Origin of the sequence: Tritonibacter multivorans (genome assembly GCF_001458415.1) — a bacterium.
Lineage (GTDB): Bacteria > Pseudomonadota > Alphaproteobacteria > Rhodobacterales > Rhodobacteraceae > Epibacterium > Epibacterium multivorans.
Genome location: NZ_CYSD01000039.1, coordinates 1 through 57,671 on the forward strand (window position 1 = coordinate 1; position 57,671 = coordinate 57,671).

Genomic DNA, 57,671 nt, shown 5'->3' on the forward strand with positions numbered 1-57,671 from the left:
GGCGTAAGCTGATGGCTGAACTGCCGGGTATTTTGAATTGGGCTGTAAAGGGTTGCATGGAGTGGCAGAAGCAGGGCTTGAACCCACCCAAGATCGTACTGGACCAAGTCGCGGCCTATAAGACCAGCATGGACAGCGTGAGCCAGTTCGTTGATCAGGAATGCGAGATCGACACGGACGCTAAGTTCGGGGCCTCCAAGCTGTACGAGGAGTACCGTGGCTGGTGCCAGGCCATGGGTAACAAGCCGCAGTCGACGACTTCCTTCAAACGGTCGTTGGAGAAGTTGCCTGGCGTCTACCAGAACCGGGCCTCTAGCGGGATGCAATGGCACGGCATCCGGCCCGCCTTGGGCTGAAGATGTAGGCAGTGCAGGCAGTGTAGCCGAAATCCTAAAGTCTCTCTGGGTTTTGCTCTGGGGGACTTTTTCGGCAGGTCTACACTGCCTACACCCTCTACACTTTCTCTCATCACGAGAAGAGTGTATCCCACTCCCTCGCTGAAGTGCGGTCGCATAGCCAAGCCGGAAAACGCTGGCATCAACCGATCTCCACGCGGGTCATGACACGTGCATGCGACTGCGACCCACTGACTCTCCGGCAGTCGTCAACGCCGCACGCAGCGAGACCAAGCACCCGAGGTCACCAGCCAACACAGAGCTGAGCTATGTTGACGAGTTGAAAACCCCAATCTCGGGGCGGGGCCATATACGGTATCCCTAGGGGGTGGGGTGGCACCTGCCCCGGGGGATCGCCAATCTCCGTGATCGACGCGGCAAGCCGTTACGCCCGGGCCGTTGTACATACCGTTGTACAATCTGCGCCTGTTGACCGCGACAGCACAGGGCTGCTAGGCCTTGTTTTGCTGATGCAAGCTGCTGAGACGGTGCCTGCAACGGGAATGCAACCAAATCGCAGCCCCGATCAAACACGTCCTCAAACCGTGTGGGGGCACCATATTATCGTCCGAATATGCTACGATACGTCTCTTAATATCCTTATTTCTATTGAGAATTTCGGATGTGGTGTCCGAAGTTGTCCGACGGCATCCTGCTGAATATCCGCCCGATCGGGGTAGGGCTCGGGCTGCGGGCAAGGTCGTTGTAATGAGGTGCCCTCGGATTGCTGTTCTAAGCGATGCCAAAGTCCGTGCATTGAAACCGAAGGACAGACCCTACCAACAAACCGCGAGACATATCCTGCGTAAGCAGAGCTCACGCACATGCGCTATATCCCGAAGCGATTCAGTGCCTGAGCCCAAAGTGCGACGTGCCGTTCCGGACTTTTCGTGGATTCTTCAGGATGCGTGATGTGGTGTGCGGGGCTGGTGGGATTGGGCTGGATGCACCTGTGGTTAGGCGCTGGAAGCTGTTTTCGCCAATCTGTCCAGTTCAGACTGATAACTTCGCAACTCTTCGAGCAGGCCTTCGCCAGGGGCGCCTTTTGCTTTGATCTGTGCATTGAGACCATCAAGAACCGGCTGCGCTTTTTCAACAAGGGTTTCGCCTTGCTCTGTACATCGAACCAGCTTGACTTTGGAGTTGTCGGGGTTTCGCGATCGCTTGATGTGCCCGGCTTTCTCGAGCCGCGCGAGGCCGTTGCTGACATGGGGTTTCTGGAGCCCGCATTCATCGCAGATGTCCTGAGCACGGCAAGATTGCAGCCCAACCACAGCCCGCAAGATGCGCCAGTCCTGCCAATTCAACCCGGTTTGATCGTATACGATCTGGGAATAGAGCAGCATCAGCTTGTGAGAAAGGGAGTGAATGGCGGCAATCAAACCTTCGCCGGCCATTGGTTCTTGAATGTCATCCTGGGTCGCCATTCCCGACAATCTCTCCATGATTTACATATGTAATTGACAATTATGCTGCCGAATTGCAAGCCTGTTGGGCAAGACAAAAGTGCGAACAGCACGAAAACGCAAGGGAGGAGCGCATGCGTAGCATGTTGAAAGCGGCTTTGGCCGCGACAATGGTCATTGCGGCACCGGTGGTGGCGCAGGCTGAATCGGTTATTCGTGTCACATTGCAATTGCCAGAAACCCATTCGCTCGGGCAAAACTGGAACGCATTCAAGGACATCGTTGAAGCCAAATCAGGTGGCGCGTTGACAGTTCAGCTGTTTCCATCGGCGCAGCTTTTCAAGGACAAAGAGGTGCCAAGTGCCGTGGGATCTGGCGCGGTCGAGGCGGGTTCGGCGTTTCTTGGGCGTTTCACGGGCGCGGTTCCGGCCGTTGACGTGGTGAATCTGCCGTTCTTTTTCCGTGACGAAGCCCATTTGCGCGCCGCGGTGGCAACCGGATCCCCGATGCGCAACATTTTGGATGCTGCCGTGCTCAAGGAAACAGGGGCTAAAGTCCTGTGGTGGCAAGCCTTTGGCCGCAATGTTTACCTGTCCAATGGTACAGCGATCCGCACCCCGGCGGACCTGAACAATCAAAAAGTGCGGACCTATGGCAAGGTTCTTGGCTGGACGGTTGAGGCGCTTGGTGGCGCACCGACCCTGATGTCCGGTTCCAAACAGTTTCTTGCCTATCAGCAGGGCGCTGTGGATGTGGGCATGACGGGGGCCTCTGCCGTGAAATCCCGCAAGCTGCATGAAGTCATGGATCATATGACCCTGTCTTATGACAGCGCCATCGAATTCGTGGCCGTCATGAACAACGACTTCTTCGAGGGGCTTTCGCCTGAAAATCAGCAGATCGTGCTGGAGGCCGCCGCTGAAGTTGAACAGCAACTGCGCGACGCGATCTATGCGGAAGAAGACGCCATCATTGAAGAGATGCGCAGTACAATGACAGTTGTTGAATTGACCGAAGCAGAGCGTCAGCAGTGGGTTGATGCAACCGCCAGCGTCTCGCAGCGGTTCGTCGATGATGCAGGCGACACAGCCGCGCAAGTGGTTTCTGCCGTCTCTGGCATGTGACCCTTTCAAATCATCTATTGGCAACCGGGGTGTGAAAGCCCGGTTGCTTCTTTCTCTTAGGATACGTCTCTCTCATGCAAGCGCTGACCAATCTGGTTGACGGTCTCTCTGAATTCTTTGGCATCCTCGCGGGTTGGATGTTCTTTGCCGTCGGCATCTTCGTGGCTTACGAGGTTTTTATGCGCTATGCGCTCACCAGTCCGACGGTTTGGGTCGACGAGATCGCACGGATCTTTCAGGTCTGGGGCACCTTCGCCGCAACCGCCTATGTGCTGAAGCACCGCCAGCACATCATCATTGATCTGACCTTTCGCGATGTGCATTCGCTGCAACGTCGGATTGTCGAAACATTTTCCCTGCTGGTGATCGCCGTCTTTGGCTGTGTAGCTGCAAAATATGGCTGGGACATCTGGCTGAAGTCGACGCTCGCCGGACATACAACGGACAGCTATCTTGCTGTGCCCAAGACCTTTACCCAGTCGGCGATCTGGGTCGGGTTTGGTCTGCTGGCCCTGCAGGCTTTTGTCGAAATCTACAAGGTGTGGACGGGGCAGGCAAACCTGCAACGCTCTGAACTGGGGAGCCACTAATTCATGGAATCCATTCTGATTATCGGTGCGCTGCTCGGCCTGTTGCTGCTGCGCGTGCCCGTTGCCTTTGCAATGGGGGCTTTGGGTGTGGTGCTGCTGTGGCTCAAGGGGTTTCCCCTGATTGCGGTGCCGCAGCGTCTGTTTGGGACGATGGACAGCTTTGAGCTGCTGGCTGTGCCCTTGTTCCTGTTGATGTCCAACGTCCTGCTGAAAGGCGGCGTGGGGCGGGACCTTTTTGCAAGTGTTCAGGCCTGGGTGGGCCATTGGCCGGGGGGCTTGGGCGTTGCGACGATCAAAAGCTGCACGCTGTTTTCCGCGATCTCAGGATCCTCCGTGGCCACGGCTGCCACCATCGGAACGGTAGCCATCCCCGAGATGGAAAAACGCGGTTACGACCGCCCGTTCATTATGGGGCAACTCGCCGCCGGGGGGACGCTTGGCATCCTGATCCCGCCGTCCATTCCGCTGATCATCTATGGCGTGATAACCGAGACCTCGATCCCAACCCTGTTCCTGGCCGGGATCGGTCCGGGGCTGTTCCTGGCCACGCTCTTTATCATCTATGCGATGTATTATTCGCGTGGGAAGGACAGCCTGAAGGTCGAACGCCTGCCGATGAACCAACGTCTGCTGGTGACGCTTTATGCCCTTCCGACCGTTGTTCTGGCGATCGCAATCATTGGGTCAATCTACGCGGGCATCGCGACGCCATCGGAAAGCGCAGGCGTCGGGTTTGTCATTGCGATGATCATGACCTTTGCCATGGGGCGGATGAATTTCACCAAGCTGCGCGATGCGGTGCATGACTCCCTTAAGACCACCGCGATGATTTTCATCATCGTTGCCGGGGCCAAGGTCTTTTCCTATGCCATCACCCTGTATTTGATCCCGCAGTCTATCAGCAGCTTCCTGACGGAGAATATCTCTGACCCGACCCTGTTCATTTTTGCCGTAGGGCTTGTGCTGCTGATCATCGGCTTCTTCCTCGAAGCGCTTTCGATGATGCTGATCATGGTCCCCGTGCTGTTCCCGGCATTGCAGGTGATGGGGATTGATCCGATCTGGTTTGGGATTTTCTTTGTGGTGCTGATCGAAACGGCGCTTATCACGCCGCCGGTGGGGTTGAACCTGTTTGTGATCCAAGCGGTTGGCAAGGCGCGTTTGGAAGAGGTGATTAAAGGTGCGATCCCCTTCGCGCTTATTATGCTGTCGACGGCGGTTCTGCTGTGGTTCTGGCAGGATCTCGCGCTGTACATTCCCTACAAGCTGTTCTGAGATCAACAAATGGGAGGGGTATCCAGTGTCTTTGGCGCCTGGGCCCCTCCCATTTTCTTTTTGCGCGACCACGACCCGGCCCTGTGACTGGTGAAGGCTAATCCCGCTTGTCCCGGCGCAGACTGGCGGGGGCGCTTGTTTCTGAAAGCCACTGGCCTTGAGCCCAATGCCCCGGCTGTTCCATTGCAGGCGCAAGCGGTGCGTCGCGTGATTTGTGCGTTGAGGTTCTGGCCGAGTCACCCTTTTGGGGGATTTGCTAGGCGTTGTTGCGCCATTGGAATTTGTGGCCTTTGCAAGCTGTGATTGTCGCATTTCCAAGGAAGGTCTCGCCTTTAGATTACCAAAAGTGACCAAATTCCCTGAGCTTTCACCCTTTTGTGCGCCCAGCTTCGTGCGTAATTTGCGAACACTTTGTTAAGTTAGGTTAAAATGTTTCGGATCTGGGGAGTGTGGGAATGTCGACTGTAAACGGCACCGGTGGCGATGATGTATTTGCCGGAACCAATGATCCAGATACGCTGAACGGTCTGGGCGGAAATGACAGAATATCCGGTGAGGGTGGCAACGACTCCGTTACAGGTGGCAGCGGCAATGACACCCTGTTCGGCGATGCCGGTGACGGAACCGCGCTGGGGGTAGATGCGTCGCCGCTGACGCTGGATATCGACAATCTGGTTTCAGACAGCTCTAGCGGCAACAACAACGCCCAGGTCGGTGACATTGCTGTCTATTCCAATGTGGCAACGCTGGAGGATGGCACGCCGATTTCCGCGCGCCTTGTGCTGACCGATGTGTCCGACAATGACCTGACGGTGGATCTGTCTGGCGGGGCAGGGTTTGAAATCCTGCTCAATGGGGATTTCGACAGCAACGATGTGGGCGCAACGGCGAGCTTCCGGCTCGAGTTTTTTGACCCGGTCACGGGAGAAAACATTGCGCTCAATTCCACCGCAACCTGGAACGATCTGGATCGCAACCGCCCGGGCGATCAGGAGTCTGTCACCATTGACTCCGGCAGCTTCAACTCTTTTGCCACCGCAGCGGATACGTCCCTGAGTGTCAGCACCTCTGGCGGGCAGGTTACCGCAGCCGGGACCGAAGCCAACAACCCCAGCGATCAGGATGCCTGGTTCTCTGCTGATTTTGAGAACCGTGAGTTTATTGAATTCACGCTGGAGACTCGCAGTACCCAGTCTGGCTTTTCGCTGTCGGGCGATCTGATTGATGACCCCGATGTGACGCCCTTTGTCGAAGGCAATGATACGATTGACGGTGGCTCGGGCAATGATGAGATCTTTGGTCAGGGGGGTAATGACAGTCTGTTGGGCCAGTCCGGGGATGACACCCTTGAAGGCGGCGCGGGCAATGACACGCTGAAGGGTGGCGCGGATGATGATGTGCTGGATGCCGGCGATGGCACCGATAACCTGCGGGGTGGCAGCGGCAATGACACGCTTTTTGGCGGCGGCGACAACGACAATTTGATCGGGGGTGACGATCAGGATGTTATCATTATCAACCAGCTCGGCTCCAGCGGGGTGAATAACACCACAGTTGATGGCAGCGCGGGCGGGATCGATTTCGACACGCTGGATATTACGCCGCTACTGGACGAAGGCTGGTCCGTAACCAACGTCGTGAAGAACCCGGAGAACAACGGAGAACCCGGCTTCAATGGTCAGATCCAGCTCCAGTGGGGCAGCGAGAACGCCAATATCAACTTCTCGGATATTGAAAAGCTGATCCTCTGCTTTACGCCCGGAACGCGTATCGCGACCCCTTTTGGCGCGCGTCTGGTGGAGCACCTGCGCCCCGGTGACAAGGTGCAGACCCGCGACAATGGCATTCAGGAAATCCGCTGGGCGGGGCGGCGGGATCTTGATGTGGTGGATCTGACCAAGACGCCAAACTTTCAGCCGGTGCTGATCCGTCAGGGGGCGCTTGGCGATGGGATGCCCGATCGCGACGTGCTGGTCAGCCCGAACCACCGGATGCTGATCGCCAATGATCTGGCCGAGGTCCTGTTCGGAGAGCCCGAGGTTCTGGTGGCGGCGAAATTCCTCACCGGTCTTTCCGGGGTTTCGCAAATCCGCGCCAATGCGGTGAGCTATATTCACCTGATGTTTGATCGCCATGAGGTGCTCTGGGCGGATGCGGTCTGGTCTGAAAGCTTCCAGCCGGGGGATTATTCCCTGCGCGGCGTTGGCGACAGCAGCCGAGAAGAGATCTTTGGGCTCTTTCCCGAGCTTGCCACTCCAAAGGGGCTGGCGGATTACCAATCGGCCCGACTTTCGTTGAAAGCGCATGAGGCACGGCTGCTGCTCGCTGAAGGTTTCAATTAACCGGCGACAGCTCAGTCCGCACCCTGCGTGCCAAATGCCCCAGATCAGAGTGCCGGTGATTTTGCTTTTTTGTTGCCGAGTGCCGGGTCATGCCGGACCAAGGTCCATGCCTGCGTTATTCAAACAGGGCCGCGCTGAGTTTTTCGGCTGCGGAGAGCAAAATGTCTTTACGCTCTATCGCTTCGGTCAGGGACACGCGCTGGGATGGGCCGTGGTAGGCGAGGCTGGCGATGTAGCGGCCGTGGGGGTCCAGAACGGGCACCGCAATTGCCACCATGCCTTCCAGGAATTCTTCCCGGTCCACGGAATAGCCCTGCTTGCGGATCTTGGTCAACTCCGCCAGCAGATCCTCCGGGGTCACGATGGTGAAAGGGGTTTTCCTGTCCAAAGTGAGCGAGGCAACAAGGGTGTCGCGTTTCTTGGGGGCAAGGCTGGCGAGAAAGGTTTTGCCGCTTGCGGTGCAGTGAAACGGCACGCTTGTCCCAATCGGCAGCTGGATGCGAAACGGCCAGTCGGTTTCGACCCGGTCGAGGTAATGCATCCCAGCGTTGCCGGGGGCGGCGTAGTTCACGGTTTCGCCAACCCGGTCTGACACTTGCCGCAGAATTTGGTGGCGCGCCACGTGATCGCGGGAGTTGTACAGCAGGCCAGACCCCAGTTCCCGCAGGCGCCGGGCGACCTGGTATTTCTTGGCATTGCCGGGACGGGTCAGAAAGCCGCTTTCTTCAAGGGTCACGCACAGTCTGTGGACCGTCTGCTTTGGGAGACCAAGCTGTTCATTGATCTGGGTCGCCGTCATCGGCTGCTCACTTCTGCCCAGAATTTCCAGGATCAGAAGCGTGCGCAGATTGGTCGGAATGCGTTCAGAATCCTGCAAAGACGCCTCTTCGAAAAAAAATGGTGCATTTTCAGGGAATCAATGTACCCTCTATTTTCAATAAAAACGAGACCAAAAGTCTCATTTTTTGATATTTAGGGGAGCCATGGAGTTCGACTTCATCGTAGTAGGAGCTGGATCTGCTGGATGTGCGTTGGCAAATCGCATTAGCGCAGACGCGCGCTATACGGTTGCCTTGGTCGAAGCGGGGCCTGCAGACCGCAACCCCTGGATCCATGTGCCCATTGGCTATTTCCGCACGATGGGGAACCCGAAAACCGACTGGCAATACCGAACCGAGCAGGATGCGGGCATCGCGGGGCGGGCCATCGCCTGGCCCCGCGGGCGGGTCTTGGGCGGCTCCAGTTCGATCAACGGTCTTTTGTATGTGCGTGGGCAGCCGCAGGATTATGATCACTGGGCGCAGCTTGGGTGCACGGGCTGGGGCTGGGACAGCGTGCTGCCGCTGTTTAAACGCTCCGAGACGTGGCACGGGGCGCATGACGGCGACCTGCGTGGGACGGATGGGCCGTTGTCGGTGCAGGACAGTCGCCTGACCCGCGAGATCGTGGACACCTGGATCGACGCGGCCGAGGCGGCGGGGTACAAGCGGACCCCGGACTACAATGGCGAGGATCAGGAAGGGGTCGGATATTTCCAGCTGACCATGAAGAAAGGGCGCCGGTGTTCGTCCGCCGTCGCTTATCTTAATCCGATCAAACACCGCCAGAACCTGACCATCATCACCAATGCCCAAACCGAAAAGGTTCTGATCGAAGAGGGCTGCGCGACGGGCATTCGGGTCAACCGTGGTGGCACAATGGAGACGCTTCATGCGCGCAGGGAAGTGATCCTGAGTGCGGGCGCCATCGGGTCGCCGCAGATCCTAATGCTGTCCGGGATCGGCGACCTGGACGCGCTGAAACCGCATGGGATTGAGGTGCTGTCAGCCGTGCCGGGTGTCGGGAAAAACCTGCAAGACCACCTGCAGGCGCGCCCCGTGTACAAAACGAACCTCAGCACCATCAATACAGAGGCCAACAACATCTTCAAAAAGGGTGTTATGGCGCTGCAATACGCCCTGACACAGCGGGGGCCGATGACGATGGCCGCCAGTCTGGGCACCGGTTTTCTGAAAACCGAACCGCATCTGGAGACACCTGACATCCAGTTCCACATTCAGCCGTGGAGCGCGGATAAACCTGCGGATGGGCCGCATAGGTTTTCGGCCTTTACCGCCTCTGTGCTGCAGCTGCGCCCCGAAAGCGCGGGGCATATTTCGCTGAACTCTGCCAATATGAACGACCATCCGGCCATACATCCGAATTATCTGGCCACGGATCTGGATTGCCGTACTCTTGTCAAAGGCATCCAGATCGCGCGCAGAATTGCGCAGACGGATCCTTTGAGATCGCATGTCACGGAAGAACATGCGCCGGGTTCAGAGATTGCCTTTGATGATGAGCAGGGCACGTTGGACTGGGCGCGCCGGACCGCGGTGACGATCTATCACCCCACCGGAACCTGCAAGATGGGGATCGATGCGATGGCGGTGGTGGACCCGCAGCTGCGGGTCAGAGGCGTCGACAGGCTGCGCGTGGCCGATGCATCGATCATGCCGCAAATCGTCAGCGGCAATACAAATGCACCCTGCATTATGATCGGGGAAAAAGCCGCCGATCTTGTGTTGGAGGACGCAAGATCATGACAGGCGGATCGGGTTTCAGTCGCGGCGACGCGTCGGAGAACCGATCCCAACACATTCGGGGAGATGCCTTCGGCCTCGTGAAAAACAAAAAGGGAATATGGAAGGCGCGATCTCTAGGGAGGAGAAACAATGTCTAAACTGAAACACATAGCGGTTGGCGCCGCGGCTGTGGCCTTTATGGCGACCTCCGCAATGGCGGAAAAAGTGCTGCGGATTCAGTCGGTGTTGCCCAACACCGCTGACGAAGTTCACATGTTGAACGAATTCGGCAAGGATGTGGCCGCGCTGACCGGCGGATCGTTGACCATCGAAGTGCTGCCCGCAGGGGCGGTTGTTGGTCCGCGCGACATTATGGACGCGGTTGATGCGGGCCTTGTGGAAGGCGGCTTTGCCTGGACGCACTACTGGGGCGGCAAACATGTTGCGGCCAACCTGTTTGGCGCGCCGGTGGCGGGGGCTGGCGTGGGCCTCGACAATATCGCGTTCCTCAGCTGGTTCCAGTATGGCGGCGGCAAGGAGCTCTATGACCGCCTGTGGGAGGAGATGGGCGTCAACGTCAAAGGTTTCATGCTGCAACCCGTAGGCCCCGAGGCGCTGGGCTGGTTCCCAAAACCGATCGAGTCCATGGATGACTTCCGTCAGATGCGGTTCCGTGCACCGCCGGGCATGGTGGGGGCTGCCTATGCAGATATCGGCGTGCCTGCGGTCGCCATGGGCGGCGGTGACATCCTGCCTGCGCTCGAAAAAGGCACGATTGATGCCGCCGAATGGTGCTGCCCCAAGCCGGATTCGGTCTTTGGGTTCCAGAAGGTGCTGAAGCACTACTATCTGCAGGGTCTGCATCAGGTCACCGTGAACGCGGACATGTATGTGAACCGCGATTTCTATGACAGCCTGAACGAACAGGAACAAATGGCGCTGGAAGTTGCGGCAAACGCATCTCTTAGCAAATCCCTGTCCTATCGTATCTACGAGAATGGCAAGGCGCTGAAGGATCTGACCGAAAACCACGGTGTGATCCTTGAGGATACCCCGCAGGATTACTTTACCGAGTATATGGCCGCGGCCAAAAATGCGCTGCAGGCTGCTGCGGATGAAAACGCGTTCTTTGCCGAAGTCTGGCAGTCCCAGAAAGACTTTGCCGATATTGCGGTGCCCTTCTGGGCCGGGGCGCAGACCTCGAATGCGGGTCTTGGCCGCGCGCATGCAGCAACCCTGAAATAACGCGACACCAGTGCGGGGCCCGTTCGGGCGCCGCACGTCCTTTTCGAGAATTGGGAGCAGGGTCTTGCCCTGACACTCCTACGGGAAAGTGCACCCTCAAACGGGCACGCAGGCGACAAGGGAGACAGGGGTATGGCCGCAGATGAGGTGAACCCAGACGATCTGGAGATTGCCGACGAGCTGATCGCGGAACGGCGCAGCGAAGCGCCGGGAGAGACACCCGAGGACATGACCAGCTGGCAGCGCCCGATCACGGCTGTCATTGATACGGTCAACTATCGCGCGGGCCAGATCATCGCCCTGATGATGGTGCCGTTGATTGCGGTGGTCGTCTACGAAGTCTTTATGCGCAACTCTTTTGCGATCCTGCAGGACGCAGGGTTCGAGGATTTTGCCCGCGCGCTGGGCCTTGGGCCGACGCTGTGGGTCTATGACACCAGCCGCATGATCGCGGGCATGCTGTTTATGGCGGCGGCGGGTTATGGGTTGATGCGCGGCGTGCATATCCGGGCGGATTTTCTGTATCGCAACTGGACGGAAAAGACCCAAGCGACGGTGGATGCCACGCTGTATCTTCTGTTCTTTATGCCCTCAATGGCGCTGTTTACGGTGGTTGCCTCGCAATTCTGGTGGCTGGCGTTCACGACCGGGGAAACCATGGCGCTGGACAGTGCCTGGCAGCCGATCCTGTGGCCTGCGCGGATTGCCATGCCGATCGGCGGCTTCCTGTTGTTTCTGCAGGGTATTCCTGAAACCTTCCGTGCTTTTCACAAGATGGGCAATGCGCGCGAGCGGGTCTTTCTGCGGCTGTTGCCGATCTATGTTGTCGTCTTCGTTTGGCTGATGTTGGCCATCTTTGTCCCTGATGTGGTGCCGGGGGGCGAATGGTTTACCGAAGTGATGAAGGCCCGTCCGGGCCTGTCCAAACCCACCATCGGTCTGATCATGCTGGCCACGATGTTGTTTGTGATCTTCATCGGCTTCCCGATCTCGTTCACGCTGATCTTCCTTGGGTTTGTCTTTGGCATCTGGGGGGCGAATTTCAAACTGACCACGCTGCTGATGACGCTCAACACCAATTCGACCATGTTGAACGATCAGCTGATGGCGGTGCCGCTGTTCGTGTTGATGGGGATCGTGATGGAAGCGGCGGGGCTGATGGAGCGTCTGTTTGCCTCGATCCAGATGATCATGGCCCGCGTGCGCGGGGCGCTGTTTATTGCGGTGCTGATCGTCTCGACCATCTTTGCCGCCGCAACCGGCATTGTGGGCGCGTCCGTGACTCTGCTGGGCATTATGGCGGGCGCCACCATGAGCCGCTCTGGCTATAACGTGCAATTGGCCGCGGGCACGATCACCGCTGGGGGGACGCTGGGCATTCTGATCCCACCGTCGATCATGCTGATCGTGATGGGGCCTGTGCTTGAAGTCTCTACTCTGGATCTGTTTCGCGGCGCGTTTATTCCCGGCGCGCTCTTGGCGTCGCTTTACCTGCTTTACACATTGGGGCGGTGCTGGCTGAACCCAGCGCTTGGGCCGGTTCTGGCAGAGGAAGACCAGCCTGTCACATCGCGTTTCTATGGCGCAGAAGTGGCGCTGATCTGTCTGGGCATTTTGACACTCTGCCGTGTGTTTGGCCTCAGCCTTGGGGGCAGCCTGAGCGGTTTTGTGCCCTTTGGCGGGTTGCTCCTGCTGGTGGCGACCCTGCTGGTGGCGCATCGCGCTTACCGCAGCCTGACGGTGCTGCGGATTGTTCTGCCAATTGCGGTTTTGTTCCATATTGCGATGGTTTTCGCCCATATTGGCGCGGAGGGCAGCCTGCCGATCGGGTCGATCATCTTTGCCGGTTTCATTGTGCTTCTGGCTGTTTTGGCCCGCCCGATCTACGGACGGGACGCGCAGGAGGGGTTCTATTTCTCGCAGCTGTGGGACGAGTTTTTCGCCGGTTTGATGCCGCCCACGATCCTGATTTCCTTTGCGCTCGGCTCCATCCTGCTGGGGCTGGCCACACCGGCTGAGGCAGCGGCGATGGGGGCGTTTGGCGCGATCCTTCTGTCCCTCGCCTACCGCAAGTTCACCGTGCCAAGTTTCTTTGACAGCCTTGTCAAAGCCTTGGAGATCACTGTTCTGATCATGTTCCTTGTTGCGGCCTCCAACTTTTTCGGCGCGCAGTTCTCATCACTTGGCACGCCCAAGATGATGACAGAGATCCTGCTTGGCCTCGATCTGTCGCCCTATCTGGTGCTGCTGTTGGTGATGGCGCTGATCTTCCTGCTGGGCTGGCCCTTGGAATGGGTGCCGATTGTGCTGATCGTGGTGCCGATCCTGCTGCCCACGGTCGAGCAGCTCGATATCTACGGGTTGGAGCGTTACGACCTGATGGTGTGGTTCGGCATCTTGGTTGCGGTGAACCTTCAGACCGCCTGGCTGTCGCCGCCGGTCGCGCTCTCTGCATATTTCCTGAAAGGCGTGGTGCCCAACTGGGACCTCAAGGACATTTACCTCGGGATGATGCAGTTCATGTTGGTGCAGCTGTTTGGCCTTGTGCTGCTGTTCCTTTTTCCACGGCTCGTGCTTTGGCTGCCGGCCGTTATGTCAGGAAACTAAGCGATGACAACACAACGCAAAACACTCTCCTATCTGAAATGGCCTTTGTTGGTCACAGTCATTGGCCTGGGCTTGTCGGGCTGGCTGGGCTGGGCGACCACAGGCACCACGTCCGGTGTCCTGTCTTTCTTGATTGTCGGCACGGTGCTGGCCGCGCTTGAGATCGCGCTGTCCTTTGACAATGCCATCGTCAATGCCAACAAACTGGAAGAGATGACCCCGGTCTGGCAGCGCCGGTTTCTGACCTGGGGGATCCTGATCGCGGTCTTCGGCATGCGGATCGTCTTTCCGCTTGCTATTGTTGCGGTTTTTGCCTGGATTAACCCCTTTGCGGCGATGCATCTGGCGCTGTCGAACCCGGAACAATATTCGGAAATCATCGGCCATGCTCATGGTCCTATCTCGGCTTTTGGGGGCACCTTCCTGATGATGGTGGCGCTGAAGTTCTTTATTGACGAGGACAAATCGATCCACTGGATCGAGACGCTGGAGAAACGCCTGCGGGTCTTTGGATCTATCCGCGGGCTTGAGATTGCCTTTGTGCTGATGATCGTCCTGCTGATCTGCCAATCTGTCCCGCATCAGGAACAGGGGGTGTTTCTGGCCTCTGCCATCATGGGGTTGCTGGTCTTTGTGCTGGTGGATGGTTTGGGCACCTATCTGGACAATATTGCCGGAAAGACGGCTGAAATCGGGGCCAAAGGCGGTTTGGGCGCGTTTCTCTACCTCGAGGTTCTGGACGCCAGTTTTTCCTTTGATGGGGTGATCGGGGCCTTTGCGCTGACGACCAATATCCTGCTCATTGCCATCGGGTTGGGCATTGGGGCGATGTATGTGCGGTCGATGACGATCATGCTGGTCGAACGTGGCACGCTGGCCGAATTCCGCTACCTTGAACATGGGGCGTTCTATTCGATCTTTGCGCTGTCGGTGATCCTGTTCCTGCAATCGCTGACGCATGTGCACGAGCTGATCACCGGGGGCATCGGCATGGCGCTGATCGGTTTGGCTTTCTACTCCTCAATCCGGCACAACAAACGCGAAGCCTAGCTTTGCGCGCATAGAAAGGTTTTTTGATGAAACGAACCTATTTGAAGAAAGCGTCGCGCACCTCGCAGTCGGATGCGGGCGAGACCTCCAAAACGGTTGCCGCCATCCTTGCGGATATCGAAACCCGCGGCGAGGCGGCAGCGCTGGAATATGCTGCCAAGTTCGACAAATACACTGGCAATGTGGAGCTGACCCAAGCCGAGATCGACGCGGCCTGTGCGCGCGTACCGCAGAAGCTGAAGGAGGATATCCTGTTTGCCCACGACAATGTGCGCCGCTTTGCCGAAGTGCAGAAAGGCACCGTTGCCGATGTCGAATACGAGATCAATCCGGGCCTGATCGTGGGGCAAAAGGCAATCCCGGTGTCGGCGGCGGGCTGTTATGTGCCGGCCGGGCGCTACCGGCATATTGCCAGCGCGGTGATGACGGTGACCACGGCCAAGGTGGCGGGCTGCGAACATATCACGGTCTCCTCCGCGCCGCAGCCAGGCGAGGGGCTGAACCCCGCGATCGTGTTTGCCGCCCATGCCTGCGGCGCGGACAAGATCATGGCGCTGGGGGGGGTACAGGGGGTTGCCTCTATGGCGTTTGGCCTGTTTGGCCAGCCCAAAGCCAATATCATTGTCGGCCCCGGCAACCAGTTTGTCGCCGAAGCCAAGCGCAGCCTGTATGGCCGGGTGGGTATCGACATGATTGCGGGGCCGACAGACAGTCTGATCCTCGCCGACAAAGGGGCGGATGCCCATATTGTGGCGACCGATTTGGTCTCGCAGGCAGAGCACGGCTATAACTCGCCCGTGTGGCTGGTGACCGACCATGAACCGCTGGCGCGCGATGTTCTGTCACGTGTGCCCGATCTGATCGCGGATCTGCCCGCCCTGAACCGCGAAAACGCCGAAGCGGCGTGGAACGATTACGCCGAGGTCATTGTCTGTGCCAACCGCGAGGACATGGCCGCCACATCGGATGAATACGCCCCCGAACATCTGACCGTTCAGGCAGAGGATCTGGACTGGTGGCTGAACCGCTTGAAATGTTACGGCTCGCTGTTTCTGGGCGAAGAAACCACGGTGTCCTATGGCGACAAGGCGGCGGGGACCAACCACGTTCTGCCCACGTCGGGCGCGGCCAGCTATACCGGCGGGCTGAGCGTGCATAAATACATGAAGATTGTCACCTGGCAGCGCGCCAGCCGTGAAGGGTCCAAACAGGTGGCCGAAGCCACTGCGCGGATCTCGCGGCTGGAAGGCATGGAGGCCCATGCCCGCGCCGCCGATGTGCGTTTGGCCAAATATTTCCCGGATGAAGACTTTGACCTCACAGCCAATGGATGATCCGCGCAGCCTGTTTGGCCTTGCCGGAAGGGTGGCGGTTGTCACCGGGGCCAGTTCTGGTCTGGGACGCCGCGCGGTCGAGGTTCTGCATGCGGCAGGCGCACAGGTGATTGCGGTGGCCCGGCGGGAAGGGGATTTACAAAGCCTCGTGTCGCAGGTGGGGCAGGGGGCGGCCTATGTCGCGGCGGATGTCACAAACAGGGCGGGCCTGCCCGATCTGGTGGCGCAGATCAGTGCTCCCTTTGGTGCGCCCGATATTGTTGTCCATGCCGCTGGTGTGAACACACGCGAGCCCGCCGATGAGGTGAGCCTTGAGAGGTGGGACCAGACGCTGGAGTTGAACCTGACGGTGCCGTTTTTCCTGTCGCAGGCCCTTGTGCCCGCGATGAAACAGAAAGGCTGGGGGCGGATCGTCACTTTTGCCTCGCTGCAGACCACGCGCGCCTTTCCCGGTGGCATCGCCTATGGCGCCAGCAAAGCGGGTGTGGGGCAAATGACCCGCGCCATGGCCGAAGCCTGGTCAGGGGATGGCATTACCGCAAATGCACTTGGCCCCGGCTTCTTCCCGACCGAGCTGACGCAGGCGGTGTTCGACGACCCGAACCGCGCCGCGCGCAATGCCGCGCAGACCTGTGTCGGGCGCAATGGGCGGCTCGAGGATATCGATGGACCGCTTCTGTTTTTGTGTTCCAATGCCTCGGCCTTTGTGACCGGGCAAGTGCTGATGGTCGATGGAGGGTTCACCGCAAAATGAAAGCCCTGGTCTATGACACTGTGGAAACGCTGACCCTGCGGGATGTTCCCATGCCCAGCGTGCAGACGGGCGAACATCTGGTGCGGATCCACGCGGTTGGGATCTGTGGGTCGGACATGCATGCCTATCTGGGCCATGATGAGCGACGCCCAGCCCCGCTGATCCTGGGTCACGAGGCTGCGGGCGTGGTGGCGGAAGGGCCCTTGGCTGGGCGGCGGGTGACGATCAACCCGCTGGTGACCTGCGGCAGCTGTTCCTATTGCAGGGCGGGGCGCGAAAACCTCTGCCCGGAGCGGCAGATCATATCGATGCCGCCCCGTGAGGGGGCGTTTGCGCAATTTGTGGCGATCCCCGAAGCAAATCTTGTGACTGTGCCGGACGCGTTCCCATTGGAAAAAGCCGCCTTGGCGGAACCGATCGCAGTAGGCTGGCATGCGGCGCGGCTGGCGCTTGAGGCCTTGCATCCGGCCATGACCAAACGTGCGCTGATCCTTGGCGGCGGTGCGATCGGGCTGGCGACCGCACTTTCGCTGCGGACCATGGGGATTGAGGACATCGAGATCTGCGAACCCAATGCCGGGCGGCTTCAGTATCTGACCTCTCATTGCGGGCTTCACGCGCGCCCATCGCCTGCGCAAACCGCGCCGATCGTGATTGACGCCGTCGGCTTTGCCAGCACCCGCGCATCCGCCTCGGCGCTGGCGGAGCCCGGTGGGGTGATTGTCCATGTCGGCCTTGGCGACAATGAGGGCGGGTTGGATATCCGCAGGCTGACGCTGCAGGAAATCGGCTTCATCGGCACCTATACCTATACCGCGCAGGATTTTCGCGATGCGGCGCAGGCGATGTTCGCGGGCCGCTTGGGCAGCCTTGACTGGTTTGAAACCCGGCCACTGGAAGACGGCGCCGCTGCGTTTCGCGACATCCGTGCGGGCAATGTGGCAACGCCAAAGATCATCCTGACCCCACCGGAGCCCGCCACCCCCCAGATCTGAAAGGAAAGGCCCATGTACAAAAAGGTTCTTGTGCCCATGGCATTGGATCACGGCATCTCACCGCAGACACTGGCCATTGCAAAGGCGATTTGCAGCGATGGCGGCGCGATCACAGCCCTGCATGTCTTTGAGGTCCCAAAAGGGTCGGTCAGTGCCTACATCGGCGAAGACACGGTAGAGCGCGGCTTTCGCGCGGCCCGCGCGCTTTTGCAGGACAAAGTGGCGGGGATGGCGGGCGTTACCCCTGACATCACCCGCGGGCAGGCCCACCGCGCCATCACCCGCTATGCGGTGGAGCACGGGTTCGACTGCATTGTGATCGGATCGCATAAGCCGGGGTTTGCGGACTACCTTATTGGATCAACAGCGGCCCGCGTGGTGCGTCATGCGCCCTGTTCCGTGCATGTCCATCGCGACGCTTAAACAGGGGGAGCCACAATGAATATCGACAAACGCATAGCGGATGATCTGGCGGCAAATGACATATCTTTCGTCACCACCGTGCCCTGCAAACAACTGGCCGGGGTGATCGAAGAAATTGATCATCGCACGGATATTTTCCACATCCCCAGCAATAAGGAAGACGAGGGCATGGGCCTGTGTGCGGGGGCATGGATGGGGGGCAAACGCCCGGCCATTATCATGCAGAACACCGCCATCGGGGTCACCATCAACACGCTGGCGACGCTGATCCAATATTACCGCATGCCGCTGCCGATGATCATCTCTTACAGGGGCGAACTGCGGGAACCCGTTGCCTGTCAGGTGGAAATGGCGGTTCATACCAAGGCGTTGTTGGCACAGTTGAACATCCCGACCTACCACTTCCACTGGCAGAAGGATGTCGAGGAATTCGATAATATCCTGAAATACACCTTCATGTGCAACAAACCCGTTGCGATCCTGACCGACGCCAACTTCTGGGGAGGCTATGGCGACCAATGATCCGTTCCGAAATCCTGCAAGACATTGCCCCGATCCTGCGCGACCATCTGGTTGTGTGCAATATTGGCATTCCGTCTCAGGAATTACATGCCATCGACGATCAACCGACGAATTTCTACATGCTGGGTACGATGGGGCTGGCGTCCTCGATCGGGCTGGGCCTTGCCTTGGCGCAGCCCAAGCCGGTGATAGTTATTGATGGGGATGGGTCGATCCTGACCAATCTTGGCACGCTGCCCACCATCGGCAACAACTGCCCCGACAACTATGTGCTGATGATCATCGACAATGGATCTTACGGGTCCACTGGCGACCAGCCCACCTATACCAGCATGAAAACAGATCTGGCCGCCATGGCGCGGGCGGCGGGGTGCGAAACTGTGGTGGAGGTGCAGGATGTCGACACCGGCCCAGCCCTGCAAGCGGCGTTGGGCAGCGGCAAAGGCACCGTCATGATCGTGAAATGCGACAGCGGCAATGCCAAGATGCCGGTCATCACCATGGATCCTGTGGTGATCCGGGACCGCTTTATGAAGGCCGTCGCTGGCTGATGTTTTCGCGCCGCATCCACACGGCAGAGGACGCCCGGCGGCTGGCCAAAAAGCGCCTGCCTTGGATGGTGTTTGACTACATTGATGGGGCGGCCGGGGACGAAGGAGGGGCACGGCGCAATCGCGCGGCCTTGAACGGGATCACGCTGACCCCTCGGATTTTGAAAGACGTCAGCGCGCGGACTTTGGCGACGACGGTGCTGGGGGCACAGGCCCACGTGCCCTTTGGGATCGCGCCCATGGGGATGTGCAACCTCTCTGCGCCTGGGGCTGATTTGATGCTGGCGCGCCTTGCCGCCCGCCACAGAGTGCCACTGGGGGTGTCAACTGTGGCCTCTACCCCGATGGAGCGGATGATCGAGGTGGCCGAGGGCAACGCCTGGTTCCAGCTCTATTTCAGCGGTGATGGCGAAGGCACTTTCAAACTGGTCGACCGGGCCCGCGCAGCCGGCTACCGGACCCTGATCCTGACCGTGGATGTGCCAGAGGTGGCGCGCCGTCCACGGGAATTGCGCCATGGCTTTCAGATGCCCTTCCGCATGGGGCCGCGTCAGATCTTTGATTTCGCGATGCACCCGCGTTGGTCCTTGGCGACGCTGCTGGCGGGACGGCCAGAAATGGCCAATTTCACCATGCCCGGCTTTGACTTTGACCGTACCGAGAGTCGGGCCAAAGCCAATTGGGACACATTGAAGGATCTGCGCGCGCGCTGGCCCGGACAGCTGGTTGTGAAGGGGGTCCTTGATCCCCAAGACGCCAAACGGCTGCAAGAACAGGGCGTTGATGCCATTCAGCTGTCGAACCATGGGGCCCGTCAGCTCAGCAGTGCGCCGTCCCCGATCGACGTGCTGCCTGCCATGCGCGACACATTGGGGGGCTCCTATCCCCTGTTTCTGGACAGCGGCATCCGGTCTGGCGAAGACATTCTGAGGGCGCTTCTGACCGGCGCTGACTTTGTGTTTCTGGGTCGGATTTTGCAATTCGCCATCGCCGCAGGGGGCGAAGCGGGGCTGCAACAACTCTGGCATGGTCTTGAAGCAGAACTGAGGGGCGCAATGGCCATGCTGGGCCTCACACACCTCTAAAGCGCAATCCGAAAAGTGGGAGCCGGTTTTCGGATCAAATTGCGCGACAAAATAAAGGCATAGAGCATCGTCCTTGATGCAGATTATCTGGACGATGCTCTAGGGCTATATGTCGCAACATTTGCCGGGTTGCGATCTGAGCCTTCGTCTTTCGCAAGTCCGGAAGATGCCCGGCACGTCTGTTTCCTGTTGTTTTCCTGTCGTTGCCTGCCAAAACGACGCAGGCCGTGGCAGGCCTCGTTCGGTGATTTGGCGGGACGGGGCGGGGGCCACAAGCGCCGCGCGATGCTTGACAAAACAAAGCACGCTCTCTTAAGGCTGGATCATTCTGGTCCGGCTGGCGTGTGCCACCCGGTTAAAAGGGAACACGGTGCGGCGTAGCCAAAAGGCACCAAATCCGTGACTGCCCCCGCAACTGTGAGCGGAGAGCGAAGCTGCAAGATACCACTGCCTTTCAGGGCGGGAAGGTGCAGCAGAGCCACGACCCGCGAGTCAGGAGACCTGCCAGGATGATCACCCTGTTCGGGCGCGGGGCGCGCCAGGAACAACGGATCTCCGTAGTGGTGACGGCTCTTCACCGTCTGCGGGGGACCTTCTCCCTCCAAAGGCTAAAATTTTATTCAACCGCCCGAAATCCGGGTGGTTTCTGCCCGTCCGCCATTTGGCGGCTGGGCCAATAGGAATGGAATTATGCGTAAAGCTACGCTTCCCGTTGTTGCCGCACTTACTGCCGCACCCGTCATCGCCAACGCACAAGACACCGGCATTTCCGATCTTGGTGAAATCATTGTTTCTGGCGGCTTCACCCCAATTGAAGCCGAGAAATTCGGCCGCGCGGTCTCGGTCCTGACCAGCGAAGAGATCGAAACGCGAGGCCTCAAGACCGTTCAGGACGCCCTGCGCGCCGTGCCCGGCGTGTCGGTCAACGGATCCGGCAGCAGCTTCACACAGGTGCGCATTCGCGGTGGCGAAGCCAATCATACGCTCATTCTGATTGATGGCATTGATGCGGCAGGGGGGCAGGGTGAATACATCCTCACAGGTCTGGACACCGCCAATATCGAACGGATCGAAGTCCTGCGTGGCCCCCAGTCTGTGTTCTACGGCTCCAATGCCTCGGCCGGTGTGATTAACATCGTGACCAAGAAAGGCAGCATTGGCACCGAATATGGTGGCAGTGTTGAAATCGGCAGCGACGGCCAGCGGGCCTCTGCGCGTGTGTCGCACCGCAGCGAACGCGGCGGCTTGGCGCTGAGCGTGTCGCATGACCAAGACGACGGGTTCGACACCTCTGGTGACGGCGGTGAAGAGGATGCGATCCGCCGCAATACTGTTCAGCTGAGCGGCGATTATGCCCTTACCCCGGCGCTGACGCTTGGGTTCAATCTGCGCCGTTCGGACGAACGCTACGACTACGACAGCAACTCCTACACGGCGACCACCGCTGAGGAATATGTCGTGGATGATCCCAGCCCCTATTCCAAAAGAGACGAGCAGTTGGCGCAGGTCTATGCGGAGTATGAGATGTTTGATGCACGCATCAGGCACCGCTTGTCCTACGAACACACAGACTACGACCAGGCGCGCAACGGCGGGTCGGCCACGGAAACTGAGACCAAAGCCGCCAAATACCTGTTGAGCCTGGGCCTGAATGGGCAGCCTGTTGAAACTGCGGATCGCCTGCTGAATGTGATGCTGGAATGGGAAGAAGACAGCAGCACCGCAAACGCGGCTTACAATCGCGAAACCACATCGGTTGCGGTGGAATTCCGTGGCAGTTTTGCCAATGGTTTGGACCTGCAGCTGGGCGCGCGGCGCGACTTCAATACTGCCTTTGAAGACGCCACAACGTGGAACGCCAGCGGGTCTTACAATTTCGCGAATGGGGTGCGACTGCACGCCTCGGCGGGCCGTGGCATTGTTGACCCCTCGTATTTCGAGCTGTTTGCAGATGCAGATTATGGCACCAGCATTTACCGCGGCAACACGGGCCTGACCCCCGAAAAGAACCGCAGCTTTGACATTGGTGTTGAGATTCCGGTTCTGTCTGGGCGCGGCACCGTGGATGTGACCTATTTTGATGAAACCCTGCAGGGCGAAATCAACCGCTACATTGTATCCACCGATGCGGGCGTGAGCACCTGGAGCTACCGCAACGAAAACGGCGACAGCACCCGCAGTGGTGTAGAGCTGATGGCGGACCTTTCCGTGACAGATCGCCTCGATGTGAATCTGTCCTACACCTACCTCGATGCCAAAAACGCGGATGGTTCGGTCGAAGTGCGTCGTCCGCGTCACGAGTTGCTGCTGAGTGCCACGCAGCAGACCTTTGGGGGCCGTGGCAGCGTCACCGCAGATCTGCGCTATGTGGCCTCGAATTACGACAACCAGTATTTCGGCAGCTACACCGTGGAAAAACTCCCCAACTACGCAACAGTCGGTCTGTCGGCGCAATACGAGCTGACGGATAATGTGACCTTGACCGGTCGTGTGACCAACCTGTTTGACAAGGACTATTCCGATGTCTGGGGCTACGCGAGCCGGGGTCGCGCGGCCTTTGTTGGCCTGAACGCGTCGTTCTAAGCCATGCGGGTCTGGCGCTGTATCCTTTTCGCGGCCCTGTTGGGCGCAACCTCGGGGCAAGCCGGGCCAACACGCGTGGTCTCGATGAACCTCTGCACCGACCAGCTGGCGATGATGCTGGCTGCGCCGGGGCAGTTGGCATCGGTGTCCTATATTGCGCGCGACAGGCGTGCCTCGGCCATGGCGGATGACGCCATGGCTTACCCAATCAACCATGGCCGCGCCGAGGAGATCTATCTTCTGAAGCCGGACCTTGTGATCGCGGGATCGTTTTCCACACGGGCCACGACGGATATGCTGCGCCGACTTGGGGTGCCCGTGGTGGTTTTTGAACCGGGTTATGCGCTGGATGACGTGCCCGCGCGCATTCTTCAAATGGGCGAGGCGCTGGGGCGCCAACAGGCGGCCCGTGCTCTTGTGGCCGAATTCGAGACCCGGATGGCGTCGCTTGCCACGCAGCCGACGCGGCGGCGCGCGGCACTGTATTCTGCGAATGGTTATACGTCGGGGCAGAATTCTCTGGCGGGGCAAATCCTGGAAGCGGCGGGCTTTGCCAATATTGCCGCGGAGCTGGGATACAGCCATTCCGGTGTCTTACCGCTGGAGCTGCTGGCGATGGCCGACCCGGATGTGGTGATTTCCTCTCGTCCCTATGCGCGCGCGTCACGCAGCGAAGAGATTTTGGCGCATCCCATCGTGCGTGATCTCACGGCGCGTCAAAACACCGGAGAAATGCGAGATGCGGACTGGGTCTGCGGCACGCCCCATATTCTGCGGGCGATTGCCAAGCTGCAACATCTGCACATCGGGGCGCAGGCCCTGTCGGAGGGTATCCAATGACAAAGCTCATGACGGGCCTCAGCCTCGTGGTACCGGTGCTTTTCTTGTTGTCGCTCACTCTTGGCCCGGCGGAGGTTTCCGCAGGAGACAGTCTGGCAGCGCTGTTTTCGGATGACTACGGTCCGCTGTCATTGGTGATGCGCGAAATCCGTCTGCCGCGCAGTGTATTAGCTGTTTTGATCGGTGCGGGGTTAGGGCTGGCCGGGGCGGCCATGCAGGGGTATTTGCGCAATCCCTTGGCCGAGCCGGGGCTGATCGGCGTGTCGTCCTCCGCGGCGCTTGGCGCGGTCTTTGCGATCAACACAGGCCTTGCCACAGGTATGGCCTTGGGCTTGCCGATTGCGGCCCTTGCGGGCGCTTTGATCGGGGTGGGGCTTGTTCTGCTGCTGGCGGGGCCGCAGGGAGGTTCGATCACGCTGATCCTGGCGGGAATTGCAATATCGGCCATGGCAGGGGCGCTGACGTCCTTGGTGCTGAACCTGTCGCCAAACCCGTTTGCCGCCAATGAGATTGTCTTTTGGATGATGGGGTCTTTGGCGGACCGGTCCATGTTGCATGTCTGGCTGGTTTTGCCTTTTGTGGCTGTTGGCGCGGTCATTCTGCTGCGGCTGGGGCGCGGGCTGGATGCGTTGACGCTGGGCGAGGATGCTGCCCAATCAATGGGGGTGAACCTGAACCGTCTGCGGTTGATGCTGGTGTTTGGAACGGCGTCTGTGGTTGGCGGCGCAACTGCCATTGCAGGGGCTATTGGCTTTATCGGCCTTGTGGTGCCGCATATTCTGCGCCCCTTTGTGCACGGGCAGCCCTCGCGACTATTGTGGGTCTCTGCGCTGGGCGGGGCGGTGATGTTGCAGCTGGCCGATATTGCGGTCCGCGTTATTCTTCCCACCCGCGATCTGAAATTGGGCGTGGTCACTGCGTTGGTCGGTGCGCCGTTGTTTCTGCATTTGATCTATAAGACGCGAAAGGGGCAGGGATGAGCGTTTTGCGCGTTGCAAACCTATGTGTCGTTCGGCGCAATCGCCCCGTTCTGCGTGATGTGTCGTTTGAGATAAACCCCGGCGAATTTGTCGGCCTGCTGGGCCCCAATGGCGCTGGCAAAACGAGTTTGATGCGGGCTGCGCTCGGCCTGATGGAGGCACAGGGACAAAGTTCGCTGGCGAATTTGACAGCTGCCGACCGGGCGCGCGCGGTTGCCTGGATGCCGCAATCTCGGGAAATAGCCTGGCCTGTGCCGGTTGAACGGCTGGTGGCGCTTGGGCGCATTCCGCATTTGCCGGGCGGAGGTCGCCTGCCGCCCAAAGATCAGGAGATCGTAGAGCGCGCGCTTGCGCGAATGGACTTGGGGGCGCTTCGCAGCCGGGCCGCTTCGCGGTTGTCGGGAGGAGAGCAGGCGCGCGCGCTGATTGCGCGCGCCTTGGCGCAGGACACGCCATTTTTGATGGCGGATGAACCGGCCGCGGGGCTTGATCCAGCGCATCAGATTGGCACCATGCAGATGTTCGCAGCGCTTGCGCGTGAAGGCAGATCCGCTTTTGTGTCGCTGCATGACCTTGGCCTTGCGGCCCGGCATTGTACCCGGCTGATCCTCTTGGCGGATGGGGGTGTACTTGCCGATGGGCCTCCAGATGCGGTGCTTACCCCGGATCTGATGGCGCGCGCCTTTGGCATTTCGGTCTGGCACGAACACACCGCCGCAGGGCCGGTGTTCCAACCCCTGGAGGTGCTGTGATGCCCCGTGTCACCCTGCAACGCCCCTGGATCGAGTTTGATCTCGGCCAAGAGATGCACGTCCTCAGCTGGGCGATCAACCGGCCCGGCTTTGTCACGACAGACCGCATCCTGTGGCGCGAAGTGCGTAATGCGGATCTTACCCCAGATTTGGATGTGACAGACTGGTTGAACGCTGAACTGGCGACACAAAAGGCGCAGGATGCAGTGGCTTTTCTGACCTCGCGGGATGTGCGCCACCACCACGAAGCCCAGGCGACGGTCGATGGGATAACAGCGCATGTTTTGGCCACGGTGGGCCTGTCCAACGCCGAACGCATTGGCTCCCGCATGGACTATAGCGACCGGCATTGGGGAACGATCAATGTGGCCGTGGCCTTGTCCGAAGGTGTGTCGCAACCCGCGCTGATTGAGATGCTGAGCATTGCGGTTCAGGCACGCACGGTGGCCGTGATGGATGCGGGGTTTGATCTGCCCGTTGGAGCCGCAACCGGGACCGGAACAGATTGTCTTGCCGTGGCAGCCCCGCCGGGGGATCTCGCTTATGCCGGGCTGCACACGGCCGTCGGCGAAGCGGTTGGCAAAGCCACCTATGACGCGGTGCGGCAGGGTGCAGATATTTGGAAACAATCGAATTTACACAGACACAGAAAGGCAGACCATGCCGAAACTTGATCAGGTGCTGAAGGCAGCCCTCACCCAAGAAGCCTGCGGTTGGACCATGGGATCCTTTGGCGCCATCGCTGAATTCCACCATGTGGTGGGCGACCCGGCCCCGCAGGAACACTCGCGCCTTCTGCAGGTCACCGACCGGGGGGGCGTGCGGATTGACACGCTCGACGGCGTGCGCCCCGTGGCCTACGAGACCCTCAGCCCGCGCCCGCACCGCTGGACGCAGGCGGTGTCTCTGTGCTTGCCGCGCGACAGGGCCGCGATGAACCAGCGGCGGGTTTTGACCTGCCTTGGCCCCGATCATGCAGCCCTGCGCGATCAGGATCGGGGGGCTGAAGTGTTCGATATGGGGCTGGGGCAGTATCAGGTCGATTTCTGCATCCGCACTCAGGATCCAGTGCTTTTGGAGATTCTCTGTGCCAACGAGGGCAAGTCGCTGTTTGACCCGGAAAACCCAGCTATGGGCGCGATACTGAAAGCCCACCCGCATCGGATTGCCCTGACGCGACTGGGGCGGGTCGAGGTCTATCAGATGATCGGTGGACCGGACACCGGCGGCACATCTCCCGAAGGGCCGCACACACATGTTCTGCCGAAACTTCTGCGCGCAGATCGGACCCATTCGGCAAATACGCCAATCCCCGAAGGCTGGGTGCCTTGCTGCGGCGTGCACCCCGAGAATCCGGTCATGACGCGTATGGGCGCAGACAGAGCGTTTGACAAAGCGGCCTTTGACGCCTTCCAAGAGCTTCTCGCCACCTGGGGGGCGGACGCCTATCTCGGAGGCAAGCTGTCAGTCTGGGAGCTGCTGAAGGCCGAGACACCCGTGGATCTCGCGGCGGAGCCTGCCACACGCGAAGGCCGGGCCGGGTGGCGCAATGGCATGCGTCAATGGCGTGTTCTGCACGGAAGCTCGGACCTGCTGGAGCGCTACGCACAGGCCTTTGATCGCAGTGCCGATCAAACCGAACCGGAAAACCCCGGTCACTAAACACGCAGGGACGGAGCGGGGCGTTGCCGGGATCCCCGCTACCTCGGGGGACGGACTGTTTTTACACTGCGGGCAGATGCTGGCGGCGCTTTTGTGCCGCCTTTAATCGACCCGCATCTGGTGGAGAGGGGGAGCATCGTCCCGACCTGGCGGTGGCAACCGGAAGCGAAGCTGCGGAAGCGCCACATAGGGCGAGGGGGGGCGACGGGGGCGCTGGTCTGCGCGGTTTTATTCGTTACTTGTGGTGTTTTGACGCCATAAGTCGGCGCGTTTTCGGTTTGTTTGAGATTTGCACGCAGAATAAGCCCGATGTTTCCGAGGTGCTTATGCGTGTGATGAGTAGAGCAATGTTGGCTTTTGCCGCGCTTTTGACCGTGGCAGCAGGGGCTTTGGCGGCTGTGGAGGGCGATGTCCGTGATGGTTTCCGCCGGCCAACGGTCATTCCGTTTCCAGAAGGCGCGCCCTATTCCCCGCAGGCGGCTGCGCTTGGGAAGCTGTTGTTCTTTGATCCGCGCCTGTCTGGGGCGCAAAACCTGAGCTGTGCATCCTGCCATAACCCGTCCTTCGGCTGGGAAGTTCCTGTGCCGCGCGCACTTGGCTCCCTGGCGGTTGAGTTGCAGCGTCATGTGCCAACAGTGGAAAATCTGGCCGAAGCGCCGCGCCTGACATGGGATGGCCGCCAGACCTCGATTGAACAGCAAGTGCTGAGCCCGATTGTTCATCCCGATGAGATGAACGCGACGATGGAGCAGGTGATTGACCGGCTGCTGCGCATTCCCAAATATAGAAAAGCCTTTCGCACAGCCTTTCCCGGCGAAGGTCTGGTTGCTGAGAATGTGGTTGCCTCGCTTGCGACCTATGTCAGGACCCTGCGGTCAGGGTGGTCCCCGTTTGACGACTGGGTTGCGGGTGATGAAGACGCAATCTCGGCCGCGGCAAAGCGAGGCTTTGAGTTTTTTATCGGAGAGGGCGGCTGTGCGGCCTGTCACGCTGGCTGGGCGTTCACCGACCATAGGTTTTATGACATCGGCCTTGACACGAATGACCCTGGCCGGGCTGGGGTGGATGACAGCGAACCAGCCGGGCGGCGGGCCTTCAAGACCCCTGGCCTGCGCAATATCGCCCTGCGCGCACCCTATATGCACAACGGCAGCCAGAGCGATCTGGTGGGCGTGCTGCACCACTACCGCAATGGTGGCGCGTCGGACCTTGGGCGACAGGTGGATATTGCGCCGGTGCGAATCCCGCTGATGGCGGAGATGGAGCTGATCGCCTTTCTTAAGACCCTGACGGCCTATGACGCCCATGTGTCACAGCCCTCGCTGCCGGTGAAATGAGGCGCGCCATGTCCATTCGTTCCAAGATACTCCAGCCCAGTATTGCGCTGATCTGCGTCGGTCTGTTGACCGTTGCATGGATTTCGCTGTCGTCGCTCAATGCCAACCAGAAGGTCCTGAGCCGCTATGATGAGGTGTATTTCGAAACCAAAGTGTTTGAAGCCATTCGCGCCGATTTAACGGCGTTACAGGCATTTGGGGATGAGGTGCTGGCGTTCAATCAGGTGATTGCGCCGCATCGGATCAACTCTGAATTTTCGACCTATGTGGAGCGGATTGGACACCGCATAAGCGACTTGACCTCTGTCACCAGCGAGGCGGCGGACCCGGCCGAGATTGGCCGCCTGCGCCGGGCTTTTTCAACCTGGACACAGGCGCTGGAGAAAGCTCTGGGGATTGTGCCCAGCCAATTTGTTCCCAGCAGGCCCCATTTGGACATTCTTGCGCAAACAGTGCAGGCCGAAGTCGCGATGATGCACGAACGGGCCTTGGCGGACGCGGCGGCTTTTGGCACGCGATCGCGGGCTGGGCTGGTGTCGAACCTGACCGTCGCGGCGGTTATGATGGTGGTTCTTCTGGCCAGTGTTGGCGGCTTTGCCCTGCGCCGCAGTTTCTGGCTGGCCAATGCCATGCGCAGCCTTGCAGTGGCCATGGAACGCATCCGAGAGGGCCGCTTTGACACCCGTCCCGATCACGCAGAACGCCGGGACGAGCTGGGCGAAATCTCGCGCGGGGTCATGGCGTTTTCGCAAAACCTTCTCAGTTTGACCGAGGCCAAAGAACGTATTGAATACATGGCCTTGAATGATGCGCTTACGGGGCTAGCCAATCGCACAAAACTCACCAGTTTCCTGACCTGGCTGATGGATCCGGAAACGGATCAGGGCGCTATTTTTGCGGTCATGCATCTGGATCTGGACCGTTTCAAAGAAGTCAACGATACGCAGGGTCACGCAGCCGGGGATGCGGTTCTGGCGCGCGTTGGCAAAGTGTTGTCGCGCAATATCCGCAAAACGGATCTGGCCGCACGGGTGGGGGGCGATGAATTTGTACTGGTGCTGCGCGATACCTCGGAACAGGCTGATGTGGAAGCGCTGGCTGAGCGTGTGATCGAGGAGGTGTCGCAGCCCTTTGAATTTTCGGGCGAAAGCCTGCGGGTGGGGGCCAGCATAGGCATCGCGTTTTCAAACACCGCCGCCGATCCCGAAGAGGTGATGTCCAACGCCGATATCGCCCTCTACCTGGCCAAAGGCGCCGGGCGCGGCTGTCAGCGTGTTTTCACCGAGCAAACCGGTAGCGAATACGCGGATCGCAAGCGTCTGCTCAAGGATCTGCGTTTGGCACTGGTGAACGGTCAAGTCCGGCCATTCTTCCAGCCGCAGGTCGATGGGATCACCAATAAAATCGTGGGCGCGGAGGCTTTGGTGCGATGGCTGCATCCTGAACGTGGCGTGTTGTCTCCGGCGCAGTTTCTTGATCTGGCGCATGAAAACGGCTTGGGGGATCTGCTCACCGAGGTGGTTATAAATGCGTCGATCTTGGCGCTGAAGACCTGGAGAGAGTCGGGCTGGGATGTGCCCGTTGTCAGTCTGAATTTCACCGCGCGGCAATTGCGCAATCCTGACATTATGGAAGCCCTGCACCTGCATGTGGAAGAGGCGGGTCTTCATCCCAGCGATATTGCAATCGAGGTTCTGGAAACCGTTTTGTTCGGCGACGAAAACGACGGGGCCTTTGCAAACCTGATGTCCATGCAGAAACACGGCTTCCGGGTGGAGTTGGATGATTTTGGCACCGGGCATGCCTCTATCAGCACCCTGCGCAAGCTCAAGGTTGACCGTGTGAAGGTCGATCGCTCCTTTGTGACAGGCGCGTCCGAAAATCCCGAACAGGAACAGCTGCTTGGCGCGTTGATTGATCTATGCGCCAAGCTTGATATTGAATGCCTCACCGAAGGGGTCGAGACAGAGACAGACAAATCCCTGCTGCTGTCGCTGGGGTGCCGGTACTTCCAAGGCTATGCCTATGCGCGCCCGATGGAGGTGGACGCGTTCGGGGCTTGGATGGATCAATGGCACGAAACGCAGGCGCTGCAAGCCAAGGCCGTTCGCTCATGACGTCTCGGGCTACCTGCGCAAGGCCTGACGTAGCGCCTTGAAAGAGGCTTTGGGAACCCGTTCCAAGGTTTCAAAATCCACATGCACAAGGCCAAAGCGTTTCTCATACCCAAGGGACCATTCGTAATTGTCCAGCAGCGACCACAAAAAATACCCTTGGACCGGGGCGCCATCTGCAATCGCGCGCTGAACGGCTGCGATATGCTGGTTGATGTAGTCGATACGAATGTCATCCTGTACGGCACCTGCTTGAGCGATGTCGGCATTGGCCATGCCGTTTTCGGTCACAAATAGCGGCAGATCGCCCGTGTAATCCCGGGCCGCCCGCACCAGCAGATCATAAAGACCCTGCGGGTAAATCTCCCAGCCCATCTGTGTCTTGGGCAACGGGCCGGGCACCAGTTGGCTGTGCGGCCATGGGCCCTCGGCCTGTGCCAGCAGTGACCGGGTGTAATAATTGATCCCGCACCAATCGACCGGGGCACCGATGCACTCAAAGTCATCCTGCCAGCCCTTTGGCAAATGCGGTTCCAACCCTTCCAAAGCGAGCGCAGGATAGGCTTTGTCGAACACGCCGCCCATAAAAAAGCGATTGTAAATAGCGTCTTGTACGGCAGCCGCCTGCCGGGCCGCGTCGCTGTCATCGGCTGGGGTGGCCCATTCCAGATTGAACACAGCGCCAAGGTTTCCCAATCCCATGGCCCGCATGGCCTGAGTCGCGGTGCCATGGGCCAGCAACACGTGATGCATGGCACGGGCTGCCGCGCGGATGTCGCGTAGGCCCGGGGCATGCGCGCCGACAAAATGGCTCAGCCAGCTGACACACCAGGGTTCATTGATGGTGGCAATCGAATGCATCCGATCGCCAATGCGGCCCATAATAATTTCGGCAAAATCGGCAAACCACTTGGCGACATCGCGGTTGCGCCAACCGCCCAGATCCGCGAGCGCGGCAGGCATTTCCCAATGGTAGAGCGTCACGCAGGGTTTGATGCCCCGCGCCAGCATTGCGTCTGTCAGGCGGTCGTAGAAATCCAGACCCTCTTGGTTGATGGTCCCGCGCCCGTCCGGCAAGACCCGCGCCCAGCTGGTCGAAAACCGGTAACAGTCGAGCCCGGCATGGGCGACAAGGTCCAGATCTGCCTCAAAGCGGTGGTAGTGATCACAGGCAATGCCGCCGTGTTCCGCGCGCACCACATTGCCGGGCGTGGCGGCGAATGTGTCCCAATGGGTCCGCCCCGCTCCGCCAAACTGGTGACCTTCGATCTGATAGGCCGAGGTCGCCACGCCAAATTCAAAATCTGACGGAAAATCGGAGCGTTTGAAGTTCATCTTTCGGGTCCTGGTCCTGTGGAGCGGCCCACAACGATCTCGGCTTCGAGCATACGTGTCTGGGGGGCAAGCTGGGGATTGTTGATACGGTCGATCAGGATCTGCGCCGCGATCTCTCCGGCATGTCGCACAGAGGACCGCGTGGCCGTAAAGATTGGCACATCCTGACCGTTTTTCAGATACGACAGGTCATCGTCATGGGCGATGACCGAAACATCGCGGGCCATTTTCAGCCCTGCTTCCTCGATCGCGCGGCGCACACCAATGGCAGAGATCATGGACGACACCATGAAGGCCGTGGGCGGTGTCTCCATCCGAAGCATATCGCGCGCGGCGTGGTGACCTGCGACCTCGGTCATTTCCTCGGTGAACATCAGGTCCGGGTTGAGCGGCAAATTGGCCGCTGCCATGGCGTCTTCGTAACCTTTGCGCCGGCGCATGGCGAAATCCATGTCCTCCAGACCATTGATCAAGGCGATCCGGCGGTGGCCGAGGTCGATCAGGAATTCGGTTGCGCGCCGGAAGGATCGGGTGTTGTCCACGTCCACCCAGGGGTAGGGGCCGTGTTCTGCGCTGGAGCGGCCATGCACCACAAAGGGAATGCCAAGGTCACGTAACGCTTTGATCCGGGGTTCAACCACCTTGGGGCCCTGCAGGACCACACCATCCACAACCCGCCGATTATAAAGGGATTTATAGATCTCGGCCTCACCGCCATCGACCGCATGGGCAAACATCATATCATAGTTGTTCTGCGAATAGGTCTGCAGCGCGCCCGCGACAAAATCGCCAAAAACCGGGTTCACGATCTCGTGGCGCGCGGACAGCGGGATCACGTGGCCAATGACCATTGCCCGGCCGGTGGCCAGCCCGGTGGCGCGGCTGTTGGGGCTGTAGTTGTGCTCTCGGGCGGCCTCAACAACGCGAATCCGGGTCTTTTCGCTCACCTCTGGGTAGCCGTTCAGCGCACGGCTCACCGTGGTTTGAGAAAGGCCAAGCAATTCAGAGAGTTCTTTGAGGTTCATGGTGTCCTGTGGGGCGTCTTTTGGGCTGCCAAAGTCCCAAAGCGTTTTGGAAGTTTGAGATGTAAATTGTTTGAGGGGGAAGCAGCATCAAGTCAACGGTTTTTCTGATCCCGAAAATTTAATGTTTAAAAACAATAGTTAAAAGTACTTTGGTGGATTTCCATTGACTCTCCTTGGGGAAGTCGGATTGATTGTTGTTATCCAAAGCGCTTTGAAAAACTTCGAGAAGCGAGACGGAGCTGCGTGGCCCACGGGCCCGACCTTAGGGAGGAAACAATGAAATCGACGCTCATGATGAGCGCGGCTGCTGTTGCCATTTGTGCCGGCGCCGCTTTTGCGGATGACCACCTGACGTTCAAACCGGGTGAGGGTCCTTTTGACTGGGATGGCTATGCGGCCTGGGCTGCGACTGCGCCGGATCTGTCCGGGCAGACCGTGACGGTCGCAGGCCCCTGGATGCAGCCGGAGTGGGGCTTCTTTGAAAACGCGCTGGCGTATTTTGAGGCCGCGACAGGTGCGGATGTGATCTACACCGGCTCTGACAGTTTTGAGCAGCAGATCCTGATCGACGCTGAAGCGGGTGCCGCCCCCAATATCGCCGTCTTCCCGCAGCCGGGTCTGGCGGCGCTGATGGCCAGCAATGGCCAGCTGTCGCCGATGCCCGGCAATATGGGCGACTGGGTGCGCGACAACTATGCTGCGGGTCAGTCCTGGGTCGATCTGGGCACCTTCACCGACGCAAACGGCGCGCCGCAGATGTACGGCTTCTTCTTCAATGTGAACGTGAAGTCGCTGGTCTGGTACAGCCCCGAAAACTTTGAAGACGCAGGCTATGACGTGCCGGGCTCCATGGAAGAGCTGAAGGCGCTGACCGATCAGATCGTTGCTGATGGTGAGGTGCCGTGGTGCATTGGTCTGGGATCGGGTGCCGCAACGGGCTGGCCTGCGACCGACTGGGTCGAAGACATGATGCTGCGCACGCAGACGCCCGAGGTTTATGACCAGTGGACCAAGAACGAGATCCCGTTTGACGATCCACGCGTCCTTGCTGCGATTGACGAATTTGGCTGGTTCGCGCTGGATGATGCCAAAGTCGCAGGGGGGGCAGGCGCTGTCGCCTCGACCGACTTCCGCGACAGCCCCAAAGGTTTGTTCACCGCGCCGCCGCAGTGCTACATGCACCGTCAGGCGTCTTTTGTGCCGGCCTTCTTCCCCGAGGACCTGGAATTTGGTGTCGACACCGATTTCTTCTACCTGCCGAGCTTCGCCGACAAGGATCTGGGCAACCCGGTTCTGGGTGGTGGTACGCTGATGGCGATCACCGAGGCCTCTGAGGGCACCACCGCGTTGATGGAGTTCTTCCAGCAGCCCATCGCCCACGAGGTGATGATGGCGCAGACCGGTTTCTTGACCCCGCACAATGGCGTCAACATGGAAGCGTACAAGGACGACACCCTGCGCGGTCTGGGCGAGATCCTTCTGGGCGCGACCACATTCCGCTTTGACGGTTCGGATCTGATGCCGGGCGCCGTGGGTGCGGGCACCTTCTGGACCGGCATGGTCGACTATACCGGTGGCAAACCTGCCGCCGAAGTGGCCGCTGAAATCCAGTCCAGCTGGGACGCCATCAAGTAACGGCCAGCCCCTGGCCAAACCACGCTAAGCAAAGGCCCTGCCACAGAGGGCGGGGCCTTTCACGCGACTAGGAGTTTCCCATGAATCCGGTCATCCTAGGCTTGATCACCATCGTAACCGGGGTGGCAGGCTGTATTGGATATTTCTTCCTCTCAAACCTGATCCTTGATGCGGTGTTGCCCGCGCGCGGTCCCAATGCCGGGCGCAATATCAACCGCGCCAATCTGATCCGCCCTTGGCTGTTCCTGCTGCCTGCGATGGCTGCCCTTGGCCTGTATCTTGCCTATCCGGTGATCGAGACCCTGCGTCTGTCGCTGATGGACCGGGTGCAGGGCGGCGGCTATGTCTGGGCGGGGTTTGACAACTATTCCCAGATGCTGAGCGAAGCCAAATTCTGGGAGGCCATGCGCAACAACCTGCTGTGGCTGATTGTGGTGCCTGCGGCGTCCACCGCGCTGGGCCTTCTGGTGGCGCAGCTGACCGACCGGATTGCCTGGGGCAACATCGCCAAGTCGCTGATCTTTATGCCGATGGCGATCTCTTTTGTTGGCGCCTCAGTGATCTGGAAGCTGGTCTATGACGCCCGTCCCGAAGGCGCGGATCAGATTGGGGTGCTGAACGCGATCTATGTCTGGATGTCGGGTGATGGCCCGCAGACCTGGCTGACCCTGCCGTTCTGGAACAACTTCTTCCTGATGGTGGTGCTGATCTGGATCCAGACCGGCTTTGCCATGGTGATCCTATCGGCGGCCTTGCGCGGTATTCCCGAAGAAACGGTCGAGGCTGCGATTGTGGATGGGGCCAACCCGTTTCAGATCTTCTTCCGCATTAAGGTGCCGCAGATCAAAAACACCATTCTGGTGGTCTGGACCACGATCACCATCACTGTGCTCAAGGTCTTTGACATCGTCTTTGCCATGACCAACGGCCAGTGGGAGACGCAGGTTCTGGCCAACTACATGTACGACAAGATGTTCCGCGCCAATGACTGGGGCGTGGGGTCGGCGGCGGCCATGGTGATCATGCTGCTGGTGACGCCGATCCTTGTCTGGAACGTGCGCAATGCGCGCCGCGAGATGCGCTGAGGAGGCCCAAATGGACAATATCGCAGGAAAGCGATCCTCGCTCACGTGGATCGTACATATCACCGTCGCGGCGCTTGTTGCGCTGTGGCTGTTTCCCACCGTAGGTCTGTTTGTGTCGTCCTTTCGCACGGGCGATCAGATCTCGGCCTCGGGCTGGTGGCGCGCGCTGGGCGCGTCCGAGCAGACCCTGACCTTCCGCACCGCGGCACCTGATACGCAGGTGGAAGAGGGTGGATTTTATGTGGTCGAGGGCAATCTGTTTGAAGGTGGCGACCCGCTGGACCTACGCGCCTGGGGTGTCAGTTCCCGTGAGGTCGATGCCTTCCGCACGGGCGACACCGCAGAACTGCGCAAAGGCGGGACGCTCACCCTGTCGCCGGACGGCGGCTACCGGATGGAAAACACAGAGCCCTTCTCGGGCAAACGCGGGCAGCGGGTGTTTGTCTCGGCTGTGGTGCCGCCCGAATTTACGCTGGAGAACTATAACAACCTGCTGTTCAAAGCGGGGCAGGGCGAAGGCATGGGCGAGGCGTTTATCAATACGCTCACCGTGACCATCCCGGCGACGATCATTCCGATCCTTGTTGCGGCCTTTGCAGCCTATGCGCTGGCGTGGATGGAGTTTCCGGGCCGGGCGCTGCTGATCGCTATCATTGTGGGCCTTCTGGTGGTGCCCCTGCAACTGGCGCTGATCCCGCTGTTGAAGCTGCACCTCGGGATTGGCATCGGCAAAGGGTATCTGGGGGTTTGGCTGGCGCACACCGGCTTTGGCATGCCATTGGCGATCTACCTGCTGCGGAACTACATGGCTGGGCTGCCGCGCGACCTGATTGAAAACGCCCGTGTCGATGGGGCCAGCGAATTTCAGATTTTCACCAAGCTGATCCTGCCCCTCAGCTTTCCGGCTTTGGCGTCTTTTGCGATCTTCCAGTTCCTATGGACGTGGAACGATCTTCTGGTCGCCAAAGTCTTCCTGATCGACTCCACCGGTCAGACCACCGTCATGACGGCCCGCATTGTCGAAATGCTGGGCACGCGCGGTGGCAACTGGGAGATCCTCGCCACGGCGGCCTTTGTGTCCATTGCCGTGCCGCTGGCGGTCTTCTTCGCAATGCAACGCTATCTGGTGCGCGGCCTTCTGGCTGGCTCCGTCAAGTAAACATAGGTCAAGGTGCCTGATGAACATGCAAACTTCGCTTGAACAGTCCCCCGCTCTCGCAGCCAACCCCAACTGGTGGAAAGGCGGTGTCATTTATCAGATCTATCCGCGGTCGTTCCAGGACAGCAATGGTGATGGCATTGGCGATCTGCCGGGGATCACCCAGCGTCTGCCCTATATTGCCTCGCTTGGGGTGGATGCGATCTGGATTTCGCCCTTCTTCAAATCGCCGATGAAGGACTTTGGCTATGACGTCAGCGATTACCGCGACGTGGACCCGATGTTCGGCACTCTGGATGATTTTTCTGAACTGCTGCGCACCGCGCATAATCTTGGCCTGCGGGTGATGATCGATCTGGTGATGTCGCACAGCTCGGACCAGCATCCTTGGTTCGCCGCCAGCCGCGCCAGCCGCGACAATGAGAAATCCGATTGGTACGTCTGGGCCGATGCAAAGCCCGACGGCACGCCGCCGAACAACTGGTTGTCGATCTTTGGCGGCTCGGCTTGGCAGTGGGACACCCGCCGCGAACAATATTACCTGCACAACTTCCTGAGCACGCAGCCGGATCTGAACTTCCATTGTCCGGATGTGCAGGATGCGCTGCTGGATGTGGCGCGCTTCTGGCTGGAGCTGGGGGTGGATGGGTTCCGTCTGGACACCATCAACTTCTATTTCCACGACGCCCAGCTGCGCAACAACCCGGCGCTGAGCGCTGATGCACGCAACGCCTCTATTGCGCCCTCGGTCAACCCTTACAACTATCAGGATCATCTCTATTCCAAGAACCAGCCCGAGAACCTCGTGTTCCTCGAACGGCTGCGGGCGCTGTGCGACGAATATGACGACCGCGCCTGTCTGGGCGAGGTGGGCGATGCCCAACGCGGCCTGGAGATCATGGGCGAATACACCAGCGGCGAGAACCGCATGCACATGTGTTACGCGTTTGAGTTCCTTGAAAGCAAACCGCTGACCGCAGCTTATGTGAAGCAGGTCTTTGACCGGCTGGATGATGTCGCACCTGAAGCCTGGGCCTGCTGGGCGTTTTCCAACCATGACGTCAAACGTTTTGCCTCGCGCTGGGACTTGTCGGACGCGGCCCTGCGCACGCATATCACCCTGATGATGTGCCTGCGCGGCTCTGCCTGCCTGTATCAGGGCGAAGAGCTGGGGCTGGAAGAGGCAGACGTGGCTTTTGAGGATCTGCAGGACCCCTATGGCATTGAATTCTGGCCTGAATTCAAGGGCCGCGATGGCTGTCGCACGCCAATGGTCTGGGAAACGCAGGCGGAAAACGCAGGCTTTGGCGCGGCCAAGACATGGCTGCCCGTCAGCCCCGCACAGGCGGCCAAGGCGGTTGACCGACAGGAACAAGACCCCGAGGCCCTTTTGCATCACTACCGTCGCGCCATTGCCCTGCGCAAAGCCCATCCTGCCCTGTCGCTTGGCGAAACCACATGGATGGACGCCACCGGCAATGTGCTGAGCATGATCCGTAGACACGAAGGGGCTGAGGTGCTTTGTGTTTTGAACCTGTCTGATGCGCCCGTGACCACCACATTGCCCGCTGGCAACTGGGTGTCTGTGGCCGCAGAACTGGGCGGTCAGGCCCCGCAAGGCGATCTGGAGCCTTGGGGCTTTATCATCGCTGAGAAAAAGGACGCATGACCCCATGGCAGAGCTGAAGCTGACAAATGTGGCCAAGACCTATGCGGGCTCGGTTGATGTGCTGCGGGACATCAACCTCGACATTGAAAAAGGCGAACTGATCGTCTTTGTTGGCCCGTCGGGCTGCGGGAAGTCGACCCTGCTGCGAATGATTGCCGGGCTCGAACGGATCACGGGCGGCACGCTAGAGATTGAAGGCGATGTCATGAATGACGTGCCCCCCGCACAGCGGGGGATCGCCATGGTGTTCCAGTCTTATGCGCTGTACCCGCATCTCACCGTGCGCGAAAACATGGCCTTTGCCCTGAAGATCGCCAAGAAACCCAAAGCTGAAATCGACGCCGCGATTGGACGCGCGGCCAAGATCCTGCAACTCGAGGACTATCTGGACCGTCTGCCCAAGGCCCTTTCGGGCGGTCAGCGCCAGCGGGTGGCCATTGGTCGGTCGATTGTGCGCGATCCCAAGGTCTATCTGTTTGACGAGCCGCTCTCCAATCTGGATGCCGCCTTGCGGGTTGCGACACGGATCGAGATCGCGCGGCTGAAGGAAAGCATGCCCGACAGCACCATGATCTATGTGACCCATGATCAGGTCGAGGCGATGACGCTGGCCAGCCGGATTGTGGTTCTGGCGAACAAAGGCATTGCACAGGTCGGCACGCCGCTTGAGCTGTACGAGACCCCGGAAAACGAATTTGTGGCGCAGTTTATCGGCTCTCCGGCGATGAACCTGCTGCCCGGTCAAATTGTTGCAACAGGCGCGACCACGACCATTGCACTGGATGCCGGGGGGACGGCGGTTTCAACCATTCCGACCCGCCCTGACCAGCAGGGCCTGCGCGTCAATGTCGGGGTCCGTCCCGAGGATCTGGTGCAGTCCGACGCTGACACGCTGTTTGAAGGCTCCGTCGATTTCACCGAGGCGCTGGGCGAGGTCACCCTGCTCTATGTGGATCGTCCCGATGGCGGCGACCAGCTGATCGCAAAACTGCCGGGTATCCACAAAGACCTGCGCGGTGTTGCGGTCAAACTGGCAGCAGATCCGGCCAAGGTGCATCTGTTTGCAAATGGCCAATCCCTCCGCCCCAAAGCAGGCTGACGATCACGCGCCGCCGAACCAGATCGGCGGCGTGTCCTCGGCCCAAGGGCTGTGCTTTTCCATTACGGTGGCAAAGGCGGGGCTGGTCAGAAACCGGTCCAGCCAGCCGCGCATATGCGGCCAATCCTGCGCGTCAAACCAAGCCCGGTCAATAAAGGCGAACTGGCGCACAAAGGGCAGAATGGCAAAATCCGCAAGACGCGGCGCTGCGCCCAATAGCCAAGCCTGCCCGCTCAGGCGGCGGTTGAGGTCGAACAGAACTGCGGCGGCCTTCTCCCTTTCTTCATCGGGGTTCAGATCTGGGTAGCGGGTTGCGTATTTGCTGTGATCCAGCGCCGCTTTGAAGGGGCCGTCATTGCGCGCGATCAGCTCCCACCCTTCAGCAGGCATATCCAAAAGCTGTTGCGGGTCGCGCTGCTCCAGCGCCCAGATCATAATATCCAGACTTTCATCAATCACCTTCGTGCCGAGGTTCAGGCAGGGCACGGTTGCGGTGGGCGAGGTGTCCAGAAAGGCCTGCGGCTTGTCCCGCAGGCGCTGGATGTCGCGGAGCTCGACCTGCAGGCCTGCGCTGAGGATGGCGAGGCGGGCCCGCATGGCATAGGGGCAGCGGCGAAAGGACCAGAGGATCGGAGAATGGGTCATGGCGCTGATGTAGCGGCATCTCGCGGTGCGGGTCAAACAATGGGTTCCCGCACGGCCGTGATCTGCGCCGTCGCCATGCGGGCCGGGTGAGGGTCAACCCGGCCCGCATGTTGGATGGACCTTAGACGAGAGGGGTGTCGTCGAAGAAATAGGTCTCATCCGCGACGTCATCTGTTGCCAGAACAACGCCGGTGTTGGTGAAAACGGCATTGCCGTCATTTTCCAAGAGCGACAGGGTGTTGGGCATCGCATCCGTGGACAGCAGCAGGTCCAGATCACCATCCCCGTCATAGTCGGCTGCAGTGTGCACATTGCCGGTGATGGTCGGGTCAAAGGACTGCAGCACAAAGTCCTTGCCGCCGCCGGTGTCCACAAATTCATAAACCCGCAGGCCCGGCGCAAGGGAGCTGTCGCTGGCGCCGGCACTGATGATTTCGATGGTGTCGTCGCCATCGAAATTGCCGCCTTCGACCAGCCCCACCAGTCCGTCTTCATCGACGTCCACGCCCGGGAAAGCTCCGGCTTCGGTGTTGCCGGTACCATCGTTGAGCAGCGCAAAGATCCCGCGCCCCTCGCCATTGGCCACAAACAGCACGTCCAGGTCTCCGTCGCCATCGAGATCAAGGATTTCGCCGTCGAAATGGGTTTCCGGAGACGGCCCGCGGCTGCCAGCCGCAGTCAGGTTGCCAACCCCATCATTGACGTAGATGTCCACGCTGCTGGGGTCCGGCCCGGTCAGCACCACAATGTCACCGGCGGTGTCCCCGGTGAATTCCCCAATCAGCGCTTCCAGACCAAAAGCCGAGGCAATCGCGCTTCGGGTCAGCACCGAGAAATTTCCAGAGCCGTCGTTTTCCAGCAGAAAGGCCGTGTCGCCGTTCTCATCAATGGCCAGAACATCCGCATCCCCATCGCCGTCCACATCCCGTGCGTCATGGGCGATCAGCGCTTCTCCGTCAAAGAAGATGTTTGGAAACAGGGCACTGGTGGTGATCGATGAGACATTGGAATCCGTGAACACAGCACTGCCGTCGTTGGCATGCAATGTGGTCTCGAACGTGAATATGTCGGTGACGCCGGGGTCGGGTGGCACGGTGACGTTCAGTGTCAGAAAGTCGATCGATCCATTGCCGTCAAAATCGGCGGCGACGGTGCCTTCGCTGCCCGGTGTGATCCCGGTGGCGCGGATGGTAAAGGTGCCATCGCCGTCATTGAGGCCCAGTTTGACCTCACTGCCGTCGACAAACCAGACATCCGCAGAGGGGGGCGCGGGGGGCGGGGCTGAGGTTGGTTCAAACCGCAGGAAGTCGGTGCGCAGGGGTTCCTTGCCGTCGGACATGCCGACCAGTTCGATTTTGTCGCCGACTGCAAGTTCCAGATCTTCAATTTTGCGCTCTGCGCGGCTGGCGGCATTGGCAACACTGCTGCCGCTGGCGCTGTCCCAGTCGAAGTTATCGACCTCGACGCCGTTGACCAGCACACGCATGTTGGACATGCCGTCGGTTTCATCAAAATAGCCAATCGTCAGGTCAAAAGTTCCCGCCTGTTCAACGGTATGACACGCGCGCGCTTCGACATTTTTCTTGGCTTGAAGAAAGGCGTCATCCGAAGCAACGGGGTTGCTGACCACTTTGAAACCAGACAGGATCTCGAGCGTTTCAGCTTCGATCACAAAAGGATCCGAGCTGGGCGGAGGGGGCGGAGGTCCGTCTGACGGTGCAATATCAAGGTAATCCGTGCGCAGCGGCTCCCCGCCATCACGGCGACCGCGCAGGACCACGAGGTCGCCGGGTTCAAGCCAGACCGATGCGACGATCTGTTCCTGAAGGCCACTGGGCGTCACAAGATCACGGCCTGCGGTGCTGTCCCAGTCGAAACTGTCGACCACAACGCCATTCACCACGACCTCCATGCAGGATACGCCATCGGTTTCATCAAAATATCCGACGGTGAGATCATAGGTGCCTGCCGCGCCATCAAACACCCCGCCCGCCCGCGAGATATCGGCGGTCGCCTGCAGGAATTTATCGCTTGATGCATGCGGGTTGGAGCGCACGGCAAAGCCGCCATCAATGCTCATGTCTTCGGCTTCATTTCGCCCGAGGTTGAGCGACGCGGCAAACCCGGCTTCAACCGGGGAATCTGGTATCGGAAGGGGCATAGGAGGGTCCTCTTTAACAAAGCAACACAGCCCAAAACACGGCTGTGGGCTTAAAATACCAAATCGCCCTTACCGCTAGGTAGAACGCCTTGGTATGACCCGCCAGATTGGCGATTTATCGCCATTTTGTGGCTTATAAGCGTAGTCCGATCCAAAAGCTGTACCCCCCTTGGACAGGCCAACACTTGGGGCGCTGTCGCAGGGATCGCGACTGTCGCCGAGGCGCGGCCTTGTCAGGGGGCGGACTGCCGCAACAGGGACGGGGCGATGTCGAAATGGGCTGAAAAGCTTGATGAAAAATGCGCAGCAGAGCGAAAGCCCGTCATCACCGCAATGTCCAGCAGTGCCAGATTGCTGTTGATCAGCAAGGCGCGCGCCCGTTCCAGACGCTGCGTTTTGGCAAATTTCGCGGGCGTCATGCCCGTGTGTTTGGCAAACATACGTTCCAGGGTGCGGCGACTGGTGCCAACGGATTTGGCCAGATCCGGCAGGGTCAGCGGCGTTTCCATGTTCTCTGAGAGAATCGCGCAAGCTAGGCGCAACTGCTTGGGTGCGGTGTCCGGCAGGCGCGAGGCCCCTGTGGATTGGACCACCTTGTCGGTGCGAATGCGGTTCAGCTGCAGCTGGTTGGCGATGGAATCCACCAGGCGTTTGTTATGGTCCTGCCCGATCAGCGCCAGCATCAGATCCAGCGACGCCATGCCGCCCGAACAGCTGACAATGCGACCATCGATTTCGTAGATCGCATCTGTCACAGTGATGTCGGGGTTGTCGTCGCGAAACGCGGGCAGGCTTTCCCAGTGCAATGTACAGGTCCGGCCCCGCAGAAGACCGGCGCGCGCCAAAAGAACCGTCCCCATGGAAATGGCCCCAATGGTCACGCCCGCAGCGTGACGCCGGCTCAAAAAGGCCAGCAACCGATTGGGATTTTCCACATCCACGCAGAGGCCTGCGCAGATGAAGGTGTAGTCGGGCAGGGGGCCTTCGCCAATTGCGCCATTGCTTTCCAGGGTCAGCCCATTGGACGCCCGAATAGGTGCCCCATCCAGACTGACGACACGCCAGTCATAACAGGCACGCCCCGCAAGCCGGTTCGCGACACGCAGAGGTTCAATGGCAGAGGTCACCGACAGCATGGAGACATCGTCCAAGAGGACAAATTCCATGAGCAGAGGCCGGTCTGTCGGAGGCTGCTTTTGGTGTGTCATGCGGTCTTCATCACTTTGGTCGGAGGCTGGACAGGGGCCAGCCTCGCGCAGCCTTTTTTGCAGGGCGGATCAGGACGCATCCTCAAGGGTGATTGGTCCTTTTGCGGTCGAACAGCAGGCCAGGATCAACCCTTGGGCCACCTCATGGTCTGACAGGCCCCCATCTTGGCGCATATCGACCGCGCCGTCCACGAGGCGCAGTTTGCAGGTGCCGCATTGCCCGGCGCCACAGCCCGTGGGCACGCGAATGTTCTCGCCAGCCAGCGCGGCCGAAAGCGGCTGATCTGCGGCGACCTCAAAGGTGCGGCCGCGCATGGTGACCTTGTGGCCCGTGCCCTGTTCCACGGCCTTGCCGACGGGCTGGGCCTTGGGGGCTGTGAGGCCAAAGCTTTCCGTGTGGAAATGTGCGGGGGACAGCCCCTCGGCCACAAGGCATCGCCGGATCTGATCCATAAAGCCCTGTGGGCCACAGCAATAGGCCTCGCGGCGGCTGGCATCCGGCACCATAGAGCGCAGCATGGCGCGGTCCGGGCGTCCGCGATAGCCGTGCCAGCTTTCGCCGGGGGCGGGGTCGGCCACAACTTCGAACAGCTTGAGGCTGGGCATATTGGCCGCGATATGCGCCAGTTCCTGCGTGTACAGCAGGTCTTCGACCCGGCGGGCAACTTGCACCACGGTCACATCCACCGCCTCGCCGCGGGCAAACAGCCAGCGCAGCATCGACATCATTGGCGTAAAGCCACTGCCGCCCCCGACCAGCAACAGCGGTCGGCCAAAGCGATGCGCCAGCGAGAACTGCCCAAAGGGGCCGCGCCCGGTGATCTGTTGACCGACCTCAAGGTGGTCATGCATCCAACGCGTCGCATTTGCATCCGGGGCCGCTTTGACGGTGACCGAAAGCTCAGCAGTTCCCAGCGGTGCGGAAGAGAGGGTGAAGGTGCGCGTGGCGGTGCCTGTGGGCATCGGCAGGTCCAGCGCAATGGCCTGACCCGGCAGATAATGCAGCGCGCCGCCTTCGTTGCGGAAGGTAAAGGTCACAATATCCGAGGTGTCCTGCGTGCGATCCACCAGCGTCAGCTGACGTGGCGCTGCGCCGAACCGGGGCAGGCCCGGTTTCGGCAGCGGCAGGGCGGGGCTTTGATCCAGTGCCATCTGTGTTTACTCCGCGGCCTCAAGACGTTTTGTGGGACCACCCAGCCAGTCTTCCAGCGTGCCGCGATACCAGTCGAGGAAGTTCAGGATCATGAATTCGGACACTTCGCTATAGGGGCCGGACTTATAGGCAGGCGAGCGGGTGCCGCGCTGGTTTTCCTCGGCCAGGCGGCGGTCCTGGTCGTTGGTCTCAACCCAGACTCGAGACAGATGTTCGATGTCGTAATCCCAGCCTTCAATCGCATCTTCGTGCACACACCAGGTGGTGCGCACCTGCGTCTTGTTCGGGCCCAGCGGCAGAACACGGAAGTGAATGGTCATTTCCGACAGGAAGTGATGCCAGTTGTTGGGGATGCGGAAGGCACGGACCGAGCCAAGATCCTGTTCGGTCAGATCGCCCAGCAGTTTCTTGGAGGCCGGTTTGCCGTCGAGCGTCATCGATACGGCCCCTTCCCGGAAAGGCAGACGAATGCAGCGGAACTCGCTGCCGCCGTCCACAGGCTTATGCGGCAGGCCAAGGTCGTCCCACTGCTTGCCTTTCTCTTCCATAATACGGAACTCATCCCCGAAACGCGCATCATCAGGCAGGGCCATTTCCACCAGCGACACCAGCAGTTCCGGGTGGTTGCCCGCGCAGTGGTAACACTCGCGGTTGTTCTCGATCACCAGTTTCCAATTTGCGTCTTCTTCGATCACAGATTCGAAGACGATTTTTGTGCGGCGCGGATCATGAGGGCGGATATAGGGGGTGATGCTGTCGCGGAATTTTTCGATATCCGGTGGGGTTTCGGCCAGGCAGATATACAGCAGCCCCTCGACAGAGGTCACATGCACAGGCTGCAGCGGGAATTTTTCGGCGTCAAAATCGTCGCCCATAAACCGGGTCGAGACCAGCTCGCCGGTCAGCTCGTATGTCCATTGGTGATAGGGGCAGACCAGACGACCGGTGTGGCCACGGGACTTGTCACACAGACGGGATCCGCGGTGGCGGCAGGAGTTGTGAAACGCACGAATTTTCCCTTCATTGTCGCGCAGTACAATGATTGGGGCGTTGTGCACGGTCAGGGTTACATAATCCCCGGCATTGGGGATTTCACATTCGGGCCCAACAAAAAGCCATTCTTTATAAAAGATCGCCTCGATATCTGCGGTGAAGACATCTTCGTCATTGTAGAAAGCCCCGGGAAGGGAGTACCCCGGCTGCGATGCATCCAAGGCGCTGCGCACTTTGTTCTGGGTGGCCGACATTGGTTTGGCGTTCCTGCTACGGTTTCAATTTGCTCCGTGCAGAATAAAGACCCCGCTGCAGCGACCGCTTTCAGATTTGCGCCAATATTGCTCGGGATTTTCCCTAGCTGGCGGGGGCGAGGGACCCGTGTGTGCAGGGTCGAGACGCCTCAAATCGCCAAGCGAGCGCGGCGTTAGCGCGTGATGGTGTGTCGCACCAAAGCGGCCACATCCAGAACCATCAGGGACTTGGATTGGTCTTTTGACCCTGCGACCTGAACCATCTCGCTCACATCGTGGTGGGCGGCGGCTGCACTGCCCCCCTGAGTGGCCGTTGATTGATAGGGCAGGACCTTGTCGGCGGTCGTCATGATGATTTCGTTCACGGCATCGACCAAGATCCCGTATTTCTGCCCGTCGCATTGGAAGATCACCACCTTCTGACGCGCCGCCCCGGCAGGAGACAGCCCGTACAGCAGCCGCAAGTCGACCAGCGTGATGATTTCTTCGCGCAGATTGAACAACCCCGCAACGGCTTCGGGCGCATTGGGCGGTGTCATCAGGTCGTCCGGACAGTCGATCACTTCGCGCACCTCGGAAATGTCCATCGCGAAATTGGTGTCGGCACTAAAGGTGATGAAGGTCCGGCGCGTTTTAGAGACGGCGGAATGGGCCTCTGCTTCGGCATTGCTGCCGTCTGGGTAAAGCTCCTGACAGCATTGAGCGGCCGCCACCAGATCCGGCTGCTTCATAGTCTCCCCATGGTCGAACAGCATGACCAGATCTGAATTGTTGACCGCAAGGCAGCCCTTAAAGATCGCCTCATGTGGCATGGCCAGTTTGGAAATCGGCAGCACGTCCTGCGCGTAGTAAGGGATGATGCTGTCGATAGAATAGACCAGCAGGCCAATCTGCCCCTCGAGGAGGTTCATGATCAGCAGCTTATTGGAGGTTGAGGCCGCGACCTTTTTGCTGTCGGTTTTCTGTTTTCCGACAAAGCCGCGGAAATCAACGATGGGTACGATCCGCCCGCGCAGGTCAATGGTGCCCAACACATGGCCATGGGTCAGCACCGAATGCTTTATTTCAGGAACCTCCATCACTTCCTGAACGTATTCGAGGTCAAACGCGTATTTGCTGTGGCCGACCTCAAAGGAAATGCAGTGCTGGCGTTTGCCTTTGGAGGCGCGGTTGCGGGCTGCGGTTTCATCCTTGGCCACACGCGGGACCTTTTCCAGTTTCAGGATGGCATAGGGATCCAGAACCTGCAAAAGGCGGCGCCCCTCGTCCAGTTTGAGCACACCTTCAGAGATCACGTCCTTGATGCCGTTTTCACGGCTATGAAAGGCCACCCGTTCCGAGCGGCGCGCGTGAATGACCTCGCCGGTGCGGTCAAACACCAGACCCAGGTGCATTTCGCCGTCTTCAATAATGGTGATCTTGCGCCCGCCGCGCTCCTCGATCGCAGGGAGGCCAAAAATCTGGCGCAGATCAATCATTGGCACGATCATACCGCGCAGATTGAACAGGCCAATCATATGAGGCGGAGACAGCGGGACGGGCGAGACCTCTTCAGGTTCGTTCACCACCTCCTGAACCACACCGACGGGCAGCGCAAATTCCATCTCACCGATCAGAAAAGACCCAAAGGTTTCGACCTCCCGCGCCTGTGCAGAGAGCGGGTCGTCTTCCCCTGCGGTGGTTTCTGGCGGCCGTTGTGTCGCGCCGTCATCAGAGACAAGGGCGTGTTCAGACAGATCGTAGGCATCTTCGGTCATCATTTTGTGCCTCCAAGGCGGGGGATTTGGAGGATCTCAAATTCCCCGGTATCGCAGTTGATGGAAATGCGGCGGCCGTTCAGCCCCCCCAGATCATCGTCCAAAAGCCGCAGCCGGGCGCTTCGAATGGCTTGGCGGGCGAATTTTGCGTTCACGCTGCCGACCAATTGCGCCGGTGGTGTGTCCAGTGGCATCGACATATTTGCACCGCCCGCCAGAATGACACGCAGTTTGCGGCGTTCTTCCCCCTGGATCTCCATCATTTTTGTCAGGCTTTCTATGGCCTTATCCACATGGCGCCCATTGCCAACAACCTGCCCGTCTTCGTGCAGCCGCCGGTTGGCGACGGGTGTCGCAGAGGTGGGCTCAGCAACCGATTTGGACAAAAGGCAATGCGCCAGCCCGTAGACTTGCCGCTCTGGCAGCAGAAAACCGATGCCCACGCAGGAGCCAAGGATCGCCGTCAGCACCTGACCCGGGCGGCCAATCTTGACCTGACCAATGCGCACATGCAGCTCCGCAATGTCGGTGTCATCCATGCGGTCACCCAGTTTCCAGGCTGTAGATCAGCGGAGAGACCTGCTGAAACGCTGTGTCCAATCGGGTCAGGCTCTCGCTTTCACCGATGATCAGATAAGCGTCCGGCTGCATCTGGCGGGCGACATTGCGCAGGATGCGTTCCTGTTCTTCCGCAGAGAAATAGATCAGTACATTGCGCAGGAACACAATGTCGAATTTCTGGCTTGGCCCCAAGGGCTTGATCAGATTGTGCAGCTTGAACGTCAGGCGCGATTTGATCTCTGGTTTGACGGCAAAGCCTGCGTCTTTGTCGCCGGTCATATGACGCTCAAACAGGGTTGGTTGCTCGCGCTGAAGCCGGGCAATGGCTTTGCCAACATAGCGCCCTTCCTGCGCCTTGCGGACCACCCGGGACGAGATGTCGGTGCCAAAAACCTCGTAGTCAAAGCCCGACGATGTCTGGCGTTGATCTTCGCAGAAAATGCCGATCGTATGGGCCTCTTCCCCGGTGGAAGAGGCCGCCGACCACGCCCGCATGGGGCGCGGGAGCTTTTTGTCGCAAAACTCCGGAAGAAACGTGTCGCGAAAGAAATCCCAGATCCGGGGGGTGCGATAACAATATGTTTCGTTTGTGGTGATGCGGTCGATCAGCTCTTGCAGTTCGTTTGCATCTTTGGCGACCCGGTCCAGATAAGACGTGAAACTGTCTTCCTGGGTTTCCCGCAGCCGACCCCGCAGGCGACTTTGCAAAAGCCCCCTGCGATTGTCCGCCACGGTAATCCCGGTCTTCTGGTGGATGAGCGCACGCAGTTTGTTGAAACTGCTGGTTTGCAATTCGATCTCTTTCTCTGGCATGAGACTGTGCCTCCTTGACCTGAGTTACTGACCGAGCTTGGCAATTTCCTGCGTCAGCTCCTGTGCCCCATCGTTCAGCTCGTTTGTCGACGATGCGATCGCATCCGACGCAATGACGGCTTGTTCTGTGGCATCAACAATGCTCTGGATCGCGTCCGAAACATCGCGCGCGGCGGTTTGCTGTTCACGGGCGGCCACCGAGATCTGCTTGATCGAGTCGGTGGTGTCCTTGATGCCAGAGAGGATCTTTTTGAAGGCCTCGCCTGCTTCTTTGGACACTTCGCTGCCTTGGCTGACGCGTTTGACCGTTTCATTGATCAGCTTGCTGATCTCTTTGGTGGCTTGCGACGACCGTTCGGCGAGCTTGCGCACCTCATCGGCCACAACCGAGAAGCCAAGGCCATGTTCGCCCGCCCGCGCGGCCTCAATGGCGGCATTGAACGCCAGTAGGTTGGTTTGCCCGGCAATCTCGCTGATCACTTTGACGATCTCATTGATCTCCTCCGAGGAGCTGTTGATCAGCTCCATGGATTCGATGGAGCGTTCAATGGCTTTGGCACCTTGATCAGCTTCGTCACGGGTGCCTTGGGCGATCTCGTCAGAGTGTTTGGAGTTCTGCGCAATGGAGTCAATGGAGGCGCTCAGCTCTTCGATCGAGGCGCTGATCTGCTCGGTTGTGCAGCCCAGCGATTGCGCGCCTTCCGCCACCTTATTGGCCTGGTCGGAAATATCCTCGGACCGGGTCACAAATTGCGAGGCGATCCGCGACACTTCGCGTTCCAGTTCCACAGTTGGGGTGATGTCGGTGGCGAATTTCACCACTTTGATGACATTGTTTTCCTGATCAAAGATCGGGCTATAGGATGCGCTCAGCCAGATTTCCTTTTCGCCTTTACCAAAGCGCTGGTATTTGCCGGTGTCCGCAATGCCGGACCGCAAACGTTCCCAGAATGCTGCATATTCTGGCCCGGCGGCATAGGCGTTATCGCAGAACATGCGGTGATGACGGCCTTTGATTTCATCCAGACCATAGCCGGTTGTCGCGGTAAAGTTTTCATTGGCGTCCAGAATGGTGCCATCAGGTTTGAACTCGATCACTGCGCTGGCGTTGGAGATCGCCTCCAGCTTGCAGTTGAAGTCCTGCTGTTCCAGTTTCACCTCGGTGATATTGGTCTGGATCGACACAAATTTGTCCAGCTTGCCGTCTGTGTCAAAGACCGGGTTGATGGCCAGTGAAATCCAATAGGCTTCGCCGTCTTTGGAGTAGTTCAGGATCTCATCATAAAAGGGCTTCTGCGCATCCAGTTTTTCGCGGATCCGTTTCTTTGTTTCCGGGTCCGTGTGTTGGCCTTGCAGCAGATCGCCGGGTTTTTTACCGACCACCTCTTTGAACTCATAACCGGTGAGCTTGGTAAAGCCAGGGTTCACATATTCAATCCGACCAGACGCATCGGCAATGACAACAGAGTTGTCGGTTTCATTTGCCACCAGCGACAGGGTCTTGGCGGTTTCGCGCATTTTGACCTGTTCGGTGATGTCGATGGCAAATTTCACCACTTTGAACACATCGCCATTGCCGTCAAAGATCGGGTTGTAGGTTGCCTGAATCCAGACCTCTGCCCCGTCCTTGCCAAAGCGTTTGAACTCGCCGCTTTTGGTTTCACCTCTGGCCAGATCCTTCCAGAAATCCTTGTAGTCTTCGGATTTGCCATAGGCCTCTTCGACAAACATACGGTGCTTCTGACCCTGGATGTCGCCAAGCGCATAGCCGGTCACGGCCAGGAAGTTTTCATTGGCATTGGTAATGGTGCCGTCGGGTTTGAACTCGATAATGGCCTGTGAATGATCCAGTGCAGCCAATACGCCCGCGTTCATGCGGGTTTCCGTGACATCCGCCCATTCCAGAAGGTTGCCGACGTAGTTGCCGTCCTCATCAAAGATCCCATCGACATTGAGGGCGAATTTCAGATCGCCAAGCGTGATGTCGGTTTTGAACGGCAGGTTCGAGGCATCAGACAACAGTTTGCGTTGATGTGCCGGGTTCTTGTGGAACTGATCGATGCAGGTGCCGATCATATTCGCGGGATCAAAGTCCGGCCAAACGCTTGCAAAGACGTCCTTATTGTCCGACAGCAGGGCCGTGGTGGCCTGGTTCACGTCCATCACTTCAAAGTTGCGGTCGACGGTCATCATGGCGACCGATGAATTTTCGAACCCGGTTTTCCGGCGCAGGTTCACAAATTCGGCCTTCTTCTGGTCGGTGATGTCGGTGGCGAATTTCACCACTTTGAATACGGTGCCATTGCCATCAACGATGGGGTTATAGCTGGCCTGGATCCAGACTTCGTCGCCGCTTTTGCCAAAGCGTTTGAACTGGCCATCCTGGGTCTCTCCCTTGGCCAAACAGGTCCAGAACGCCTTGTAGGCGTCAGACTCGCCATATGCGGGGTCAACAAACAGTTTGTGGTGTTTGCCCTGGATCTCTTCCAGCGCATAGCCTGTGACGGCAAGGAAGTTTTCGTTTGCACCGGTAATGGTGCCATCGGGTTTGAATTCAATAACGGCCTGACCACGGTCCAGCGCGTTTAGAACCCCTGTGTTCATGCGCGCTTCGGTGACATCCGCCCATTCCAGAAGGTTGCCGAGATATTCGCCTTGGGCGTCAAAGATGCCGTCGACGTTCAGGGCAAATTTCAGATCACCCACTGTAATGTCAGTTTTGAACGGCAGGTTTGCGGGATCGGACAGCAGCTTGCGCTGATGGGCCGGTTTTTTGTGGAACTGGTCGATGCAGGATCCGATGATTTTTTCGGGGTCAAAATCCGGCCAGATAGACGCAAAGGCGTCTGCATTCTTGGAGAGCAGGTCTTTGGTGGCGGTATTGATATCCAGCACCAGAAAATCACGATCCACGGTCATCATCGCAACGGAGGAATTTTCAAACCCGGTCTTGCGGCGCAGGTTGACGGCCTCGGCTTCTTTCTGGGCGGTGATGTCGGTGGCGAATTTCACAACTTTATAGGGCTTGCCGTCCGCACCAAAGATCGGGTTGTAAGACGCGTTGATCCAGACCACTTTGCCACCCTTGCCGATCCGGCGGTATTCACCGCTGGAGGCTTGCCCCATGGCCAGTTGCAGCCAGAAGTCCTTGTAGGTGTCGGAGGCCGCATAGTCGGGGTCACAGAACATTCTGTGATGCTGGCCTTGGATTTCTTCCAGGCTGTAACCCGCGACCGCCAAGAAATTCTCATTGGCAGAGCGAATTGTACCGTCGAGCTCGAACTCGATCACGGCTTGAACCCGGCTTACAGCTTCCAGCATGGCTTCGGCTTCGCCTGCACGTGCGGTGGCTGCGGTTACATCGGACGTCGGAGCGGAATTTTCGGTACTCATCACCTAACCTCGTGAAACTCGTAAGTACCGTAACAGTTGTCCGGGTTGCGCTAATAAGTCCTTACGGTTGGCCGTTTCGCGCAAAAGAAATACAGACAATTTAGTTTAACGCTTTTGCGCGCAGGACCTGTGGCGCGTTTGGCGCCGGTCGATAAAGACGAGGGGCAGGGGGGGCACAGCCCCTGTCCACCCAGCGCCGCGCTCTGCGCAGGGGGGGCGGCGGGTAGGGGCTGCCATCCTCATCGCATAGATAAAGACCCCCATTTAGAAGAGGCGTGCACGATGACCGCGAATGTCGCCACGTTCTCGGCCTTTCTTGTGAGCAAGGTGGCTGTCCCCAAACCGGGGGCGCGGCGTCAGCCCGCATCCGCAGGCGCAGCGTCCCCGATTTGGCCACGCGCTTTGAACGCAAGGCAGCTATGCGACGAAAAAGCTGCATTCTAAGGCGATTGCCTATATACTTCTTGGACGCTTTCCGTTAGTGACGCGGATCTTTCGCGGCCTCTCGTGCCCCACCCGGCCCTTTGCGCCGCATTGTTCCCAGGATTTCGACCATGATCACCCCCCTCTCCGAGGCGCTTGCTGAGCGCGGATATGACACTTTGACACCCGTCCAAGAGGCCGTTGGCGCGCCGGACATCGTGGAGAAGGACCTGCTGGTATCTGCGCAGACCGGTTCGGGCAAGACGGTGGGCTTTGGGATTGCCATCGCGCCGACGCTGCTGGGCGATCAAGACCGTTTTGACCGCGCGGCTGCGCCGCTGGCCCTGGTGGTTGCACCGACCCGCGAACTGGCGTTTCAGGTCATGCGCGAACTGAAGTGGCTCTATGAGAAGACCGGTGCGATTGTGACCTCCTGTGTGGGTGGCATGGATATGCGCAATGAACGCCGCTCGCTCGAACGCGGTGCACATATTGTTGTGGGCACCCCCGGCCGCCTGCGCGACCACATTGAACGCGGCTCTTTGGATCTGTCCGATATCCGCGCTGTGGTACTGGACGAAGCGGACGAAATGCTGGACCTTGGCTTCCGCGATGATCTGGAATTCATGCTGGGCGAAGCCCCCGAAGAGCGCCGCACGCTCTTGTTCTCGGCCACAGTGCCGCCGATGATTGCCAAGCTTGCGCAGAAGTTCCAGAACGACGCGCTGCGCATCAGCACCATCAACAAGGCCGAGCAGCACTCTGACATTTCCTATCAGGCGCTGCGTGTGTCCCAATCTGACACCGAAAACGCCATCTTCAACCTGCTGCGTTACCATGGCGATGAAACCGCGATCATCTTTGCCAACACCCGCGCCTCGGTAAACCATCTGACCGCGCGCCTGTCGAACCGGGGCCTGTCCACGGTCAGCCTGTCGGGCGAACTGAGCCAGAACGAACGCAGCCACGCCCTGCAAGCCATGCGCGATGGCCGTGCCAAGGTCTGCGTGGCAACTGACGTGGCTGCGCGCGGGATCGACCTGCCGAACCTGACGCTGGTGATCCACGCCGAGCTGCCGACAAACCAGGAAACCCTGCTGCACCGCTCTGGCCGGACGGGCCGCGCGGGCCGCAAGGGGATTTCCGCGCTGATCGTGCCGCCCAAGGCGACCAAGAAAGCCGAACGCCTGCTGCATTGGGCAAAACTCTCTGCGGAGTGGGGCACCGCGCCGTCTGCGGATGAGATCAAAGCCAAAGACGAAGAACGCCTGCTGGCTGATCCTGTCTGGTCCGAGGCCGTGTCCGAGGACGAGGCGAATTTTGCTGCGAAACTGTTGGAGCAGCATTCGGCAGAAACCATCGCAGCCGCCTACCTGCGCCTGTACCAATCCCGCCACGCGGCCCCCGAAGAGCTGCGCGCGCCGGAAGAGCGTCCCGAGCGTAAACCGCGCGAGATCAAGGACTTCGGACCGAGCCGCTGGTTCTCTCTGTCTGTGGGTCGCGATGAACGCGCAGAACCCCGCTGGCTGCTGCCGCTGATCTGCCGTGCCGGTCAGATCGACAAAAACGCCATTGGCGCGATCCGTGTGCAGGACAATGAGACCTTCCTCGAACTCTCTGAATCCAAGGTTCAGGGCTTCATTGACGCGCTGGACAATGGCGTGCTGGAAGACAACATCAAGGCAACCCTGCTGGACAAAGCCCCCGACCTGCCGAAAGGCCCGCCGCCGCGCAAGGGGGGTAAGTTTGGGGACCGTTCAGGCGGCAAACCGGGCGGTAAGTTCGGCGGCAAACGGGACGACAACTTCGGTGGCAAGCGCGATGACCGCTTTGGTGGCGACAAATTTGATCGTCCGAAACCGCACCGCAAAGGCAGCGATGATTTCGATCGCAAACCCAAACCCCGCAAGCCGCATCCCTCCGAGATGGGCGATCCGAACGTCGAAGCCAAACCGGCCAAGGCGAAACCGGCAGCTAAATCCTATGACAAACCGGCCAGCAAGCACCGCGCAGGCGCCAGCGATCCGGGCGTGAAACTGGCTGGTCGCTTCGGTAAGCCGGGCGGCAAGCCTTCTGGCAAACCGGGCGGCAAGCCTGCTGGCAAATTCTCCGGCAAGCCTGGTGGCAAACCTGCGGGTAAGCCCGGTGGTAAGCCGCGCAAGCCGGGTGCAGGTTTCGATGCCCCCCGTCGTCCCAAGCGCTAAGCCATTGCTCAATAGCTATTCGAAACGCGGTGCAGTTTTGCGCCGCGTTTTTCTTTTGCGGCATCGACTCGGCGGATTTCCCTTTGTTTTTTGCCCCATTGCGCAATGAATGGTGTCAGGGCGGGGGAAACAGTCTATGCCTGCGCCAGTTTTCCGCGAGGTCTCAGGCCTTTGCCCACATTGGATTTCTGAGGTGTGCCCAAGATGAGCAAAATCCGCATTCAGCGCGAAGCCCGGCTGCCGGATGACCTGCGCGTGTCGCGCGCGCTTTCTGCGCCGCACCTTGGGCCACGGATTTTGTTCTTCAGCGGCGGCAGTGCCCTGAACGGCGTGTCGCGGCAGCTCAAGCGGTACAGCTATAACTCGATCCACATGATCACCCCGTTTGATTCCGGCGGCTCCTCGCAAGTTCTGCGCGAGGCCTTTGATATGCCTGCGGTGGGGGATCTGCGGTCGCGGCTCATGGCGCTGGCTGATGAAACGGAACTGGGGCAGCCGGATATCTATGCGCTGTTTTCCCACCGCTTCCCAAAGGAGGGCGGGCAGGCGGCCCTGCGTGCAGAAGTGGATGAAATGGTCGAAGGTCGCCACCCGTTGACCAAGGCGATTTCGCAGCCGATGCGAATGCTGATCTGCGCCTTTCTGACAGCATTCATCAAGGCGGCCCCGGTTGAGTTCGACTATCGAAATGCCTCGATCGGCAATCTGATCCTGGCCGGTGGCTACCTCAGCAATGATCGCCAGCTGGAACCTGTGTTGTTTCTGATGTCCAAAATGGTCGATGTGCGCGGCACTGTGCGGGCCGTGGTGGACCGCAATCTACAACTCGGTGCGGATCTGGAGGATGGGCGTCAGGTGATCGGTCAGCGCCAGCTGAGCGGGAAAGAAGTCCCGCCGCTAAACAGCGCCATACGGCGGCTGTTCTTAAGTGATGGTAAGCAGGAGCTGGCGGCAGAGGCCGTGCCCCTGTCAAAGCGAAACCAGAAGCTTGTCAGTCAGGCGGATCTGATCTGCTACCCGCCGGGGTCGCTGTTTTCCAGTGTGATCGCCAATCTGCTGCCCGCAGGGGTCGGCCGGGCCATTGCCGCGCGGGATCTGCCCAAAGTTTATGTCCCCAGCCTTGGCGACGACCCAGAGGCCCTTGGCCTCAGCCTTGCGGATCAGGTCGACGCCCTTCTGGCGCCCCTGTTGCGGGATGCAGGCGCAGCCAGCAATCCAGATCGTGTGCTGACCCATATACTCTGCGACCTCAGCACCTCGGAAGACGCGACCAAAGAGGTGACAGCGCGAACCGGTCTTCCCTGCCTGCGTCTGGACCTGACCGGGGATAACCCGCTGCGCTATGATCCGCAGAAGCTATGTGAGACGCTGATCAGTCTGGTCTAAACAGCAAAGGGGCGGGAAAACCCGCCCCTTCGTTTATTCTGGTGGACCTGAGGATCAGGCGCGCAGGCGTTCGCCTTTGGGATCGAACGGCGGCTCGGACAGGATCACGGCCTTGTGCGGCTGGCCCAGAACCATGACCTCGACCTCATCACCGGGCTTGGCACCTTTCACGTAACCCAGCGCCAGCGACATGCCGACGGTGTAGCCGTAGGTGCCAGAGGTCACGCGGCCAATGCCGATCCCGTCTTTAAAGATCGGCTCGCCACCCGTTGCGTCCGCGTTGGATGCGGTCACAGCGGCCTCGTCGATGTGCAGCAGGACCAGCTCTTCGCGCGGGGCGTCAGCCAACACCTTCTCGGCGGCGTCTTTGTTGAGGAAGTCTTTGTCCATCTTGCACAGACGGTCCAGACCCACTTCCTGCGGGAAGTACTCAGGGCTGTATTCGCGGCTCCAGGAGCCATAGCCTTTTTCCACACGCATGGACATCAGCGCACGGCCGCCAACGGGGCCTGCGTCGAACTCTTTGCCTGCTTCCAGAAGGGCAGCGTACAGTTTCGCCTGATCTTCGGTTTTACAGTGCAGTTCCCAGCCAAGATCCCCGGTGAAGGAGACGCGCAGGGCCAGAACCTCTACACCCGCCAGTTCGATCATTTTCGACCGCATGAACGGGAAGTCTTCGGTGGCCAGCGACGCATTTGTCAGGCGCTGCAGCAGGTCGCGGGATTTCGGGCCAGCGACGTTGAAACCGCACATGGCTTCGGTGTGGCTTTCGAAGGTGGTGCCTTCCGGCAGTGCAACCTCTTTGAAGAAACGCTTGTGGTAGCGTTCCGCCATGCCGGAACCGATGATCCAGAATTCGTCCTCGGCGACGCGGGTCACGGTGAAATCACCAGCGATACCGCCACGCTTGGAGATCAGCGGGGTCAGGCAGGAGCGGCCAACGGCCTTCGGCATGTTGTTGGCGAACACTTTGTTCAGCCACTCTGCCGCGCCTTCGCCTTTACAGCGGTATTTGGCAAAGTTCGAAATGTCGATGATACCTGCGCGGTCGCGCAGCATGCGGCATTCGTTGCCAACCGGTTCAAACCAGTTCTGACGGGTGAAACCGTTGGTGTCGGCTGCGCCCGGCGCATCCGCGAACCACAGCGGGTGTTCCCAGCCTGCGTTCAGACCAAAGACCGCG

General features: G+C 59.4%; 45 protein-coding genes and 1 riboswitch (1 of these 46 running past the window's edge). Of the genes, 31 read left to right on the plus strand and 14 right to left on the minus strand.

Annotation, left to right across the window (positions count from 1 at the left end; genetic code table 11):
- The coding region (locus tag TRM7557_RS13510; protein WP_268873721.1) for a primase-like DNA-binding domain-containing protein at positions 1-356 on the plus strand (356 nt) is incomplete at its 5' end.
- Positions 357-1,351: 995 nt separating this feature from the next.
- On the opposite strand, the gene TRM7557_RS13515 is transcribed toward TRM7557_RS13510, so the two are convergent.
- Complete coding sequence (locus TRM7557_RS13515; protein ID WP_058290759.1) at positions 1,352-1,822, minus strand: MarR family winged helix-turn-helix transcriptional regulator; 471 nt, start codon at positions 1,820-1,822, stop codon at positions 1,352-1,354.
- A gap of 113 nt (positions 1,823-1,935) precedes the next feature.
- Between TRM7557_RS13515 and dctP the strand changes: the two genes are divergently transcribed.
- The 4 genes from dctP to TRM7557_RS13535 all read left to right on the plus strand — a co-directional run bounded on the left by dctP (position 1,936) and on the right by TRM7557_RS13535 (position 7,132).
- A complete protein-coding gene (dctP, locus tag TRM7557_RS13520) occupies positions 1,936-2,925 on the plus strand; it encodes a TRAP transporter substrate-binding protein DctP (RefSeq protein ID WP_058290760.1) in 990 nt (329 codons plus the stop codon).
- 74 nt (positions 2,926-2,999) lie between these two features.
- Entirely contained in the window at positions 3,000-3,515 is a 516-nt protein-coding gene (locus TRM7557_RS13525; RefSeq protein WP_058290761.1) for a TRAP transporter small permease, read from the plus strand.
- 3 nt (positions 3,516-3,518) lie between these two features.
- Positions 3,519-4,790, plus strand: coding sequence for a TRAP transporter large permease (locus tag TRM7557_RS13530; RefSeq protein WP_058290762.1), 1,272 nt, complete (start codon positions 3,519-3,521; stop codon positions 4,788-4,790).
- 455 nt (positions 4,791-5,245) lie between these two features.
- A complete protein-coding gene (locus tag TRM7557_RS13535; protein WP_058290763.1) occupies positions 5,246-7,132 on the plus strand; it encodes a Hint domain-containing protein in 1,887 nt (628 codons plus the stop codon).
- Positions 7,133-7,247: 115 nt separating this feature from the next.
- Here the strand turns inward: TRM7557_RS13535 and TRM7557_RS13540 are convergent, their stop codons facing one another.
- Positions 7,248-8,009, minus strand: a complete 762-nt coding sequence (locus TRM7557_RS13540) for an IclR family transcriptional regulator (protein WP_058290764.1) — start codon at positions 8,007-8,009, stop codon at positions 7,248-7,250.
- A 106-nt stretch (positions 8,010-8,115) separates the two neighbouring features.
- Here TRM7557_RS13540 and TRM7557_RS13545 point away from each other — a divergent pair, with 106 nt between their 5' ends.
- From TRM7557_RS13545 to TRM7557_RS13635, 19 genes are all read left to right on the plus strand, one after another.
- Complete coding sequence (locus TRM7557_RS13545; protein ID WP_058290765.1) at positions 8,116-9,717, plus strand: GMC family oxidoreductase; 1,602 nt, start codon at positions 8,116-8,118, stop codon at positions 9,715-9,717.
- A 129-nt stretch (positions 9,718-9,846) separates the two neighbouring features.
- On the plus strand, positions 9,847-10,941 hold the full coding sequence (locus TRM7557_RS13550; protein ID WP_058290766.1) for a TRAP transporter substrate-binding protein: 1,095 nt from the start codon (positions 9,847-9,849) through the stop codon (positions 10,939-10,941).
- Between the two features lie 132 nt (positions 10,942-11,073).
- Positions 11,074-13,548 carry a TRAP transporter large permease subunit gene (locus TRM7557_RS13555; protein WP_058290767.1) on the plus strand — a complete coding sequence of 825 codons (2,475 nt, stop codon included), beginning with the start codon at positions 11,074-11,076 and terminating at the stop codon, positions 13,546-13,548.
- A gap of 3 nt (positions 13,549-13,551) precedes the next feature.
- Positions 13,552-14,598, plus strand: a complete 1,047-nt coding sequence (locus TRM7557_RS13560) for a DUF475 domain-containing protein (RefSeq protein ID WP_058290768.1) — start codon at positions 13,552-13,554, stop codon at positions 14,596-14,598.
- A 26-nt stretch (positions 14,599-14,624) separates the two neighbouring features.
- Positions 14,625-15,932: a histidinol dehydrogenase gene (hisD, locus tag TRM7557_RS13565; protein WP_058290769.1), complete on the plus strand. Its 1,308-nt coding sequence runs from the start codon at positions 14,625-14,627 to the stop codon at positions 15,930-15,932.
- Entirely contained in the window at positions 15,925-16,686 is a 762-nt protein-coding gene (locus tag TRM7557_RS13570) for an SDR family NAD(P)-dependent oxidoreductase (protein ID WP_058290770.1), read from the plus strand. Before hisD ends, TRM7557_RS13570 begins: the two co-directional genes overlap by 8 nt.
- Positions 16,683-17,681 carry an alcohol dehydrogenase catalytic domain-containing protein gene (locus tag TRM7557_RS13575; protein ID WP_058290771.1) on the plus strand — a complete coding sequence of 333 codons (999 nt, stop codon included), beginning with the start codon at positions 16,683-16,685 and terminating at the stop codon, positions 17,679-17,681. Before TRM7557_RS13570 ends, TRM7557_RS13575 begins: the two co-directional genes overlap by 4 nt.
- Before the next feature lie 12 nt (positions 17,682-17,693).
- A complete protein-coding gene (locus TRM7557_RS13580) occupies positions 17,694-18,104 on the plus strand; it encodes a universal stress protein (protein ID WP_058290772.1) in 411 nt (136 codons plus the stop codon).
- Positions 18,105-18,119: 15 nt separating this feature from the next.
- Positions 18,120-18,626: a decarboxylase gene (locus tag TRM7557_RS13585; RefSeq protein WP_058290773.1), complete on the plus strand. Its 507-nt coding sequence runs from the start codon at positions 18,120-18,122 to the stop codon at positions 18,624-18,626.
- Positions 18,623-19,177 (plus strand): sulfopyruvate decarboxylase subunit beta, encoded by a 555-nt coding sequence (gene comE, locus TRM7557_RS13590; protein ID WP_058290774.1) that lies wholly within the window; start codon positions 18,623-18,625, stop codon positions 19,175-19,177. The genes TRM7557_RS13585 and comE overlap by 4 nt, the downstream gene beginning before the upstream one ends.
- Complete coding sequence (locus TRM7557_RS13595) at positions 19,177-20,262, plus strand: alpha-hydroxy acid oxidase (protein WP_058290775.1); 1,086 nt, start codon at positions 19,177-19,179, stop codon at positions 20,260-20,262. Before comE ends, TRM7557_RS13595 begins: the two co-directional genes overlap by 1 nt.
- 312 nt (positions 20,263-20,574) lie before the next feature.
- Positions 20,575-20,785: riboswitch (cobalamin riboswitch) on the plus strand.
- Between the two features lie 167 nt (positions 20,786-20,952).
- Complete coding sequence (locus TRM7557_RS13600; RefSeq protein WP_074941884.1) at positions 20,953-22,845, plus strand: TonB-dependent receptor; 1,893 nt, start codon at positions 20,953-20,955, stop codon at positions 22,843-22,845.
- A gap of 3 nt (positions 22,846-22,848) precedes the next feature.
- Positions 22,849-23,685, plus strand: coding sequence for an ABC transporter substrate-binding protein (locus tag TRM7557_RS13605; protein ID WP_058290776.1), 837 nt, complete (start codon positions 22,849-22,851; stop codon positions 23,683-23,685).
- Entirely contained in the window at positions 23,682-24,665 is a 984-nt protein-coding gene (locus TRM7557_RS13610; protein WP_058290777.1) for a FecCD family ABC transporter permease, read from the plus strand. The genes TRM7557_RS13605 and TRM7557_RS13610 overlap by 4 nt, the downstream gene beginning before the upstream one ends.
- Positions 24,662-25,417 (plus strand): ABC transporter ATP-binding protein, encoded by a 756-nt coding sequence (locus TRM7557_RS13615; RefSeq protein ID WP_058290778.1) that lies wholly within the window; start codon positions 24,662-24,664, stop codon positions 25,415-25,417. The genes TRM7557_RS13610 and TRM7557_RS13615 overlap by 4 nt, the downstream gene beginning before the upstream one ends.
- Positions 25,417-26,091: an adenosylcobinamide amidohydrolase gene (locus TRM7557_RS13620; RefSeq protein WP_058290779.1), complete on the plus strand. Its 675-nt coding sequence runs from the start codon at positions 25,417-25,419 to the stop codon at positions 26,089-26,091. The genes TRM7557_RS13615 and TRM7557_RS13620 overlap by 1 nt, the downstream gene beginning before the upstream one ends.
- Complete coding sequence (locus TRM7557_RS13625; protein WP_058290780.1) at positions 26,078-27,079, plus strand: DUF6925 family protein; 1,002 nt, start codon at positions 26,078-26,080, stop codon at positions 27,077-27,079. The genes TRM7557_RS13620 and TRM7557_RS13625 overlap by 14 nt, the downstream gene beginning before the upstream one ends.
- A 335-nt stretch (positions 27,080-27,414) precedes the next feature.
- Positions 27,415-28,416, plus strand: coding sequence for a cytochrome-c peroxidase (locus TRM7557_RS13630; protein ID WP_074941910.1), 1,002 nt, complete (start codon positions 27,415-27,417; stop codon positions 28,414-28,416).
- Positions 28,417-28,424: 8 nt separating this feature from the next.
- The gene (locus TRM7557_RS13635; RefSeq protein WP_058290781.1) at positions 28,425-30,533 is read left to right on the plus strand and encodes a putative bifunctional diguanylate cyclase/phosphodiesterase; all 2,109 of its coding nucleotides are present in this window, start codon (positions 28,425-28,427) and stop codon (positions 30,531-30,533) included.
- Positions 30,534-30,542: 9 nt separating this feature from the next.
- On the opposite strand, the gene TRM7557_RS13640 is transcribed toward TRM7557_RS13635, so the two are convergent.
- Together TRM7557_RS13640 and TRM7557_RS13645 are read right to left on the minus strand one after the other, a co-directional pair.
- Positions 30,543-31,865: a GH1 family beta-glucosidase gene (locus tag TRM7557_RS13640; RefSeq protein ID WP_058290782.1), complete on the minus strand. Its 1,323-nt coding sequence runs from the start codon at positions 31,863-31,865 to the stop codon at positions 30,543-30,545.
- Positions 31,862-32,890: a LacI family DNA-binding transcriptional regulator gene (locus tag TRM7557_RS13645; RefSeq protein WP_058290783.1), complete on the minus strand. Its 1,029-nt coding sequence runs from the start codon at positions 32,888-32,890 to the stop codon at positions 31,862-31,864. The genes TRM7557_RS13640 and TRM7557_RS13645 overlap by 4 nt, the downstream gene beginning before the upstream one ends.
- Before the next feature lie 276 nt (positions 32,891-33,166).
- Between TRM7557_RS13645 and TRM7557_RS13650 the strand changes: the two genes are divergently transcribed.
- The 5 genes from TRM7557_RS13650 to TRM7557_RS13670 all read left to right on the plus strand — a co-directional run bounded on the left by TRM7557_RS13650 (position 33,167) and on the right by TRM7557_RS13670 (position 39,537).
- Positions 33,167-34,525: an ABC transporter substrate-binding protein gene (locus TRM7557_RS13650; RefSeq protein ID WP_058290784.1), complete on the plus strand. Its 1,359-nt coding sequence runs from the start codon at positions 33,167-33,169 to the stop codon at positions 34,523-34,525.
- An 80-nt stretch (positions 34,526-34,605) separates the two neighbouring features.
- Complete coding sequence (locus TRM7557_RS13655) at positions 34,606-35,610, plus strand: carbohydrate ABC transporter permease (RefSeq protein WP_058290785.1); 1,005 nt, start codon at positions 34,606-34,608, stop codon at positions 35,608-35,610.
- A 10-nt stretch (positions 35,611-35,620) separates the two neighbouring features.
- Complete coding sequence (locus TRM7557_RS13660; RefSeq protein ID WP_058290786.1) at positions 35,621-36,769, plus strand: carbohydrate ABC transporter permease; 1,149 nt, start codon at positions 35,621-35,623, stop codon at positions 36,767-36,769.
- Positions 36,770-36,788: 19 nt separating this feature from the next.
- The gene (locus tag TRM7557_RS13665; RefSeq protein WP_058290787.1) at positions 36,789-38,438 is read left to right on the plus strand and encodes an alpha-amylase family glycosyl hydrolase; all 1,650 of its coding nucleotides are present in this window, start codon (positions 36,789-36,791) and stop codon (positions 38,436-38,438) included.
- Between the two features lie 4 nt (positions 38,439-38,442).
- Entirely contained in the window at positions 38,443-39,537 is a 1,095-nt protein-coding gene (locus tag TRM7557_RS13670; protein ID WP_058290788.1) for an ABC transporter ATP-binding protein, read from the plus strand.
- Positions 39,538-39,540: 3 nt separating this feature from the next.
- Here TRM7557_RS13670 and TRM7557_RS13675 read toward each other — a convergent pair whose 3' ends face one another.
- From TRM7557_RS13675 to TRM7557_RS19655, 9 genes are all read right to left on the minus strand, one after another.
- A complete protein-coding gene (locus TRM7557_RS13675; RefSeq protein ID WP_058290789.1) occupies positions 39,541-40,182 on the minus strand; it encodes a glutathione S-transferase in 642 nt (213 codons plus the stop codon).
- 121 nt (positions 40,183-40,303) lie between these two features.
- The gene (locus tag TRM7557_RS13680; protein ID WP_058290790.1) at positions 40,304-42,343 is read right to left on the minus strand and encodes an FG-GAP-like repeat-containing protein; all 2,040 of its coding nucleotides are present in this window, start codon (positions 42,341-42,343) and stop codon (positions 40,304-40,306) included.
- A 233-nt stretch (positions 42,344-42,576) separates the two neighbouring features.
- Complete coding sequence (locus TRM7557_RS13685) at positions 42,577-43,509, minus strand: GlxA family transcriptional regulator (RefSeq protein ID WP_058290791.1); 933 nt, start codon at positions 43,507-43,509, stop codon at positions 42,577-42,579.
- Between the two features lie 111 nt (positions 43,510-43,620).
- Positions 43,621-44,703: an FAD-binding oxidoreductase gene (locus tag TRM7557_RS13690; RefSeq protein WP_058290792.1), complete on the minus strand. Its 1,083-nt coding sequence runs from the start codon at positions 44,701-44,703 to the stop codon at positions 43,621-43,623.
- Between the two features lie 6 nt (positions 44,704-44,709).
- Positions 44,710-45,951, minus strand: coding sequence for an aromatic ring-hydroxylating oxygenase subunit alpha (locus TRM7557_RS13695; protein WP_058290793.1), 1,242 nt, complete (start codon positions 45,949-45,951; stop codon positions 44,710-44,712).
- Between the two features lie 173 nt (positions 45,952-46,124).
- Positions 46,125-47,711, minus strand: a complete 1,587-nt coding sequence (locus tag TRM7557_RS13700; RefSeq protein WP_235811478.1) for a chemotaxis protein CheW — start codon at positions 47,709-47,711, stop codon at positions 46,125-46,127.
- Entirely contained in the window at positions 47,708-48,247 is a 540-nt protein-coding gene (locus tag TRM7557_RS13705) for a chemotaxis protein CheD (RefSeq protein WP_058290795.1), read from the minus strand. The genes TRM7557_RS13700 and TRM7557_RS13705 overlap by 4 nt, the downstream gene beginning before the upstream one ends.
- 4 nt (positions 48,248-48,251) lie before the next feature.
- Complete coding sequence (locus TRM7557_RS13710; RefSeq protein WP_058290796.1) at positions 48,252-49,082, minus strand: CheR family methyltransferase; 831 nt, start codon at positions 49,080-49,082, stop codon at positions 48,252-48,254.
- A 24-nt stretch (positions 49,083-49,106) separates the two neighbouring features.
- Positions 49,107-52,475 carry a PAS domain S-box protein gene (locus TRM7557_RS19655; protein WP_082626616.1) on the minus strand — a complete coding sequence of 1,123 codons (3,369 nt, stop codon included), beginning with the start codon at positions 52,473-52,475 and terminating at the stop codon, positions 49,107-49,109.
- Positions 52,476-53,029: 554 nt separating this feature from the next.
- On the opposite strand from TRM7557_RS19655, the gene TRM7557_RS13720 reads away from it, so the two are divergent.
- Together TRM7557_RS13720 and TRM7557_RS13725 are read left to right on the plus strand one after the other, a co-directional pair.
- Positions 53,030-55,102, plus strand: a complete 2,073-nt coding sequence (locus TRM7557_RS13720) for a DEAD/DEAH box helicase (RefSeq protein WP_058290797.1) — start codon at positions 53,030-53,032, stop codon at positions 55,100-55,102.
- A gap of 204 nt (positions 55,103-55,306) precedes the next feature.
- The gene (locus tag TRM7557_RS13725) at positions 55,307-56,488 is read left to right on the plus strand and encodes a GAK system CofD-like protein (protein ID WP_058290798.1); all 1,182 of its coding nucleotides are present in this window, start codon (positions 55,307-55,309) and stop codon (positions 56,486-56,488) included.
- Positions 56,489-56,542: 54 nt separating this feature from the next.
- Here TRM7557_RS13725 and TRM7557_RS13730 read toward each other — a convergent pair whose 3' ends face one another.
- Positions 56,543-57,671, minus strand: the 3' portion of a protein-coding gene (locus TRM7557_RS13730; protein ID WP_058290799.1) for a GcvT family protein. 1,292 nt of this gene lie beyond the right edge of the window; only the last 1,129 of its 2,421 coding nucleotides appear in the window; its start codon lies off the right edge, out of view; the stop codon is at positions 56,543-56,545.

What these genes read in the sequence shown, in the direction of transcription:
- TRM7557_RS13515 (WP_058290759.1), bottom strand. Translation starts at nt 1,822, where the DNA reads ATGGCGACCCAGGATGACATTCAAGAACCAATGGCCGGCGAAGGTTTG.
- dctP (WP_058290760.1), top strand. Translation starts at nt 1,936, where the DNA reads ATGCGTAGCATGTTGAAAGCGGCTTTGGCCGCGACAATGGTCATTGCG.
- TRM7557_RS13525 (WP_058290761.1), top strand. Translation starts at nt 3,000, where the DNA reads ATGCAAGCGCTGACCAATCTGGTTGACGGTCTCTCTGAATTCTTTGGC.
- TRM7557_RS13530 (WP_058290762.1), top strand. Translation starts at nt 3,519, where the DNA reads ATGGAATCCATTCTGATTATCGGTGCGCTGCTCGGCCTGTTGCTGCTG.
- TRM7557_RS13535 (WP_058290763.1), top strand. Translation starts at nt 5,246, where the DNA reads ATGTCGACTGTAAACGGCACCGGTGGCGATGATGTATTTGCCGGAACC.
- TRM7557_RS13545 (WP_058290765.1), top strand. Translation starts at nt 8,116, where the DNA reads ATGGAGTTCGACTTCATCGTAGTAGGAGCTGGATCTGCTGGATGTGCG.
- TRM7557_RS13550 (WP_058290766.1), top strand. Translation starts at nt 9,847, where the DNA reads ATGTCTAAACTGAAACACATAGCGGTTGGCGCCGCGGCTGTGGCCTTT.
- TRM7557_RS13555 (WP_058290767.1), top strand. Translation starts at nt 11,074, where the DNA reads ATGGCCGCAGATGAGGTGAACCCAGACGATCTGGAGATTGCCGACGAG.
- TRM7557_RS13560 (WP_058290768.1), top strand. Translation starts at nt 13,552, where the DNA reads ATGACAACACAACGCAAAACACTCTCCTATCTGAAATGGCCTTTGTTG.
- hisD (WP_058290769.1), top strand. Translation starts at nt 14,625, where the DNA reads ATGAAACGAACCTATTTGAAGAAAGCGTCGCGCACCTCGCAGTCGGAT.
- TRM7557_RS13570 (WP_058290770.1), top strand. Translation starts at nt 15,925, where the DNA reads ATGGATGATCCGCGCAGCCTGTTTGGCCTTGCCGGAAGGGTGGCGGTT.
- TRM7557_RS13575 (WP_058290771.1), top strand. Translation starts at nt 16,683, where the DNA reads ATGAAAGCCCTGGTCTATGACACTGTGGAAACGCTGACCCTGCGGGAT.
- TRM7557_RS13580 (WP_058290772.1), top strand. Translation starts at nt 17,694, where the DNA reads ATGTACAAAAAGGTTCTTGTGCCCATGGCATTGGATCACGGCATCTCA.
- TRM7557_RS13585 (WP_058290773.1), top strand. Translation starts at nt 18,120, where the DNA reads ATGAATATCGACAAACGCATAGCGGATGATCTGGCGGCAAATGACATA.
- comE (WP_058290774.1), top strand. Translation starts at nt 18,623, where the DNA reads ATGATCCGTTCCGAAATCCTGCAAGACATTGCCCCGATCCTGCGCGAC.
- TRM7557_RS13595 (WP_058290775.1), top strand. Translation starts at nt 19,177, where the DNA reads ATGTTTTCGCGCCGCATCCACACGGCAGAGGACGCCCGGCGGCTGGCC.
- TRM7557_RS13600 (WP_074941884.1), top strand. Translation starts at nt 20,953, where the DNA reads ATGCGTAAAGCTACGCTTCCCGTTGTTGCCGCACTTACTGCCGCACCC.
- TRM7557_RS13605 (WP_058290776.1), top strand. Translation starts at nt 22,849, where the DNA reads ATGCGGGTCTGGCGCTGTATCCTTTTCGCGGCCCTGTTGGGCGCAACC.
- TRM7557_RS13610 (WP_058290777.1), top strand. Translation starts at nt 23,682, where the DNA reads ATGACAAAGCTCATGACGGGCCTCAGCCTCGTGGTACCGGTGCTTTTC.
- TRM7557_RS13615 (WP_058290778.1), top strand. Translation starts at nt 24,662, where the DNA reads ATGAGCGTTTTGCGCGTTGCAAACCTATGTGTCGTTCGGCGCAATCGC.
- TRM7557_RS13620 (WP_058290779.1), top strand. Translation starts at nt 25,417, where the DNA reads ATGCCCCGTGTCACCCTGCAACGCCCCTGGATCGAGTTTGATCTCGGC.
- TRM7557_RS13625 (WP_058290780.1), top strand. Translation starts at nt 26,078, where the DNA reads ATGCCGAAACTTGATCAGGTGCTGAAGGCAGCCCTCACCCAAGAAGCC.
- TRM7557_RS13630 (WP_074941910.1), top strand. Translation starts at nt 27,415, where the DNA reads ATGAGTAGAGCAATGTTGGCTTTTGCCGCGCTTTTGACCGTGGCAGCA.
- TRM7557_RS13635 (WP_058290781.1), top strand. Translation starts at nt 28,425, where the DNA reads ATGTCCATTCGTTCCAAGATACTCCAGCCCAGTATTGCGCTGATCTGC.
- TRM7557_RS13640 (WP_058290782.1), bottom strand. Translation starts at nt 31,865, where the DNA reads ATGAACTTCAAACGCTCCGATTTTCCGTCAGATTTTGAATTTGGCGTG.
- TRM7557_RS13645 (WP_058290783.1), bottom strand. Translation starts at nt 32,890, where the DNA reads ATGAACCTCAAAGAACTCTCTGAATTGCTTGGCCTTTCTCAAACCACG.
- TRM7557_RS13650 (WP_058290784.1), top strand. Translation starts at nt 33,167, where the DNA reads ATGAAATCGACGCTCATGATGAGCGCGGCTGCTGTTGCCATTTGTGCC.
- TRM7557_RS13655 (WP_058290785.1), top strand. Translation starts at nt 34,606, where the DNA reads ATGAATCCGGTCATCCTAGGCTTGATCACCATCGTAACCGGGGTGGCA.
- TRM7557_RS13660 (WP_058290786.1), top strand. Translation starts at nt 35,621, where the DNA reads ATGGACAATATCGCAGGAAAGCGATCCTCGCTCACGTGGATCGTACAT.
- TRM7557_RS13665 (WP_058290787.1), top strand. Translation starts at nt 36,789, where the DNA reads ATGAACATGCAAACTTCGCTTGAACAGTCCCCCGCTCTCGCAGCCAAC.
- TRM7557_RS13670 (WP_058290788.1), top strand. Translation starts at nt 38,443, where the DNA reads ATGGCAGAGCTGAAGCTGACAAATGTGGCCAAGACCTATGCGGGCTCG.
- TRM7557_RS13675 (WP_058290789.1), bottom strand. Translation starts at nt 40,182, where the DNA reads ATGACCCATTCTCCGATCCTCTGGTCCTTTCGCCGCTGCCCCTATGCC.
- TRM7557_RS13680 (WP_058290790.1), bottom strand. Translation starts at nt 42,343, where the DNA reads ATGCCCCTTCCGATACCAGATTCCCCGGTTGAAGCCGGGTTTGCCGCG.
- TRM7557_RS13685 (WP_058290791.1), bottom strand. Translation starts at nt 43,509, where the DNA reads ATGGAATTTGTCCTCTTGGACGATGTCTCCATGCTGTCGGTGACCTCT.
- TRM7557_RS13690 (WP_058290792.1), bottom strand. Translation starts at nt 44,703, where the DNA reads ATGGCACTGGATCAAAGCCCCGCCCTGCCGCTGCCGAAACCGGGCCTG.
- TRM7557_RS13695 (WP_058290793.1), bottom strand. Translation starts at nt 45,951, where the DNA reads ATGTCGGCCACCCAGAACAAAGTGCGCAGCGCCTTGGATGCATCGCAG.
- TRM7557_RS13700 (WP_235811478.1), bottom strand. Translation starts at nt 47,711, where the DNA reads ATGATGACCGAAGATGCCTACGATCTGTCTGAACACGCCCTTGTCTCT.
- TRM7557_RS13705 (WP_058290795.1), bottom strand. Translation starts at nt 48,247, where the DNA reads ATGGATGACACCGACATTGCGGAGCTGCATGTGCGCATTGGTCAGGTC.
- TRM7557_RS13710 (WP_058290796.1), bottom strand. Translation starts at nt 49,082, where the DNA reads ATGCCAGAGAAAGAGATCGAATTGCAAACCAGCAGTTTCAACAAACTG.
- TRM7557_RS19655 (WP_082626616.1), bottom strand. Translation starts at nt 52,475, where the DNA reads ATGAGTACCGAAAATTCCGCTCCGACGTCCGATGTAACCGCAGCCACC.
- TRM7557_RS13720 (WP_058290797.1), top strand. Translation starts at nt 53,030, where the DNA reads ATGATCACCCCCCTCTCCGAGGCGCTTGCTGAGCGCGGATATGACACT.
- TRM7557_RS13725 (WP_058290798.1), top strand. Translation starts at nt 55,307, where the DNA reads ATGAGCAAAATCCGCATTCAGCGCGAAGCCCGGCTGCCGGATGACCTG.